The sequence below is a fragment of the Actinocatenispora rupis genome, from assembly GCF_016861975.1.
Lineage (GTDB): Bacteria > Actinomycetota > Actinomycetes > Mycobacteriales > Micromonosporaceae > Actinocatenispora > Actinocatenispora rupis.
The window spans coordinates 1-55,943 of record NZ_BOMB01000006.1 but is presented as its reverse complement, the minus strand read 5'-3'; the positions used below and the strand labels follow the sequence as shown (position 1 = coordinate 55,943).

59 protein-coding genes and 1 CRISPR repeat array (1 of these 60 running past the window's edge) are annotated in these 55,943 nt (G+C 70.8%); of the genes, 45 read left to right on the top strand and 14 right to left on the bottom strand.

Features of this window, described 5'->3' with window-relative positions:
• Positions 1-516, top strand: partial view of a DUF5994 family protein gene (locus Aru02nite_RS36470; RefSeq protein WP_239076420.1) — the 3' portion only. It extends 27 nt beyond the left edge of the window; 516 of the gene's 543 nt are visible here — the last part of the coding sequence; its start codon lies beyond the left edge, outside the window; the stop codon is at positions 514-516.
• 188 nt (positions 517-704) lie between these two features.
• Here the strand turns inward: Aru02nite_RS36470 and Aru02nite_RS05565 are convergent, their stop codons facing one another.
• From Aru02nite_RS05565 to Aru02nite_RS05545, 5 genes are all read right to left on the bottom strand, one after another.
• A complete protein-coding gene (locus Aru02nite_RS05565) occupies positions 705-1,103 on the bottom strand; it encodes a hypothetical protein (RefSeq protein WP_203655447.1) in 399 nt (132 codons plus the stop codon).
• A gap of 1,328 nt (positions 1,104-2,431) precedes the next feature.
• On the bottom strand, positions 2,432-2,599 hold the full coding sequence (locus Aru02nite_RS05560) for a hypothetical protein (RefSeq protein WP_203655446.1): 168 nt from the start codon (positions 2,597-2,599) through the stop codon (positions 2,432-2,434).
• Positions 2,596-3,111 carry a DUF5994 family protein gene (locus Aru02nite_RS05555; protein WP_203655445.1) on the bottom strand — a complete coding sequence of 172 codons (516 nt, stop codon included), beginning with the start codon at positions 3,109-3,111 and terminating at the stop codon, positions 2,596-2,598. Before Aru02nite_RS05555 ends, Aru02nite_RS05560 begins: the two co-directional genes overlap by 4 nt.
• Positions 3,112-3,538: 427 nt before the next feature.
• Positions 3,539-3,928, bottom strand: coding sequence for an STAS domain-containing protein (locus tag Aru02nite_RS05550; protein ID WP_203655444.1), 390 nt, complete (start codon positions 3,926-3,928; stop codon positions 3,539-3,541).
• Positions 3,929-4,195: 267 nt separating this feature from the next.
• Positions 4,196-4,789 (bottom strand): DUF5994 family protein, encoded by a 594-nt coding sequence (locus Aru02nite_RS05545; protein ID WP_203655443.1) that lies wholly within the window; start codon positions 4,787-4,789, stop codon positions 4,196-4,198.
• Positions 4,790-5,541: 752 nt separating this feature from the next.
• Between Aru02nite_RS05545 and Aru02nite_RS05540 the strand changes: the two genes are divergently transcribed.
• Positions 5,542-6,567 carry a fatty acid desaturase family protein gene (locus tag Aru02nite_RS05540; RefSeq protein ID WP_203655460.1) on the top strand — a complete coding sequence of 342 codons (1,026 nt, stop codon included), beginning with the start codon at positions 5,542-5,544 and terminating at the stop codon, positions 6,565-6,567.
• A 1,367-nt stretch (positions 6,568-7,934) separates the two neighbouring features.
• On the opposite strand, the gene Aru02nite_RS05535 is transcribed toward Aru02nite_RS05540, so the two are convergent.
• The 3 genes from Aru02nite_RS05535 to Aru02nite_RS05525 are packed head-to-tail and all read right to left on the bottom strand — an operon-like array spanning position 7,935 to position 9,861.
• A complete protein-coding gene (locus Aru02nite_RS05535; protein WP_203655442.1) occupies positions 7,935-8,240 on the bottom strand; it encodes a helix-turn-helix transcriptional regulator in 306 nt (101 codons plus the stop codon).
• Positions 8,237-9,157 (bottom strand): DNA-methyltransferase, encoded by a 921-nt coding sequence (locus Aru02nite_RS05530; protein ID WP_203655441.1) that lies wholly within the window; start codon positions 9,155-9,157, stop codon positions 8,237-8,239. The genes Aru02nite_RS05535 and Aru02nite_RS05530 overlap by 4 nt, the downstream gene beginning before the upstream one ends.
• Positions 9,154-9,861, bottom strand: coding sequence for a hypothetical protein (locus tag Aru02nite_RS05525; RefSeq protein WP_203655440.1), 708 nt, complete (start codon positions 9,859-9,861; stop codon positions 9,154-9,156). The genes Aru02nite_RS05530 and Aru02nite_RS05525 overlap by 4 nt, the downstream gene beginning before the upstream one ends.
• Before the next feature lie 393 nt (positions 9,862-10,254).
• Here Aru02nite_RS05525 and Aru02nite_RS05520 point away from each other — a divergent pair, with 393 nt between their 5' ends.
• The 9 genes from Aru02nite_RS05520 to Aru02nite_RS05480 all read left to right on the top strand — a co-directional run bounded on the left by Aru02nite_RS05520 (position 10,255) and on the right by Aru02nite_RS05480 (position 21,007).
• A complete protein-coding gene (locus Aru02nite_RS05520) occupies positions 10,255-11,130 on the top strand; it encodes a hypothetical protein (RefSeq protein ID WP_203655438.1) in 876 nt (291 codons plus the stop codon).
• 442 nt (positions 11,131-11,572) lie between these two features.
• Positions 11,573-12,001: a pilin gene (locus Aru02nite_RS36465; protein WP_239076419.1), complete on the top strand. Its 429-nt coding sequence runs from the start codon at positions 11,573-11,575 to the stop codon at positions 11,999-12,001.
• An 11-nt stretch (positions 12,002-12,012) separates the two neighbouring features.
• Entirely contained in the window at positions 12,013-13,032 is a 1,020-nt protein-coding gene (locus Aru02nite_RS05510) for a TrbL/VirB6 family protein (protein WP_203655436.1), read from the top strand.
• Entirely contained in the window at positions 13,029-13,985 is a 957-nt protein-coding gene (locus tag Aru02nite_RS05505; RefSeq protein ID WP_203655434.1) for a PrgI family protein, read from the top strand. The genes Aru02nite_RS05510 and Aru02nite_RS05505 overlap by 4 nt, the downstream gene beginning before the upstream one ends.
• 95 nt (positions 13,986-14,080) lie before the next feature.
• Positions 14,081-15,802: a VirB4 family type IV secretion system protein gene (locus Aru02nite_RS05500; protein ID WP_203655458.1), complete on the top strand. Its 1,722-nt coding sequence runs from the start codon at positions 14,081-14,083 to the stop codon at positions 15,800-15,802.
• Complete coding sequence (locus tag Aru02nite_RS05495) at positions 15,799-18,234, top strand: type IV secretion system DNA-binding domain-containing protein (protein ID WP_203655433.1); 2,436 nt, start codon at positions 15,799-15,801, stop codon at positions 18,232-18,234. Before Aru02nite_RS05500 ends, Aru02nite_RS05495 begins: the two co-directional genes overlap by 4 nt.
• Positions 18,235-18,500: 266 nt before the next feature.
• Positions 18,501-19,343: a replication-relaxation family protein gene (locus Aru02nite_RS05490; RefSeq protein WP_203655432.1), complete on the top strand. Its 843-nt coding sequence runs from the start codon at positions 18,501-18,503 to the stop codon at positions 19,341-19,343.
• A 100-nt stretch (positions 19,344-19,443) separates the two neighbouring features.
• Positions 19,444-20,196, top strand: coding sequence for a hypothetical protein (locus Aru02nite_RS05485; RefSeq protein WP_203655431.1), 753 nt, complete (start codon positions 19,444-19,446; stop codon positions 20,194-20,196).
• A 433-nt stretch (positions 20,197-20,629) separates the two neighbouring features.
• Positions 20,630-21,007, top strand: coding sequence for a hypothetical protein (locus Aru02nite_RS05480; protein WP_203655430.1), 378 nt, complete (start codon positions 20,630-20,632; stop codon positions 21,005-21,007).
• Between the two features lie 2 nt (positions 21,008-21,009).
• Here Aru02nite_RS05480 and Aru02nite_RS05475 read toward each other — a convergent pair whose 3' ends face one another.
• From Aru02nite_RS05475 to Aru02nite_RS05460, 4 genes are all read right to left on the bottom strand, one after another.
• Complete coding sequence (locus tag Aru02nite_RS05475) at positions 21,010-21,672, bottom strand: response regulator (RefSeq protein ID WP_203655429.1); 663 nt, start codon at positions 21,670-21,672, stop codon at positions 21,010-21,012.
• The gene (locus Aru02nite_RS37145; protein WP_203655428.1) at positions 21,669-22,940 is read right to left on the bottom strand and encodes a sensor histidine kinase; all 1,272 of its coding nucleotides are present in this window, start codon (positions 22,938-22,940) and stop codon (positions 21,669-21,671) included. The genes Aru02nite_RS05475 and Aru02nite_RS37145 overlap by 4 nt, the downstream gene beginning before the upstream one ends.
• Positions 22,937-23,881, bottom strand: a complete 945-nt coding sequence (locus Aru02nite_RS05465) for a hypothetical protein (protein ID WP_203655427.1) — start codon at positions 23,879-23,881, stop codon at positions 22,937-22,939. The genes Aru02nite_RS37145 and Aru02nite_RS05465 overlap by 4 nt, the downstream gene beginning before the upstream one ends.
• Before the next feature lie 90 nt (positions 23,882-23,971).
• Positions 23,972-24,178, bottom strand: a complete 207-nt coding sequence (locus Aru02nite_RS05460; RefSeq protein ID WP_203655426.1) for a hypothetical protein — start codon at positions 24,176-24,178, stop codon at positions 23,972-23,974.
• 474 nt (positions 24,179-24,652) lie between these two features.
• On the opposite strand from Aru02nite_RS05460, the gene Aru02nite_RS05455 reads away from it, so the two are divergent.
• The 21 genes from Aru02nite_RS05455 (at position 24,653) to Aru02nite_RS05355 (ending at position 39,848) form a co-directional block, all read left to right on the top strand.
• Positions 24,653-25,399 carry a hypothetical protein gene (locus tag Aru02nite_RS05455; protein WP_203655424.1) on the top strand — a complete coding sequence of 249 codons (747 nt, stop codon included), beginning with the start codon at positions 24,653-24,655 and terminating at the stop codon, positions 25,397-25,399.
• A 174-nt stretch (positions 25,400-25,573) separates the two neighbouring features.
• The gene (locus Aru02nite_RS05450) at positions 25,574-26,122 is read left to right on the top strand and encodes a hypothetical protein (RefSeq protein ID WP_203655423.1); all 549 of its coding nucleotides are present in this window, start codon (positions 25,574-25,576) and stop codon (positions 26,120-26,122) included.
• 99 nt (positions 26,123-26,221) lie between these two features.
• A complete protein-coding gene (locus tag Aru02nite_RS05445; RefSeq protein WP_203655422.1) occupies positions 26,222-26,737 on the top strand; it encodes a hypothetical protein in 516 nt (171 codons plus the stop codon).
• A 26-nt stretch (positions 26,738-26,763) separates the two neighbouring features.
• Positions 26,764-27,021, top strand: coding sequence for a hypothetical protein (locus tag Aru02nite_RS05440; RefSeq protein WP_203655421.1), 258 nt, complete (start codon positions 26,764-26,766; stop codon positions 27,019-27,021).
• Positions 27,022-27,187: 166 nt separating this feature from the next.
• Entirely contained in the window at positions 27,188-27,559 is a 372-nt protein-coding gene (locus Aru02nite_RS05435) for a hypothetical protein (RefSeq protein WP_203655420.1), read from the top strand.
• Between the two features lie 104 nt (positions 27,560-27,663).
• On the top strand, positions 27,664-28,104 hold the full coding sequence (locus tag Aru02nite_RS05430; RefSeq protein WP_203655419.1) for a hypothetical protein: 441 nt from the start codon (positions 27,664-27,666) through the stop codon (positions 28,102-28,104).
• Between the two features lie 63 nt (positions 28,105-28,167).
• Positions 28,168-28,566, top strand: a complete 399-nt coding sequence (locus Aru02nite_RS05425) for a hypothetical protein (protein WP_203655418.1) — start codon at positions 28,168-28,170, stop codon at positions 28,564-28,566.
• 117 nt (positions 28,567-28,683) lie between these two features.
• Entirely contained in the window at positions 28,684-29,346 is a 663-nt protein-coding gene (locus Aru02nite_RS05420) for a hypothetical protein (RefSeq protein ID WP_203655416.1), read from the top strand.
• 12 nt (positions 29,347-29,358) lie between these two features.
• Complete coding sequence (locus tag Aru02nite_RS05415; protein WP_203655414.1) at positions 29,359-29,556, top strand: hypothetical protein; 198 nt, start codon at positions 29,359-29,361, stop codon at positions 29,554-29,556.
• A gap of 82 nt (positions 29,557-29,638) precedes the next feature.
• Positions 29,639-30,499: a hypothetical protein gene (locus tag Aru02nite_RS05410; RefSeq protein ID WP_203655412.1), complete on the top strand. Its 861-nt coding sequence runs from the start codon at positions 29,639-29,641 to the stop codon at positions 30,497-30,499.
• Between the two features lie 107 nt (positions 30,500-30,606).
• Positions 30,607-31,494, top strand: coding sequence for a hypothetical protein (locus tag Aru02nite_RS05405; protein ID WP_203655410.1), 888 nt, complete (start codon positions 30,607-30,609; stop codon positions 31,492-31,494).
• A gap of 188 nt (positions 31,495-31,682) precedes the next feature.
• Positions 31,683-32,501: a hypothetical protein gene (locus Aru02nite_RS05400; RefSeq protein WP_203655408.1), complete on the top strand. Its 819-nt coding sequence runs from the start codon at positions 31,683-31,685 to the stop codon at positions 32,499-32,501.
• Between the two features lie 253 nt (positions 32,502-32,754).
• Positions 32,755-33,963 (top strand): hypothetical protein, encoded by a 1,209-nt coding sequence (locus Aru02nite_RS05395; protein WP_203655407.1) that lies wholly within the window; start codon positions 32,755-32,757, stop codon positions 33,961-33,963.
• The gene (locus tag Aru02nite_RS05390) at positions 33,963-34,766 is read left to right on the top strand and encodes a class II glutamine amidotransferase (protein WP_203655406.1); all 804 of its coding nucleotides are present in this window, start codon (positions 33,963-33,965) and stop codon (positions 34,764-34,766) included. The genes Aru02nite_RS05395 and Aru02nite_RS05390 overlap by 1 nt, the downstream gene beginning before the upstream one ends.
• A 114-nt stretch (positions 34,767-34,880) precedes the next feature.
• The gene (locus Aru02nite_RS05385; RefSeq protein ID WP_203655405.1) at positions 34,881-35,684 is read left to right on the top strand and encodes a hypothetical protein; all 804 of its coding nucleotides are present in this window, start codon (positions 34,881-34,883) and stop codon (positions 35,682-35,684) included.
• Between the two features lie 16 nt (positions 35,685-35,700).
• Entirely contained in the window at positions 35,701-36,087 is a 387-nt protein-coding gene (locus tag Aru02nite_RS05380) for a hypothetical protein (RefSeq protein WP_203655404.1), read from the top strand.
• A gap of 81 nt (positions 36,088-36,168) precedes the next feature.
• On the top strand, positions 36,169-36,615 hold the full coding sequence (locus tag Aru02nite_RS05375; RefSeq protein WP_203655403.1) for a hypothetical protein: 447 nt from the start codon (positions 36,169-36,171) through the stop codon (positions 36,613-36,615).
• Positions 36,612-37,172 carry a hypothetical protein gene (locus Aru02nite_RS05370; protein ID WP_203655402.1) on the top strand — a complete coding sequence of 187 codons (561 nt, stop codon included), beginning with the start codon at positions 36,612-36,614 and terminating at the stop codon, positions 37,170-37,172. Before Aru02nite_RS05375 ends, Aru02nite_RS05370 begins: the two co-directional genes overlap by 4 nt.
• A 235-nt stretch (positions 37,173-37,407) precedes the next feature.
• Positions 37,408-38,196, top strand: coding sequence for a GP88 family protein (locus Aru02nite_RS05365; RefSeq protein ID WP_203655400.1), 789 nt, complete (start codon positions 37,408-37,410; stop codon positions 38,194-38,196).
• Positions 38,193-38,672 (top strand): XF1762 family protein, encoded by a 480-nt coding sequence (locus tag Aru02nite_RS05360; protein ID WP_203655399.1) that lies wholly within the window; start codon positions 38,193-38,195, stop codon positions 38,670-38,672. The genes Aru02nite_RS05365 and Aru02nite_RS05360 overlap by 4 nt, the downstream gene beginning before the upstream one ends.
• A gap of 123 nt (positions 38,673-38,795) precedes the next feature.
• A complete protein-coding gene (locus tag Aru02nite_RS05355) occupies positions 38,796-39,848 on the top strand; it encodes a peptidoglycan DD-metalloendopeptidase family protein (protein ID WP_203655457.1) in 1,053 nt (350 codons plus the stop codon).
• 266 nt (positions 39,849-40,114) lie between these two features.
• Here the strand turns inward: Aru02nite_RS05355 and Aru02nite_RS05350 are convergent, their stop codons facing one another.
• Positions 40,115-40,735, bottom strand: coding sequence for a TetR/AcrR family transcriptional regulator (locus Aru02nite_RS05350; protein ID WP_203655398.1), 621 nt, complete (start codon positions 40,733-40,735; stop codon positions 40,115-40,117).
• A 91-nt stretch (positions 40,736-40,826) separates the two neighbouring features.
• On the opposite strand from Aru02nite_RS05350, the gene Aru02nite_RS05345 reads away from it, so the two are divergent.
• The 4 genes from Aru02nite_RS05345 (at position 40,827) to Aru02nite_RS05330 (ending at position 44,346) form a co-directional block, all read left to right on the top strand.
• On the top strand, positions 40,827-41,792 hold the full coding sequence (locus Aru02nite_RS05345; protein WP_203655397.1) for a quinone oxidoreductase family protein: 966 nt from the start codon (positions 40,827-40,829) through the stop codon (positions 41,790-41,792).
• Positions 41,793-41,892: 100 nt separating this feature from the next.
• Entirely contained in the window at positions 41,893-42,354 is a 462-nt protein-coding gene (locus Aru02nite_RS05340; RefSeq protein ID WP_203655396.1) for a MerR family transcriptional regulator, read from the top strand.
• A 146-nt stretch (positions 42,355-42,500) separates the two neighbouring features.
• On the top strand, positions 42,501-43,925 hold the full coding sequence (locus tag Aru02nite_RS05335) for an MFS transporter (protein WP_203655395.1): 1,425 nt from the start codon (positions 42,501-42,503) through the stop codon (positions 43,923-43,925).
• 88 nt (positions 43,926-44,013) lie between these two features.
• Positions 44,014-44,346: an EthD domain-containing protein gene (locus Aru02nite_RS05330; RefSeq protein WP_203655393.1), complete on the top strand. Its 333-nt coding sequence runs from the start codon at positions 44,014-44,016 to the stop codon at positions 44,344-44,346.
• 32 nt (positions 44,347-44,378) lie between these two features.
• Here the strand turns inward: Aru02nite_RS05330 and Aru02nite_RS05325 are convergent, their stop codons facing one another.
• Positions 44,379-44,732 (bottom strand): winged helix-turn-helix transcriptional regulator, encoded by a 354-nt coding sequence (locus Aru02nite_RS05325; RefSeq protein WP_203655392.1) that lies wholly within the window; start codon positions 44,730-44,732, stop codon positions 44,379-44,381.
• 134 nt (positions 44,733-44,866) lie between these two features.
• Here Aru02nite_RS05325 and Aru02nite_RS05320 point away from each other — a divergent pair, with 134 nt between their 5' ends.
• From Aru02nite_RS05320 to cas2, 9 genes are all read left to right on the top strand, one after another.
• Complete coding sequence (locus Aru02nite_RS05320) at positions 44,867-45,607, top strand: SDR family oxidoreductase (RefSeq protein WP_203655391.1); 741 nt, start codon at positions 44,867-44,869, stop codon at positions 45,605-45,607.
• A gap of 229 nt (positions 45,608-45,836) precedes the next feature.
• Positions 45,837-46,856: an MDR family NADP-dependent oxidoreductase gene (locus tag Aru02nite_RS05315; protein WP_203655390.1), complete on the top strand. Its 1,020-nt coding sequence runs from the start codon at positions 45,837-45,839 to the stop codon at positions 46,854-46,856.
• 440 nt (positions 46,857-47,296) lie between these two features.
• Entirely contained in the window at positions 47,297-49,555 is a 2,259-nt protein-coding gene (locus Aru02nite_RS05310; RefSeq protein WP_308446254.1) for a CRISPR-associated endonuclease Cas3'', read from the top strand.
• A gap of 5 nt (positions 49,556-49,560) precedes the next feature.
• Entirely contained in the window at positions 49,561-50,241 is a 681-nt protein-coding gene (cas5c, locus tag Aru02nite_RS05305; RefSeq protein WP_373324844.1) for a type I-C CRISPR-associated protein Cas5c, read from the top strand.
• Complete coding sequence (gene cas8c, locus Aru02nite_RS05300; protein ID WP_239076421.1) at positions 50,241-52,016, top strand: type I-C CRISPR-associated protein Cas8c/Csd1; 1,776 nt, start codon at positions 50,241-50,243, stop codon at positions 52,014-52,016. The genes cas5c and cas8c overlap by 1 nt, the downstream gene beginning before the upstream one ends.
• Positions 52,016-52,945: a type I-C CRISPR-associated protein Cas7/Csd2 gene (gene cas7c / locus Aru02nite_RS05295; RefSeq protein ID WP_203655386.1), complete on the top strand. Its 930-nt coding sequence runs from the start codon at positions 52,016-52,018 to the stop codon at positions 52,943-52,945. The genes cas8c and cas7c overlap by 1 nt, the downstream gene beginning before the upstream one ends.
• Positions 52,942-53,592 carry a CRISPR-associated protein Cas4 gene (cas4, locus tag Aru02nite_RS05290; protein ID WP_203655385.1) on the top strand — a complete coding sequence of 217 codons (651 nt, stop codon included), beginning with the start codon at positions 52,942-52,944 and terminating at the stop codon, positions 53,590-53,592. Before cas7c ends, cas4 begins: the two co-directional genes overlap by 4 nt.
• Positions 53,593-53,599: 7 nt before the next feature.
• Complete coding sequence (cas1c, locus tag Aru02nite_RS05285; RefSeq protein ID WP_203655383.1) at positions 53,600-54,628, top strand: type I-C CRISPR-associated endonuclease Cas1c; 1,029 nt, start codon at positions 53,600-53,602, stop codon at positions 54,626-54,628.
• Positions 54,628-54,918, top strand: a complete 291-nt coding sequence (cas2, locus tag Aru02nite_RS05280; protein WP_203655382.1) for a CRISPR-associated endonuclease Cas2 — start codon at positions 54,628-54,630, stop codon at positions 54,916-54,918. The genes cas1c and cas2 overlap by 1 nt, the downstream gene beginning before the upstream one ends.
• A 143-nt stretch (positions 54,919-55,061) precedes the next feature.
• Positions 55,062-55,910: direct repeats of the CRISPR family, unit length 37 nt; unit sequence CCAGCGCTGACCGCTCGCGGTCGGCGAGGATCGCAAC.
• Between the last annotated feature and the right edge of the window lie 33 nt (positions 55,911-55,943).

The window sequence follows — 55,943 nt, the reverse complement described above, 5'->3', positions numbered from 1 at the left end:
CCCGGCTTCCGGTGCAGGTCGCCTCAGTGGAGACTGAGTGTCCCAGACCACGACACGCGGCCCCAGCCAGTCCGGCAACAAGGCTCGCCGTTTCACCGTTGCGAGGGGAATGTCGTGGGGTCACTGCTGCGCTTGGCGTTTGCGCCCCTCCGGGGTGTGGGCGAAGTGGACGGGGCTTGGTGGCCGCGGTCGCGTAACTTGGACGGCGGGCTCCGGGAGCTGTTCCCGCCGCTGCAACGCCGCTTCGGGCTGATCGAATGGCTGCGGTTGTCCTGGGCCGACTGGGACTCTCACCCGGATCACACCTGGAACGAGGTGCCCATCGGGTGGAACAGGCAGATGCTCGCCAATGTGCTGGTCGCCCACTGCCGGCACGGGACGGCAGTGTTCCTTCTGGTGATCCCGAGCGAGGCGGATGCACAGCTTGGGCGTCGAGCGCTGGGGTTGGCGGCCGACCCGCGGTGGGCGCCCCGTAGTGCGAGCGAGATCCTCGCCAGATCCGAGGGCAGGCGATGACTGGAAACCATGCACCGTGCGCTGAGGACCTGTGCCAGGGTGCGTACGCGTCGTTCTCGGTCGCCGTCAGCCAGGCTCGGTGCCTGGGCTGGGGTCGATAGCCCCCGCTGCCACCGACAGCGCGGTCCGGTGAAGCGGACGAGACGGCCGCGTTGGCTCTGACGAGCGGGGACCGGTGCGGTGTCGTCTCACATGGAGGTGCCTACGGTGTTGAGGTGTTTGAGAACGATGGCGTAGGACCGGACGGGCCCGGGTTCGGTGTAGCTGAGGTGGTGTTCAGCGCAGAAGCTGCGCACGAGTGCGCGGTCGTACCACGGCCCGGCCGGTCCGGTAGCAGTCCAGACAGCGGCCATCCCGCTTTTCCAGCTGGAACAGCCCCAGCAATCGCACCGGCTCGGCCGAACTCGCGGCCACCTGTAGCGCCCCGTCGGGATCGGCCAGCAGGATCCCCGCCGCCGACATGTCGACAGTTCGACGGAACGGCACGCGAGAGTGTGCAGCAGGTCGACGACATCGAAGTCGTAGACGAGTGTGTCGGCAAGCTCGACGAACGTCGCTGCGACCCGCTGCTCCCGCGCCACGCTCATGTGCCCTCCGCAATCCGCCTTCACGTGCGCGAGCCATCAACGGGTTGACCTGGATCGTCTGGCGACGATCCGCGCCACGCGTCCCCATCCGCCGTGCACCGACGAACGTATGGTTCGGGTGAGCGACTCCTGGCGCAATTCCCGGAGCCCAACGCTGCCAAGCGGTCGCCCCCACCACTCAGCAACCCTCTCGCCGCGTCGGCAGAAACCGGTGACCACCTGACCGTTGCTGTCGGGGATCCGTTGCCCGGAAACTGGAACGACTGCCGGGCGTTGACCGACTCCGGTGTCGACCAGCAGCGCCAGCCAGGGCGCGGCGGTCATGGCCGATGGCGGCTACCAGGGCAACCCGGCGGTGATCATGTCTCTACGGCAACCCGCGTGAGGGCGAACCGCCGCTGCCGCAGCGGAAACAGGACCTCCACACCACCCACCGCAGAGTCGGGGCCCGGGTCGAGCACACTGTCGCGCACGTGAAGTCCTGGAAGATCCTGCGTGACTGCCGGCGCACACAGCAGGCTTTGGTGCGCCGCCGCCGGCGTGGCGTTGATGCGTACTCTCACGATGGTCGTTTGAGTAGCACGGGCCGCCACGAGATCCTTCCGTACAACCCACCAAGATCATCACAGGACAGCCTTTTGGCGCCCGTCCTTTCGAGTCAGCGCCAGTGCTCGATTCGCCATCGAAGGTCGTCTTGGGCGGCGGCAATGGCAACAGTACGCCGCCGGGCCCATTCCCGCCGCCGGCCGTTCGTGGCCAGCCACCACCTGAAGCGTCGGACCACGAACGTCTCGTCGAGGCGTGGGACATCGGCGCTGATCGGGAATCGCCGCATTTGCGGCCCCCTCTGTGAAGATCGGCCGTCCGCCTTACGGTACTGCCGATGCAGCACGCGACAGACAACCCTGAGATCGGTGACGACTTCGTGGAACCGATCGTGGCAGCCGATGAGTCCTCCGCCGGTCGGACACCCCTGACGCTACCCGGATACCCGCGGCTTGAGTCCGAGAAAGGCGTCGAACAGACGCCTGGACTTTGCCAGGGACGGACGGTGAGACTCCACCACCCGTCACCCCCTCGCCCCGGACCTCGGCAGCCCGTCAATGATGAGGTTCTGGTTGAGGGTGGTCGCTGCCGTGGATGGCGGGCATCCGCTACCCAGGCGCTGCAGGGGTGGGCTGGACCGTCGAGTGTTCCGCTCGGAGCCCGCCCGGCCTGCGGCGCCTTCGGAACCTTCGTCATCCGGCGCGGTCTGGTCGCTGGTGCCACGGAGCTGCTGGGCAGCGGAGCGGACATGTGCCAGGCCAGATCGGCGTATGCCCGCGGATTCAGCGGCGCGCTGCCCGCGCGTTGGCGTCTGCGGGAACTGGCGCTTCTGAGGTGGCCGGGCGGTGTGCGAGTGGCGCGGTGTCCTCGTTGTTCTCGTCGGGGTCGCCGTCGTCGAGGAGCCGCCAGGTCACATCGCCGGGGTGGCGGTCTTCGGTGGTGCGTGTCATGTGGGTACCTGCGTTTCTTGTGTCTGCGTTCGGGGCTGGCTGCCTCGGACGGATGTGCCACCTCCCCGGGCCATCGCGGCTCGGCCGGGCCCATAGGGCGTGTCGGGCGGGAGGACGAGAAGGGTGATGAGCAGGAAGGTGCGCTCGTCCGGCGCGCACGCGATGCGGGTGATGTGTGGGTCGAGGGTTCCGGACCAGGTGATACGGACGGGTTGGCCGGCGATCTCGGTACGGGTGGGGACGTGGGTCCAGGCCGACAGGTTCACCGTGATCCGACGCACCTTGAGCTCGTGCCCGGTGTCGTTGAGCCAGGCGGTGAGGCCGGCGACGAGGGCGGGGAGCTCGGCTGTCAGGTTGGTCGTGTAGGGCCACCAGATGCCGGCTGGTGCACCGCGGGCGGCGGGGAAGGGATCCATGCGTAGGCGCAGCGAGCCGCCGACGGTTGGCGGCGCTGCGATCTCAGGTCGGCGATACAGGTTCGGGGGCGGTGCGGACGGTGAGCGGGTGGCCATGTGTGGTATTCCTGACTGGGCCCTGGTCGGCCATGGTTGGTAGTTCGCCCAAGGCGACGCCGGCGGTGGCGCCCAGGCATGGCGGTCGACGCACAACAAACCCTCGGTAGCAAAGACTCTACTCTTGGCCGGGCCCGGTTGACCGGGCGCCGCGGCCCGGATTCGGGCTCGTGCCGGTGGATGCGGGGCGAAGCGCGGCGCCGGCGAGCGCCGCCCGGAGGCTGGGCACAAGCGGTATCCCGTCGTGGGCGCGCCGGCAGGAGGTTTCGCTGACGTTCCCTGCTCGGGAGGGGGCCGAAGGTCGATGCGGCAATCTCCACCCCGCGGGCAGCTCACCCGTGGCGCCGTGGCAAGGCCGAGCGGAGGCGCCGTCGGTGGCCAGCGGTGTGCGAATACTCAGCGCGGCGGCTCCGCGCGCCGCGCGGCATCAGGCTGTCTCGGCCGCGAAGACAGACTCGAACACGCGCATCCCGGTGTCGCTGCCCAGCCCGGCCCACCGGGCCCGTACCGAGGGACTGGGCGCGGCCCAACGGATCTGATGTCCGGTGCGTTCTGCCACGTGCGCGACGAGCGCTAGTACGCCCGCGGCGCGGCGGTCGAGTGCCGACACGTCGGCGAGATCCACCACCAGCACAGGACAATCAAGCATGTGGCCGAACAGTCCGGTCCGCAGGTGATCGGCAGCGCCGGTGTCCAGCGCGCCGCTGAGCGCCACCCGCGCCTGGGGAGACCCGGGGCGCACGGTGAGAGAAAAAGTCACGGCCTCACAGGCTTTCACGACGACAGAAAAGGGGCGGGGGGTGAGGTCATCCGACAAGGATCTCCATGAAACCCCGCCGCGCCACGGTGGCCGCGGGTTGCCAGAGGTTCCAGGCTAGCTCGCTGCCGTGGCACCAACCTGTGGCCGACGGCCCTGCGGTGCCCGGAATCTCGCGCGCCCTGCGCTGCGCACCGGCGGGCGAACTGCGCCGGTACCGGCGGCCCGGGACTGCTCGCCACCAATGGACCGCCGTTGTGCCCCATCGACGCGGCGGATCCCTGCCGGAGCGTGGATGCCGGAGGATCGAGCGACCTGCACCGACGTCTAAGGGATGCGGATGCTTCCGCCGTCGGTCTCCCATTCGGTGTGTTGGCGGATGTCGGGTCGGGTCCAGGCGCGGTCCGGTGTGGTGCGGGTTGCGGGGAGCGGTGTGAGTTCGGCGAGGATCTCGGTGCCTCGCAACGTGTTGCGGCCGTCCGTAGCCTTGGACATCGCGGCGAGAGCGGACTCGTGTGGGGTGTCCGGTGGGATGACGAGCAGGTCGAAGCGGTCGCTGTTGGGGCAGGAGGCGCTGATGATGTGGGCGTCGATGCTGCCGAACCAGGCGACGACGACGCGTCGGCCGGCGAACATGATGCGGGTCGGCACGCTGTCCCAGATGGTCAGGCTAACGGCGATGCGGCTGATGTGTTGACTGTGGCCGGGATGCGGGCTGTCGAGCCAGGAATCGAGTCCGGTGATGAGGGCGGGCAGCTCGGTGGTGAGGTCGGTGCTATACGGCCACCAGGCGCCGTCGAGGATGCCGTGCCGGGTGTTGGTGCGGTCCATCCGGAGGCGAAGCCCGCCGCGGGTGACGGGATCGGTGGTACCGGAGACGATCGGCGATGGATTGGTCGGGGTGCTGGCGGTGATAGCCATGTCGGCCCCCTGACCCGGCCCCTGGCCTGGGGCCGGTCGAGTGGTTCGCCTAGGGCGACGCCGGCGATGGCACCACTCGCGTGGCGGTCGACGTTCAAGGAGTCCTCGGTGTGCTCGAGTCTACGCCTGTTGGCCCTCCGTGACGGTGTGCGGGCGGCGTGGGTTCGGGGTGGTGGCCGATGGTGGTGGCGGTTCAACCCCGAACCGCCCGATCCGGAGGTTCGCCGGCTCCTGATGCGGCGACAAGCCCGGCAAGCTGGCAGACGTGTCGACGACGCCGATGGCGCCCACCACCGGGCCCGGCGAGGAACCGTCGTCTACAACGAGGAGCACGCGTTTCGCCTGCACGCCACCGACAACCGGGACCGGACGGCGTCCCCGGTCCGCCGGCAAGGATGGGACGCCGGGCTGGATCGGCTGGGCGCCGCCGTTTGCGTCGCATCCGGCACGGGAGCATAGTGGCGGCAACCCCGCCGTAGCCCGGACCCCGCTACCGGGCGGCATCGGCGAGGGAGACACGACCGGACGGTTCGGGGGAGCTGGTCGTGTCCGTTGGGGGATTGTCCGCTGCCGCTGTGGGCCCAGCTGCGGCGGGGCCCCTGGCCGTCGGCGTGAGTCTGTCACGCCGCGTAGATCGCCTCCGGCGTGAACGGCGGGAATGGCCAGTTTCGTTCACGAGCGGGTACCGTGGAAAGCGAAGTTCATCGGTGACGCCCAAGACCCCGGCGTGCAGACAACATCCGGAGGTGGGCATGATCCCGATACATCCCGGTGAGGCGGCGGCCGCAGGCAGCACGTACGCCGAGCTCTCACGCCGGATCGCCTCCGCCGGACTGATGGCACGCCGACCGGGTTACTACACCGCGAAGGTCACTGCGACCGTTGCCGCGCTGCTCGCCGGATGGGCGGCGTTCCTGCTGTTGGGAAACACCTGGTGGCAGATGCTCGTCGCCGCGTTCCTTGGGCTGGCGTTCACCCAGGTGGCGTTCGTCGGGCACGACGCCGGGCACCGGCAGATCTTCCGCACCCGCCGCGCCGCCTATGTGGCGGGCCTGCTGCTGGGTAACCTCGGGATCGGCCTGAGCTACGGCTGGTGGGTCGACAAGCACAACCGGCACCACGCACACCCCAACGATCTCGACACCGACCCCGACATCAAGGCCGGTGCGCTGGTGTACACCAGCGGGCAGGCCCGGCTCCGGCGCGGCGTCAGCCGATGGTTGAGCCGCATCCAGGCGTACCTGTTCTTCCCGATGCTGCTGCTGGAAGGGCTCAACCTGCACCTGTCCAGCGGCCGGGCGCTGACCGGCCGGACAGTACGCTCCCGGCGGGTACGGGCGCTGGAGGCGGCGCTGTTCCTCGCACATGTTGCCGGGTATCTCACCGTCGTGTTCCTCGTGCTGTCGCCGATCCACGCCATCGTGTTCGTGGTGGTGCACCAGGCGGTGTTCGGCCTGTACATGGGCATGTCGTTCGCGCCCAACCACAAGGGGATGCCGGTTCCGACCGGCGCCGACCAGCGTGACTACCTGCGCCGCCAGGTCCTGACCTCTCGCAACATCCGAGGCGGACGCTTCGTCGACTTCGCCCTCGGCGGACTCAACTACCAGATCGAGCACCACCTGTTTCCCAGCATGCCCAGGCCCAACCTGCACCACGCCCGCGCACTGGTACGCAGCTTCTGCACTGAACACGACGTCAGCTACACCGAAACCGGCCCCGTCCGGTCCTACGCCATCGTTCTCAAACACCTCAACACCGTAGGCACCTCCATGTGAGACGACACCGCGCCGGTCCCCGCTCGTCAGAGCCAACGCGGCCGTCTCGTCCGCTCACCGGACCGCGCTGTCGGTGGCAGCGGGAGGCTATCGACCCCAGCCCAGGCACCGAGCCTGGCTAACGGCGACCGAGAACGACGCGTACGCACCCTGGCAGAGGTCCTCAGCGCACTGTGCATGGGTCTTAATCGGGCGCTGCAGAGCACTCACGCGCAGCTGGGACGAGGGGCATCGATAGAGGTGGCGGTGGGGATCCCGGTCTGCCGATCCAAGGCTGGTCGGGCGGGACAAGCGCGGATTGTCCATGCCCGCCGGCGAGGCCGCGGCCTTTGAGGTGGTCGATGCAGGCGTTGATGGCGTCTCTGCCCGCGGCAATCAATGCGTGCGCGTCGCAGGCCCGGCCCCCTGCGGCCAGTAGCTGCCAGTACTCCGACTCGATCCCAGTCTGCACTTGCGTCCGCGTCTGCCCATCAAACACCCCAGAGATGATCCCGAAGTGTTGCGACGAGATCTTGAACCCGAGGAACCACAGGGCGTCAGTTCTGAAGGAGCGTTGACAGCGGTTTCGGGTCGCGGGAGGAGCGTGTTGCCACGGCAGTGTGCTGCGCGTGGTTATGACGGTACTGAGTGGCCCCACCAGGACGAAGATCTGTGGCTCCACCCCGGGCTGCCGGCTCGTGGCGCGGGACGGCCATAACGGGACCCACTGAGTATCGAACGTCGTCGATGGGCCGTGTGTACTCGTGAACGGGCCGGCTCGCGCTCCCGTGCCAGGCGCGGCGCCGGCTCTGCGCCCACGACTACCGCGTGCCGTGTGCTGCGAGCGTGCGCGAGCACCGGCTGCCGGTCGACGGGCGTTCAACGCGATGCCAGCCGGCCCGCCGGGCGACGCCCTGCTCTCGATCGCACTCGATGCCTTCCGTCGTCGGAAGACCGTTGGTGGGGCCCAATATCTCCGTCACACGCATCGACTGGCATCGCTCCGGATGGGGCCGCGTTCGGCCGCCTCGGTGGAGCCAAGTACGGCCGTCATAGCCATGCGCGGCGCGCTCCAGCGCGAAGCGGGCCCGGGCGAGCGCGTCGAGTGCCCGCTGCAGCCTAGCCATCGCCGCGCGGAGCTGATCGCTGACATTCCCAACGCTACCGCCCACCTCCCGTCTGGAGGCTGCCCGATCGGACCTCCGGTGCGCTACCCCGTAGCGTTCGACCTGCGAGGTGAGGCAGCGGGCCGACAGCTGAGGTGGTGCAAGAGCGGGTGATGGCTGGTTCTGTCAGAAGCAGGCTGCGGCGCGCCCCTTGACGATTCGGGTGACCGGTGCGGCGGAACATTTGGCCCGCCTCGTAGACCGGCTCTGGCCGAACCTGCGTCACTGCCGGCGGCGATTTGTCCTGCGGGCGCGTCGTGCTCGATCGGAGTCGGAGGGCCGCGCTGGAGGCAGAGTCGTCGAGGCGGCGAGATCGGCGGGGTCGATGCCGAGTAGGCGGGCGAGGCCGGCGGTGGGGACGCGGTAGACGCCGCCCACGGTGATCACCGGACAGGGAAAGTCGCCGTCTTGGGCGAGGCGATAGGCGGCAGTGCGGCCGATGCCCAGCGCACGGGCGGCGGTGATCAGGTCGACGACGGTGGGGCTTGTGAGGATGTCGGAGATGGTCATCGGTTTGCGCCGGGTCATGGGGTGCTCCTGTCGTGATGGTGTTGCTGGTGGGTGGTGAGGAACTGGTGGTGGTAGTCGGGGTTGAGGTCGATGCCGAGGTAGCGGCGGCCGGCGGCGAGGGCGGCGTGGCCGGTGGTGCCGGCGCCGGAGAACGGGTCGCACACCACCTCGCCGGGTCGGGTGGCGGCGGCGATGATCCGGTCGCACAGCTCGCGGGAGGCTTCGGCCGGGTGCCCGCTGCGGCTGGGCCGGATCGGGATGCGCCACACGTCGCCAGCCGATTCCGGCCCGGCGAGAGTACGTAGCGCGTCGCGGTCGAAGGTGTAGTGGCGGTCGCGGGTGAGCAGGAAAAGGGTTTCGTGCCGGTTGTGGAGCCGGTCGGCGGCGCTGGTGGGGGTGGCGTTGGGCCGGTGCCAGATGATCGCGTTGCGCAGGATCCACCCGTCGTCGGCGAGGGCGAGCGCCGTACGCCAGGGGACGCCGGCGAGGGACTTGTAGGTGTGGCGGCTGCCGGGAGGCCGGTGGGTGCCGTACCTCTGGTGCCGGATGCTCGGCTGGTGGCTGCGGCGGGTGTGGTGGCCGGGGGCGATGTAGTTGCCCCAGGAGCCGCCGTAGGTGTCGCCGAGGTTCAGCCAGCACGTTCCGCCGGGCGCGAGTACTCGGGCGGCTTCGGCGAACACGCTGCGCAGCTGGTGGATGTAGTCGTCGATGGTGGGCTCGTGTCCGTACTCGCCGGGCCCGGCCTGGTAGTGCCGGAGCCCCCAGTACGGGGGTGAGGTCACGACTGCCTGGACGTGCGCGTCGGGGAGTGCGGCGAGGATCTGGCGGGCGTCGCCGACGTAGAGGGTGGTGTCGTTGTCGTGGTGGTAGGGGGCCGGCGCGGCGCCGTGGGGGTGGCGGCGCCGCGCCGGCTGGGGGGTGGGTGTGTGGCTCATCCGGCGTCCCGCGGGGCGCCGGCCATGGCGATCAGCACGTAGACGAGCCGGCCGGCGGTGGGCAGGTCGGTGCCGATGACGGTGTCGATGCCGCCGTGGCTGGGGTAGTAGATGAACCGGTCGGGCAGGTCGTCGGTGTCGTCGTGGACGGCGAGGATGCCGTGTAGCGGTTCCAGCCCGGCTTCGACCGCGGCCTGGGTGGCGGCGGGGAACACGACCCTTCCCGAGGGTCGCCGGCCCGTGCGGGGGGTGGGCGCGGCCAGCAGCAGGCAGCCGCCGGCGGCGAGGTGCGCCGCGGCGGGCCGGATCAGCTCAGCCCACCAGCGCACGACGGCCTCGCCGGCGGTCTCGGCGTCGGCGGACAGGGCGGGCACGGTAACGATCACCATCTGGCCCTGCGGCGTTGCAGCGCTGGCGTCGTGGTCGGGTTCGTGGTCGGAGGTGGTGGCGGGGAGGGTCTGGTAGCGGCGGCCGAGGTCAGCGGCGGCGGCGGCGAACACGGGGTCGTGGCCGGTGTCGAGGATCAGGTCGCGGCGGCGGGTGTAGATGGCCAGCAGTCGGGTGGCGAGCGGGTAGGACAGCTCGGCCGGCTCTGGCCCGTCCGGGCGCTGCGCGGTGCGGGTGGTGCGCCACAGGGCGACGGCCGGGCCGCGCTCGGCAGCGGTGGCCGAGGTGGTGTCGTGGTGGTGGGTGGTTCGAGTCATGGCGGTGTGGCTCCCACGCCGCCAGGTGCGCCTCACATCTATAAATAGCCGCCCGGCCGGGGGTCAGATCACCGCCCTGTGAGGAACTGTTGGTGCGAGTTTCCAACAGACGACCAACACGGCCGCTGCGGGTTGCGGCGAGTGCCTGATCGCGTCTGGTTGTCCGACTCTTGCTCGGCGACCGGCGCCGTCGCGGAGGCGCTCACAGGCGACCAACACGGCCTGCCGCCGCCACCGTGTCCGGTTCGGGGGCGGGCGCTCGGCCGGTGTGCGTGGCGGTTGTTGGCCGGCTGTGAGCTGCTGTTGGCCGCGTGTGGGAGTGGCGGCGCCTACTGGCCCGGTTCGCATCGAACCGGGCCGCCGCGGGCGGCCCCTCGACACGGGGGAATTGCCATGAGTACATCCACCACCACGGCACCCGCCGCCACCATCCCAGCAGCACCGGCCGCCGCCTCCGCCGGTACTGAGCCCACCGCCGCGCCTGTGCCCGCGGCGACGATCCCGGCCGGACCGGCGACGTGGACCCGCTCGCCGCTGGCCACGGCGGAGAAGGCTTTCGGTCTGCTGTGCACGCAGCCGCGCCCGCTGAGCCTGGACTCCACCGACGTGCCCGGTCTGCCGGACGGGCCGGTGCCGTTGACCCGGCTGCGGCAGCTGCTGCTGGAGCGCGCCACCGGTCGTGAAGCCCGCGACGCCATCTGGCGCCGGCTGGTCCTGCGGGCCAAGACCGGCCGGCCCGAATGGGTGATCGCCGCGGTCGGGATGGCCATGCCGACCCTGCGCCGAGCGGCCTGCCGGATCGCGTTTCGCTGGCACGGCGACGCCGCCGACATCGACGCCGAGATGCTCACCGGATTTCTGACCGCGCTGCGCGCCGTGGACCCGGACGCGCCGCGGTTGTGTCAACGCCTGTGCCGGGCCGCGGCCGGCGCCGGCCGTCAGATTCGACACGCCACCGCGCCGCCACTGCTGGCGCACGAGGACTACCCGGAGTCACAGGCGCCGCATCGCCCCTATGGACATCCCGACCTGGTGTTGGGCCGCGCCGTGGCCGCCGGGGTGATCACCGCCGAGGAGGCGGACCTGATCGGCCGGACCCGTCTGGGCGGCGAGCCGATCGCCGCCCGTGCCGCCGCGTTGGGCGTGAAGCCCCAGGCGGCGATCATGCGGCGCCATCGTGCCGAAGCCAAACTCGTGGCGCAGATCCGCTCCGGCCGCCTCGATGGACTCCTGCGCGAGGCGGATCCCGACCCGGCCGGCATCGGCTAACCACCCCGGGGCGATATCCGCGACCAACAGCGGCCGCCCACACGGCCCTCCGAGGGCTGTGGGCAGCCGCTGTTGTTGGTGGTGGACGGCGGTTCGCACCAGGTCTGACCTGCATGTTGGTCATCTGTTGGGAACTGTTGGCCGCCTGTGAGCCGCGGGTTGTGAATTGTGAGCCGGCCGGAGGCTATTTGGTAGGTGTCGGACACTCCACCAGCCCACCCGGTGCTGGCAGGGGTCGTGCCGATGCGGTACCCGGGCCCGGCCCGTGCTGGTTGTTGACCGGCTGGCCAGGTCGCCTCACCCGTTCCCGGATCACCCGTCACGAAGGCAAGGAGCGCTGCTCCCGCGGCCCTCGCCGACACGGATCCGCCGGGCCCGGGTCGCCGCTCCACCCATCCCCGGTCGACCCCGCGACAGTGGCGGGGCGTGGAGGCACCCCGTCATGATCAGCACCCATCTCGGCACCCTGCTGCCACTGCTCGAACCATCACTACAGGTCACCGCCGCCAGTGCCCGCGCGGCCGTCACCCTCGCCGCAACCGGGGTCGTCGCCCACCCCGCGGCGGCGCCTCAGCTGGCCGCATCGAGCGGCCACGTGCACGCCGACCCGCTGGCTGTGCCGGTCCTCGCAGCGAACTCGTTGAGCGCGATCATCAGCCGCGCCCGGCTGTGGATCATGGCCATCCTCGGCTCGATCGCGACCCTGTTCCTGGTCTTGGGTGGGGTGCGGTATCTGACCGCCGGCGGCGACCCGGGCGAGGTCGAACGCGCCAAGTCCGCGCTTAAGTCGGCGCTGATCGGCTACGCGCTGGCGCTGATCGCGCCGCTGCTGCTGACGGTCCTGGAATCCATCACCGGCGAGCACCCGTAGGAGGCCGGCAGATGGACCTCACGCAGAAGTTCCTGCTGCAGTTCCTGGACTGGGTGACCACCTGGATCGCCCAGCAGGTCATCGACAAGACCTTCGACCTGCTCGCCGCCACCTCCTTCACCTCCCCAGACGTCACCTCGCTGCCGGCGGTGCGGGACATGGCCTCGCGTGCGGCGTGGGTGGTGTCGATCAGCTACGTGCTGGCGATCATCGCCGCCGGCGCGATCAGCATGGCCCGCGACACCCTGCAGGCCCGCTACAGCGCCGCCGAACTCGCGCCGCGGCTGGTCGTCGGGTTCGTCGCCTCGGCTCTCTCTCAGCCGATCCTGCGCGCCGCGATCACCGCTACCAACGCGCTGGTCGGCGCGTTGACCTCGGGGTCGTTTTCCGGCCGGGCGGTCTGGACGCAGTTGCACGAGACGATCCACGGCGCCTTGGACGGCGGCAACGGCCAGATCACCGGCCTGATGGCCCTGGCCGTCGCGGTCATGGTCGCGGTGCTGTCCGCCGCGGCGGTCGCGGTGTGGATTCTGCGGTTCGGGCTGCTGGTCGTGCTGGCCGGCCTGGCCCCGGTCGCCCTGGCCACCCTCGCCCTGCCGCGCACGGATGCGATCGCGAAACTCTGGGCCCGGTCGCTCGGCGGCTGCCTGGCAGTCCAGGTGCTGCAGTCCGTGCTGCTCTACACCGCCACCCGGCTGCTCACCTCCCCGAAGGCCAACCTGCATGGGCTGGGCATGCCGGGCACGTTGATGAACCTGTTCGTGGTGATCGCGGTGCTGTGGGCGACGGTGAAGATCCCGTCGATCGTGTCCAAGACCGTCATCCGCGGCACCCCCGCCGGTGGCGGCGTCATGTCCTCCGTGCTGCGCGTCGTGGTCCTGCAGCGCGTCACCGGCGCCGTGTCCAGCCTGGCCCGCGCCGCCCGCGGCGCCCGCTCGGCCGGCCGCGCCGCGAGTGCTGCCGGGACTCGCCGAGCGGCCTCCGGCGCGGCCAGCCGCGCGGCGGCGGCCGGGCTGGGGAGGCGGCCATGACCAACCACGACGAGGACGGCCTGCGCGCGCAGGTTCCGGCCGACATCGACACCCCGGACACCATCGCCTACGGGCTGACGTTCCGGCAGTTGGCGATCATCGGCGGCGCCGCCCTGGCCGGCTGGGTCGGTTGGCGGCTGCTGTCTGGCCTGATTCCCGGGATCGTGCTGCTGTGCGCGGCGGTGCCGCTCGCCGCTGTGACCGTGGCCGTGGCGCTGGGCCGTCGGGACGGGCTGCCGCTGGACCGGTGGCTGCTCGCCGCGATCAGCGCCCGCCGCGCCCCGTCCCGGCTGGCGTCGCAGCCGGCCGAGCCGGCCACGCTGCCGGGCTGGGCGCCGCCGGTGCCGTCCGGTCTGCCGACCCCCGGGCTGCTGCGACTGCCGGCCGACGCGATCGCCGCCGACGGCACCCTCGCCCTCGGCGACGGCCGGCACGTCGCGCTGGTCGCCTGCTCCACCGTGAACGCCTCCCTGCGCACCGAGGCGGAGCAGGCGGCCCTGATCGACGCGTTCGGCCGCTGGCTGAACTCCCTGGCCGAGCCGGTGCAGATCGTGGCCACCGCGCAGCCGGTCGACCTGCATCAGAAGGCCCGCCGACTTCAGGAGACCGCCGCTGGCTTGCCGGACCCGGCGCTGGAGGCCGCCGCGCTGGATCACGCCGCGTGGCTGGCCGAGCTGGCCGAGGAGCGGCACCCGCTGCGCCGGACCTCGACCATCGTCTGCTGGGCCGGCACCGGCCGCGACGCCGCCCGCACCGGACAGCGCACCACCCGCTCCCTGGCCGGGCTGGGCGTGGCCGCCCGGGTCCTCGACGCGCCCACCGTGTCGGGCTGCCTGGCCGCCGCGGTCGACCCCTACACGCCGCCGGCTGACACCCGGCGCGCCGCGGCCGACACCCCGGTCCGCGCCCGGCCGCCCGCGGCGGTCGATCACCACCTGGAGGACTCACCGTGAACACGTTCCTCGACACGCTGCGCCCCCGCGCGCACACCAGCCGCACCACGCGCGCAGCGAGCCGTTCGTCCCGCGCCGCAGTCTCCGGTAGCCCGGTGCCGGCACCGGCCGGCGTGGAGGTAACCGGCCGGCACGTGCAGGTCGGGGACGGCTATGCCACCACTCTCGCCGTCACCGGCTATCCGGCCGAGGTCGGCCCGGCCTGGTTGGAGCCGCTGTTGGCCTGGCCTGGCCGCTTGGACGTGGCCGTGCACATTGACCCGATCGCCCCGCCCGTGGCGGCGATGAAGCTGCGCAAGCAGCGCGCCCGGCTGGAGTCGGCCCGGCGGCTGGATGCGGAGAAGGGCAAGCTGTCCAACCCGGTTACCGACGCCGCCGCCGACGACGCCACCGGTCTGGCCGACCGAGTCGCCCGCGGCGCCACCCGCCTGTTCCGGGTCGGCGTCTATCTGACGGTTCACGCCGAGTCTCTGGACGCGCTGCGTGACGCGGTTGCCCAGGTGAAGGCGGTGGCGTCGTCGCTGCTGTTGGACGTTGCCCCGGCGACGTGGCGGCAGTTGCACGGCTGGACCTCCACCCTCCCGTTGGGGCATGACGCGCTGCGGATGACCCGGGTGATGGATACCGACGCCCTCGCCGCGTCCTTCCCGTTGTCGTCGGCTGATCTGCCCGGACCGCTGCCCGGCGACGAGGCGGGGGAGGGCGGCGTGCTCTACGGCGTCAACGCCGACTCGCCCGGCGTTGTGTGGTGGGACCGGTTCGCCCAGGACAACCACAACGCCGTCGTCCTCGCCCAGTCCGGCGCCGGCAAGTCGTACCTGATCAAGCTGGAAACGCTGCGCTGGCTGCAGCACGGCGCGACCGCCGCGATCATCGACCCCGACGACGAATACCGGCAACTGGCCGGGCACATCGGCGGCACCGTCATCGCCCTCGGCGCCGCCGGCGTCCGCGTGAACCCGCTCGACCTGCCGGTCGGGGATACCCGCCCGGATGCGTTGACCCGCCGGTGCCTGTTCTGCCACACCGTCATCGCGGTCCTGCTGGGCCAGGACCCGCCGCCGGCCGAACGCGCGGCGCTCGACCGGGCCGTCGCCGCCGCGTACGGCGCGGCGGGGATCACTCACGACGCGCGCACCTGGAACCGGCCCGCCCCGCTGCTGCGGGATGTCGCCGCTCAGCTCGCCGCCGATGGTGACGACGCCGCGCATACCCTGGCCGCTCGGTTGGCGCCGTGGGTGACCGGCACGTTCTCCGACCTGTTCGACGGACCCACCACCCATCGCCCCGACTCACACCTGGTCGTGTGGTCGCTGCGGCAGCTCCCGGACGAGCAGCGCCCGATCGGGACGCTGCTGGCGCTGGATGCGATCTGGCGCGCCATCGACACCACCCCTGCCGGTGGAAGGCGTCGGCTGGTGGTGGTGGACGAGGCGTGGACGCTGCTGCAACACGACGCCGGCGCCCGCTTCCTGTTCCGCATGGCCAAAGCGTCCCGCAAACGCGGCGCTGGACTGACGGTGGTCACCCAGGACGCCGGCGACGTGCTGTCCACCGAGCTCGGCCGCGCGGTGGTGGCCAACGCCGCCACGCAGATTCTGCTCAAGCAGGCCCCGCAGGCCATCGAGGAGATCACCGACGCGTTCGGGCTGACCGCGGGCGAAGCACGGCTGCTGCTGAGCTGCCGTCGCGGGGAGGGCCTTCTGGTCGCGGGGACATCGCGGGTGGCGTTCCGGGCGGTCGGGTCGCCCACCGAACACGACCTCTGCCGCACGGACCCGCTCGTCCAGCTGGATGGGGAGGAGGACGCCCCATGATCGCCCTTCCGCTTTTCGCGCACCAGCCCGGCCCGTACGCGCATCTCTCCCAGCTCGGTCAGCTTCTCGCACACCACCACACCGCGCTGATCGCGGTCGCCGTCGCCGCACTCATTGCCGCAACCGTCGCCCGTCCTACCGTGCGTGGGGTGCGGCAGGCCCGCTGGTGCCGCAGCGGGCAGCGGCTGGAGATCCTGCCACCCCCGGAGGTCGAGCCGGCGGGCGTCGGCCAGCTGTGGGCGACGCTGGCCGGGGTCCTGACCCCGCCGGCGTGGCGGCGGCTACTGTTCGGCATCCCGCACGTCGGGCTGGAGTACCGCTGGGATGGCCGTGCCCTGTCGATCGGCTTGTGGATCCCGGCCCGGGTGCCGGTGCGCGCCGTGCAGGCCGCGGTCATGGCGGCCTGGCCGGGCGCGTCCTGCACCCCGGCCGAGGACACCGCCCCGATTCCGGACGAGGCGTGGGCGACCGGTGGGGCCTTGGCTCCGGCATTGCCCGCGCTGTATCCCCTGAACACCGCGCACACGGCGGATCCGTTGCGGCCGTTGATCTCCGCCGCGACCGGGCTGCGCGGCACCGATGTGGCCTGCGTGCAGATCCTGGCCCGGCCGGCCACGCCGCGCCAACACGCCCGGCTGCGCCGCGACGCGGCAGCACTGCGCGCCGGGCGACGCACACGTGGCGTGGTGTCGGGTCTGCTGGATCTGGCGACGCCCGGCCCGACGCCGAAGCCGCACCAGCGAGCGTCTGCGCAGGCGGATCCGTGGCGGGAGCGGGAGGCTCGCGCGGCGATGGACAAGGCGACGCAGCCGCAGTGGCAGACCGCGATCCGCTACGCCGTGGCCACCCGCCCCAGCCGCGGCAGCCAGGGCCGGCCATCGCCGGCGGTCCGGGCGCGGCTGCGGACGATCGCGCAAGGGATGGCTGCGGCGTCGGCGGTCTACACGGCCCGCAATCATCTGCGGCGCCGGCGCCTGCACCGCCCCGCCGCCGCCCTGGCCTCACGGCGACTCCTGGCCGGAAGCCTGCTGTCGGCCGAGGAACTGTCCGCGATCGCCGCACTGCCACGCGATCTCGCCGTGCCCGGGCTGGACCGGGCCCGGGCGAAGACCGCTCCCGCCCCGGTGCAGATCGTCTCCGGCGGCCGCAACACCAAACGCCTCGGTGTCGCGGCGGCCGGTGGGCATCCGGTCGCGTTGACCGCGGCGGACGCCCGGCAGCACGTGCACATGCTCGGCGCCACCGGCTCCGGCAAGTCGACCCTGCTGACCAACATGATCCTCGACGACGTCGCCGCCCACCGCGCCGTCGTGGTCGTGGATCCGAAGGGCGATCTGGTCACCGACATCCTCGACCGGCTCCCGGCCTCGACTGCGGATCGGGTGTGGCTGGTGGATCCGGAGCAGGACCACACCCCGGTGATCAACCCGCTCGACGGGGACGACCACGACCTGGTCGTCGACAACGTCTGCTCCATCTTCGGCAAGATCTTCCAACGGCACTGGGGCCCGCGGATCGACGACGTGCTGCGGGTGGCGTGTCTGACGCTGCTGCGGCATGCGAACGCGACGTTGACGTTGGTGCCGCCTCTGCTGCAGGACAAACAGTTCCGGGCGCAGCTGACCGCCGAGCTGGACGACCCGGACGGGCTGGGCGGGTTCTGGACCTGGTACGAGTCAATGGGCGACGCGGTCCGCGCCCAGATCATCGGCCCCGTCCTGGCCCGCCTGCGCGCCGTCCTGTTGCGGGACTTCCCGCGCCGCACGCTCGGCCAGCCACGCTCCAGCCTCGACATGCGCAAGGTCCTCGACCATGGCGGGATCGTGCTCGCGCGGCTGCCGAAAGGCACGCTGGGGGAGGACACCTGCCGGCTACTCGGCAGCTTCCTGTTGGCCCAGACGTGGCAGGCGGCCACCGCCCGCATCGACCGTCCCGAAGAACGCCGCCGGGACTGCTCGGCCTACCTGGACGAGTGTCAGAACTTCCTCACCCTGCCCAACTCCGTGGACTCCATGTTGGCCGAGGCCCGCGGCTACCACCTGTCGCTGACCTTGGCTCACCAGGACTTGGCGCAGCTGCCCGCGGAGGTGGAGTCGGCGATCTCGGCCAACGCCCGCAACAAGATCATCTTCGCGTGCTCGCCCGAGGACGCCCGGATCCTGTCCCGGCACACCCTCCCGGAACTCGACCAGCACGACCTGTCGCACCTGGACGCCTACACCGCCGCGGCCCGGCTGATGGTCGACAACCGGCAGACCGCCGCGTTCAGCCTTCACACCGCACCACCAAAGCCCGTTGTCGGCGCCGCCGACGACATCCGGCGATCCAGTTCCCTGCGGGCCGAGCAGACCGCCGCGGCGCCCAGTGCGATCAGCCGGCTGGCCCGAGCATCCGCCCGGCGCCGTTGCCCCCGACCGAAGGAGTCGTCATGAATCCGTTCCACCGCCTCAAGGCCCTCACCCGAAACCCCCGCACCGATCGGAGGGCTGCAGACCCCCTCCGCCCCACCCCCTGCCCGACCCCCCGCCTTACCCCCTGCCGTACCCCCCGTCGCAGCCTGGCCGCCAACAAACGGCTAACACCGCAGGTCAGCGCGCATGTTTCCGGCCGAATACAAACGCGACTCCCCCTGTCGGGGGACCGCCCGGGGGGCCAGGCAACCGTTCAGCCTGCTGCCAGGCCGTTGAGCGTGTTCGGGGTGATCGGGTCGGTCACCGACCGGGACCGGGTGCTGCTGAACCTGCTGTCCGAACACGGAACCCTGACCACCGCCCAGATCACCACCATGCTGTTCGGCTCACCATCAACCGCCAAACAGCGCCTCGCCCGACTCCGCGCCCTGCTGCTGCTCGACGCGTTCCGCCCCCACAACCCGGCCACCGGCACCCGCGGCGTCAACCACTGGACCCTCGGTGTGCTCGGCGCGCGGCTGGTCGCCGCCGCCGACGACCGCGATATGCCGGCCCCGTCGACGGTGGCGCGTCGCCGTGACCGGCTCGCCGCCAGCCCCCGACTGGCGCATCTGGTCGGCGTCAACCAGTTCTTCGCCGACCTGACCGGCCACGCCCGCCACACCCCCGAGACGGGCCGGCTGTCACGGTGGTGGTCGGAGCCGCGGACCCGCCGCGCGTTCGCCGAACGGATCCGCCCCGACGGACACGGCGTCTGGACCGGACCCGCGGGGCCGGTCGGGTTCTTCCTCGAACACGACACCGGCACCGAACGCCCCCTCGCCCGGCTGATCGCGAAACTGGACGGCTACCAGCGTCTCGCCGACGCCGGCGGACCCAGCTGGCCGGTGCTGTTCTGGCTGCCCAACGCGACCCGCGAACAACACCTCCACGACCGGCTCGCCACCACCAGCATCGGCCGCGACGTCATCGTCGCCACCGCCCACCGCCACTGCAACCGCCCGACCGCCACCCACCACCCCGCCGAGGCCATGTGGCAGGTACACGGCGGACCCGACGCACGACTGCCCATCGGCGAGCTGCCCCACACGGCCGACCTGATCGGCCCCCTCAACCCCGGCCTGGCCTGACACCCACGAGCCGACCACCGACGCGGTGTGGGCGAGTCGATCCCTCGCCCGCCCACACCGCTCGTCATCCACAGCCCTGATCCGGCGGAAGGGAGACACCATGCGCCCGGTCCTCCTGCTGTGCCTACCGCCCACCCACCGGCTGCTGCCCGCCGCGATCAGCCACGCCCTCACCCACCTCCACACCCACCCGACCGCCGCCCCAGCCCGGTTCACACCGAACCGCGCGGCCCGGCGACCCGCCCTGCCCGGCGGGCATCGCTGGGCGCTGGTCCACGGCCGATTCACCGCCCACCCCACCGCGACCCGCCACGACCTGATCGGCGCCCGCACCCACCGCGACGGGATGCGCTGCGCCGGCGGGCCCATCCACCTCCTCAACCTCGACCACGCCGCCCACCACGCCCACACCGCAGCGCTACGGGTCTGGTTGCTCTACGACGCCGTCACCATGCACACCCCACCCGCACAGCCCTGGACCCTGTTCACCAACCTGCACACCCAGAACCCTGAGCGCTATCCGCTGGACTGGGCCCGCCGCGCGTTCGCCGCCCAACCCGCCATCCGCGCCCTCCGCGACTACGACCACCGGCCGGACACCACACCCGTCTTCGGACGGTTCCGGCCCGACAGCTACGCCAGCGCGCATGCCGAACTCGCTGACGGCCGCGACCTGTTTTGCCGCCGACGCGCTCTGCACGCCCTCGTCGGCGACCGTCTCCTTGCGGCCGATGGCACGCTGCTGGCGCCGACGCGCGAGACACCGACAGCGTTCGACCGCTACGCCGACGCCGCCTCCCGCTACCTGCGGCAACACTCGACGCTGCGCGTGGTCGCGGTCTACTACCACTGACCAGAACCACACGGTTATCCACAAGTTATCCACAGGAAGGTGGGCGGGGCTGTGGGCGGGCCAGGCAGACGGGCACTGTGGCAGGTGCCGCCGGCGCGATCCACTCCACGCTCTGCCGGCCACGCCTCCGCGGCGGTGGGGCAGAGCACGCAGCAGGAACCGACGGCACCCGCCCGTCGTGGCCGCGGACCCGCGGCCACGACGGGCACGCCGTCCTCACCTCCGGCGATAAGCCCGGGAGCGCTGCGCGGCGGGGGCACGAGCGGGCAGCCGATACGGTGCCGCGATGCCCACGATTCTGCCGCCACCTCCGCCGCCACGACCAGAACCGCCTGTGCCGGCCGGTCCGCGCGCGGTGCTTCGGGCGTTGCGGTGGCGTCTGTGGAGTCAAGCGCGTGCAGTGGATGCGCAGGGTTGGCCGCCGGGCTGGCTGGTGGCCGCGGCTGTCACGACCAGCACGGTGACGGTGTGCGCGGCGATGCTGTGGATCGTGGGGCCGGCCGCCGGCTGGACGGGCGAGCAGGTGGCTCGCTGGGTCGGGGAGGGCGCCCAGTGGGCGCAGGTGCCGAGCCTCAGCGGCCCGATGCTCGACGGGTTGCGCTCGGCTGTCGGCGGCGAGTATGCCGCAACGGTTCCCGTTTCTCCCGCCACAGCGCTGTGGGCGTGGCTGGCCGTCGGTGCGCTGCTGTGGTGCGGGGCGGGCTTCCGGATGGGCGGGGCACGCATCGGCTGGGCCGTCTACGGTGCCGCCACCGTCGGGCTCGTGTACTGGGACTCCCCACCGCGTCACAGGCGTCCCGGCGCGCGGTGAGGTCAAGAGCCGGGGCGGATCAGCCGGTGCTCGTAGGCGAAGATCACCGCCTGGATCCGGTCGCGCAGCCCCAGCTTGGCGAGGATCCGCCCGACGTGGACCTTCACGGTGCCCTCGGACACCAGGAGCCGGCTGGCGATCTGGGCGTTGGACGCCCCGCGCGCCATTTCGAGCAGTACCTCGCGTTCGCGTGCGGTCAGCTCGGCCAGCGGGTTCGGTCCGGGCTCCGCGACGGGCAGTTCGGCGGCCACGTGGTCGATCAGCCGGCGGGTGGTGGACGGGGCGATGACGGCGTCGCCGCGGTGCACCGTACGGATGGCGGCCAGCAGATCGCCGGGCGGTGCGTCCTTGACCAGGAACCCGCTGGCACCGGCGCGCAGCGCGGCGAACGCGTACTCGTCCAGGTCGAAGGTGGTCAGCACGACCACCTTCGGGGTCGTGCCGGGCCGTGCGAGCAGCCGGCGCAGGGCGTCAACGCCGTTGAGCCGGGGCATCCGCACGTCCATCAGGACCACGTCGACGGCGGTGCCGGCGAGCCTGTCTAGCGCCTCGATGCCGTCGCCGGCCTCGCCGGCGACCACCATGTCCGGCTGGGCCTCGATCATCATCACGAACCCGGCCCGGACCATGACCTGGTCGTCGACGAGGAACACCCGGATGGTCACGGGCCGGACTCCTCGCCGGTGTGGTACGGCAGGCTGGCGACGACTCGGAATCCGCCGTCCGAGGCGGATCCGGCCATGACGGTGCCACCGAACGCGGTGATCCGCTCCCGCATCCCGGCCAGTCCGTGCCCGGCAACGTCCGGTGTCGGGGCATGCGTGGAAGGGGCCCGGGTCGGCACGCGGCCGGGGCCGTCGTCGCGGACCTCGATGGTCAGTTCGCGCCGACCCCAGCCCAGCCGTACCTCGGCCCGCCGGCCGGGCCCGGCGTGCTTGAGGGTGTTCGTCAGCGCCTCCTGCACCAGCCGGTACGCGGCCAGCTCGCCCGCGGGGCTGAGTGTTCCGGGCCGGCCGGTGACGGTACGGGTGATCGCCAGGCCGGCCGCCTCCGTGCGGTCGAGCAGCGCGGGCAGGTCGGACAGCTGCGGCTGCGGGCCGTCCGCGGTACGTGCAGTGTCGGACTGCGGGTCAGCGGGACGGTCCGCGCCGGGCCCGACCGGCCCGTCCGCCCGCAGTACGCCCAGCAGGCCCCGCATGTCGCCGAGCGCCTGCCGGCCGGTGTCGGCGATGGTGGTCAGGATGCCGCCCGCCCGTCCCGGGTCGGACCGCACCGCGAACTGGCCGCCCTGCGCCTGGCTGACCATCACCGCCAGCGAATGGGACACCACGTCGTGGATCTCCCGGGCGATGCGGGTCCGTTCCGCGTGGGCCGCCTGCTCGGCCCGCCGTTCACGATCGGCCTCGGCGTAGCGGGCGCGGTCCCGCAACGCCGCCACGTACGCCAGCTGGGTGCGGCGGTACAGGCCGATGCTGGCCGCCAGCGCCACCACCGCGACCAGCGCGACGAGCCGGTAGCCCACCGGCAGACCGGGCTGCCGCCACGCCAGGGCCAGCACCGTCGCGCCGGCGAGCCCGACCGTGCCGCCGACCACCAGCGCGGTCACAGCGCGGCGGGCCGGCACCCACGCGATGAACGAGTACAGCGCGACGGGGAACACCACCAGCGACGGTGCCAGCAGTACCGGACCGGACGGTCGCGCCAGTACCGCGGCGAGCAGCATCACCAGGCACCCGGCGCACCCGGCCGCCAGCGCCGCGACCGGCGCCACCCGACGGAACGCCACCGCCGCGTGCGCCGCCACCGCGCCCAGTACCATCACCGCCGCGCTCGCCGGCGCCTGCCCCGTCACCGCCACGAAGCACGTCACCGGTACCAGCACCGCGGCGAGCCCGGCCGCCGTCACCACGTCGAGCCGGCCCGGGGTGGTCACGGTGCGCACCGGGCACAGCCCGTCGGCACGGTCCGCCGCCGGTACCCGGCGGTGAGCACGGCCAGCGACACGCCCAGCGCCAGCCACGAGCCGTACACCAGCGCCACCAGCCATCCGTTGTGGGACCACCGCGCCGGGCCGGACACGACTCCCAGCACCTGCGCGGCGGTACCGAAACCGGCCAACACGCCCATGCTCACCAGCGCACCCGCCGCCACACAGCCACCGGCAGTCAGCAGCCAACGCGGCAGCACCCGGCCCCAACGCTGTACCAGCGCCAGCGCCAGCACCGCCGCCGCACCGAAGCAGACCACCTCACCCACCGGAAACCCTTCCGGCCGCCCCATGCTCGACGCCGCCATCTGCCCACCCGCCGCCCAGTACAGCTTCAGCGCCGGATACGGCACCGCCAGCGCCGCGGCCAGGTGCCCAAGCCACCGCCGCCGACCGGGCACCGGAACACTCCGGCCACATTCCGGGCAACCAGCGAGCCCGGCGAGCCGCTCCCGGCGCCGCCTCACCATAACGGCAGCGAGCAGCACGGCGGACAATCCAGCGGCGGCGCGCGCGAGCGCGCCGGACCAGTCGACGACGGGCGGCATCCCCGGGACGCCTAGCACGGCCGCCACCCGGAACGCGTCGAACAGCACCCCGGACGTCGCCCACACCAGCAGCGCCACGGTCGACCAACCCACCGCCGACCACACCGCCGCGACCACCCGCCCGCCGCGGACGCGGTCGCCGAGGACCGCCACCGCGGCGCCGATCCCCGCCGCCACGGCCGCGACCCACGCCGGCGCGAAGCCCGCCGTGTACGACGGGCCGGCGCCCGCCGCAGCCCGTAGCGCGGCCGTCGCCAGCGCCGCGAGACACGCCCCGCCCGCCGCCCACGTCCAGCCGCGGCCCGGACCGCCGGCCCGAACACCCGTCTCGACACCCATCGCCGCCTCCCTCGTTCGCCTCTGCCGCGCACCACAGTGCAGAACCGGAACGGGGCGGCGCGTCTGTCGCGCGGCCACTTCGACTACCACCTACGGCATACCAGCGCGCTGTCCCGGCGCTGCGCCGACCGCCGGCTCGGCCGTACCGGCACCCTGGCCCTGCGCGGGCTCGGCGGTGCGGCCGGCGGTGCGGCCGAGCTGGCCGCAGGTGGCGGCGCGGAGTACCAGGGCAAGGGTCAGGAATACGGCGTCCTGGACGATCTCGTAGCGCAGGGAATCGTCGACCGAGGGAAACAACGGTTCAGCCGCTCTCGCCGGACCGTGTCGTCACCATCGCCACCGCCTACGAACGCGTCTACCCCGGCGCACTCCAGAACCTGGGCATCCCACCCACCGCGCTGACCGACGGTCGGGCCTGGCGCCGCTTACCGGATAACCGCGCCGCCTGTTGCCCTCGCTTTCGGGTCCGGCGGACTCACACACGGCCAACAGTTTCCAACACCGCAGGTCACAGCGTTGCGCGGATATTTGGTGAGGGGTTGCGCTGTTGGTCGCGGCGGCTATGGTGCCGCTCCCCTTTCAACGCATCATCCGTCGACGGCACGCCGCCGCCACACCCGCATGATGCGGCCCCGATTCCGTCCACGCCCACCCTTGGTGGCTCGTCGAGGTCTCGGCACCGCTTCGCCCGTAGGTGTGACGGCAGCCCCGTCACCGCTCGGACCTGGTCCAGCGATGAACCGCCCCTGTGGGGCACAGAAGGAGGCAGCGATGCCCACCCTGACGGTGTGCCCACCGTCCACCCCAGTTGGCCCCAGCTACCAGGCCCGCACCGTCACGGTGCTGCTGCCCGGCAGCGACCGGCCCACCTGGACCAGCCTTAACCGCGCCGTGCACACGGCAATCCACGAATGGGCAACGGGCTGGAGCCCGGTGTTCCAGGTCCCGCCCCGCGGGGTCTGCGCCAGGATCCTGCGCCGCCCGGACCGGGTCCTTGCCCGGGTACGGACAACCACCCGCACCTCGTGGTGCGCGGGTGGCCGGAAGGTCGATCTGCTCGCCGGGATCAGCCGGATGCGGGCAGTTGCCCAAGACAGGGCGGTGTGGGACTACGCCTACTGGCAGCAGGTGGTGGCCGGGACTCCGACAGCGTTGACGCTGTCGCAGATCCGCGACCGCCGTCACGGCAAGAACCTGCCGCAGGACGCGCTGGTGCGCGAGTACGAGATGCAGCCCCGGGTGGTCGCCATGCGACTGGCCAACATCGACCCGCGACGACAGGTCACCCTCGATGAGGAGAACCTGCCGTTGCTGCAGACCAACGCCGACACCTACACGAGGTGGCAGGTGATGGCAGCGGTGCCGGGCGACGAGGTGATCACGCTCGACGGCACGTTCCTGTACCCGCGCTCCGACCGGTTCGATCACCGGATGGAGTACCTGCAGCAGGCCAACAGCCACATCGACCGCCTGGCCGGCAAGGACTGGATGGTTCAGCTGCGCCGCGCCGCTGACTGATCCAGCCCAACCCCGCCACAACCTGCACGGCACACCCACGGCCGGCCCCGCCAGGGGCCGGCCGTCGCCGTGCCTTCTCCCGCCGGTTGCTTCCGGATCCCTGTCTCCACGGCCCGCACCGATCGGTGCGGGCCGCAGTCGTCCACTGCCCACCACCCCCGTTGGGAGCCCGCCATGGTCCGCACCCTGCCCGCCCAGATCCCCGCCACCGCACACCACACCCGCACGCGCGCCGGAGGGTCACGTCACGCACGCGGCCAGCTGTGCCTGTCCGACGTGGAGGTCGGCGCGATCGCCGTGACCGACATGCAGGACCGGGTCCTGGTCGTCGATCACGAGAAGGCCCAGCCACTGGTCCTGGTCTACGAGCCGAGGGTCGGTGTGCATCTGCAGCAGGCCAACACCGCCGCCCACACCCCGGCCCGGGCGCCCGTCCTGGTCGGCCGCACCGGCCGGGACCAGCGCGACGGGTTCGTCGCCGGGTTCATGAACCGGATCTGCCACCACAGCCCGATCGGAGCCTGGGCGTTTCGCCATCCGGCATGCGCCGCGGACTGGTACGCCGGCCACGCCGCGGCCGGTGCTGAGGTCGGCGGTCCGAGCCAGCTAGAGGAGCAGGTGTGGAACGCCCACACCTACCACGAAGCGTTGGCCTCCTACGCCGCCTGGCGCTACGCGGCGCTGATCGGCTCGCTGCGGCCACACCGCCCGACACAGTCCTGACAGCACTCCCACCGTGCGCGGTTTCGTCGACACCGCCGCACCGGGGCGGCGTCGACGGATCTGTCCACAGTGGACAGAACCTGGACGAAGGAGTCGCCCATGAACCAGAACACATCACACCGCCGCCACCGTTGCGAGGCCGCGGCCGTACGCGGTGCGGTGGCTGAGATCGCCGCGGCACGCATCGTCGACGGGTGGGGACAGCCGGCCCAGCTGAGCATCCTTCACGGCAGCAACGATGTACTCACCGCCTCGACGCTCGGTCTCGATTTGGACGCGCTCGGCGTGGACGTGGTGCTCGCCGAATTGCGGGACCTGGCGGCCGACCCGGCCGGTCGACACGCGATCGCACTGGTGGCTGCGTGTGTCAGGCCGCAGCCGGTCCGAGCGTGGCTGCTGGCCACCCAGACCGCCGGAACCGCCGGAACCGCCGAGGACCCGGTGCCGCCGCAGCAGGTCACGCTCGCCGTCGAGCCCTCCGGGCACGGATACGCCGCCATCACCACAGGAATCGGTGACCCGCCGGCGGTGCGCCTGACCGACCTCGGCCCCGACGAGACGGCCGATGCCTGCGGATTCGCCTACCGGTGCCTGGCCGCCCTGGCCTCCTGCTGACCCCGAGCGAGCGATGGGAGACACCCATGGATGCCGACACCAACCGGGCGGAGGACACGCCGGCCCTGCGGGGGAACCCCCTGGCCGCCGTGATGCGGGCCTTGCAGGCCATCGGCGATGCCGTCACCCACGACGACCGTCACGCCTATGCGGCCGCCGTGGCGCACGGCGAGGCGATCGGCCTGACCGATGAGCAGATCACCGACGCCTACCACTACCGCGCCCGGATCCGACACGAGCCACCCAGCTTCGATCGTTCCGGTAACCCTCGCGGCTGCCGCTGATCCGCTCTCCTGGTTGCCGGTCCGCTCCACGCGACGCGTGAGTCCGACCGGGAACCGCTGCTGCATCCTCAGCCTCCCGTGGCCATTGGGCTGACGGGACGCGACACCATCCGCCCGGCCCGGCCGCCGACGGGCGGACCGGGCCGCTTGCCGTGGGGAGTTCGTCATGGCCACGACACCCGGCGTCGACCTCAACAAACTCCTGGACGCCGTCCTCGCCGGCCGGCCGGTCGATCCGCTGATCGCCGCGCTGGAACGTGGCGGTGTCCGCCTGGCCCTGCACCTGCTGGCCACCGGGCTGCAACGGTTGCGCCGCGGGCAAATCAACGAACGGCGTCGCATCGCCGCCGCGGTCGCCGCCGCGCCTCGCCGCAAGAGCGCGCTGCGTCGGCTGGCCGACCGCATCGCCGTGGGCAGCTTCGCCAGTGCCGAGTTCGCCGAGCACCGCGTGCACTGCATCGACTGTCAGGAACCACTTCCCGCGATCGCCCCGGTCGGCGGTCGGTGCAGGCGCTGCACGCGCGGCGGGCACGTCTGAACCCGCCAGCCCTACCTCGCACCACACGGCCCGCCAGCACACCGCTGGCGGGCTTTCTCATGCCCCGTTCTCTCCACACTGGACTGTCCAGAAAGGACACCACGATGCCGGGTGCCTTCATTGCCCTTGCGGCCGCCGATGGCCGCTGCCGCGCCGTTGCAGTGGAAGTCTTCCACGGCGCCCGCCACCTGGTCGGCGCCCTGACCGAGGTGTGGGAGCACACCTACACCGGCGACACGCACCGCCTCGTGAGCGCGGTGTTCGGCCACACGAGTTGGGATGCGATCGACGCGACCGCTGCGCCGAACCGCCTCCCGCCGATCGGTGGTGGGATCGCCGTGCCCGGCGTCGGATACGCCACCGCCGCCGCGTTCGGCCCCGCCGCGCTGACCACCGCAACGGTGGACGAGCTGTTGCGGCTGCGCCGGGCCATCGTCCAGATCCGACCCGCGGCCGACCTCCTCGCGGTCCACCACCGGGGCGTGCCCGTCGAGACCTACCGGCTCGGCGACGGCCCGCCCCGACCGTGCACCCATCGCCTCTGACCCTCGGCCACCCCGCCCGCGGCCCACACACGCCGATCCCAGCCCTCGCACCGGAGGAACACCATGCCCATGCCCGTGTACCGCATCGAACTCACCCCGATCCCCACAGCCGAGGGCGACCGCGCCGTCGAGCTGCACACCGCCGCCGCCGAGTACGGGCTGGGCCGGCTCGTCTCGCTCACGCCCGGACAGTGGGCCGGGCTTGCCGTGGGCTGCCCGCCCGCGACGCCACCATCCCACGACATCGACGCCGTTATCGGCTGGCTGGTCGACCGGCTGTTCAACCCGGCCCGCGCCGCCGAATGCGCCCGACGCTGGGCTGCCGCCGTGCCCGGCGCTTCCCTGTGGGCCGCCTGCCTGGCCGAGGAGGCAGACCGGCTCGACCTGCGCGCCCAGCCCTGCGGCTACGGGCCGCAGGGAGCCGACTGCGACGCCCTGATGTGCACCTGCCCGCAGGTCTGATGCCCGCCGACTGGCAGGCGAGGGCCCCGCCGCGACACCAACACATCACCGACACCGCGCCGCGTGCGTGCGGTCGTCCAGACCACCCCTGAATCGCCTGCTGTGAAAGGACTGACCATGACCGACAACGACCAGAACCCGCCGCCCGCCGACGACGCCTCGGGCAGCCAGACCGCACTGCGGACCCCGGAATTCGTCCAGATCGGCCACTGCCCGCCGGGATGGGTCGTCACCTGCGACACGGCGAAACTCCTCGTCGTCGGCCCCGCGGACGACGGCATCGTGCCGGCCGCCACCTTCGACGGCGGGCTGCACTCGATCCCCGCCGACACCACCGTCTGCACCGAACGGCTGTCGTTCGACGCCTTGGTGATCGCCGAGCTGTACCGGCAGCTGCAGCGCGCCGGCGCCGACAACACGCTGCTCGCCGACAAACTGATCCAGGCCGACGCCGACCGCGACACCGAGCGCAGCCGCTTCCAGCAGACCCTCGCATCGATCCGCGAGGCGGTCATCGAGCACTACCGCACCAACGAGGAACTCACCCACGACGCCATCGAGGACTTCCTCATCAGCCACGGCATGCCGCCCCTGCGCCACCGGGTCGAGTTCACCCTCCACGGCAGCTACCTGATCGACGCCGACAGCCTCACGGCCGAACACGACGCCGAGGCCAACCTGACCATCGACCTGTCACGACTGGCCGCCGGCGTCGTCGCCGACAGCCTGGGCATCGACGACCGCGACATCACCGTCGACGACGCCTCCGACAGCTACTGAAGGCAGGTCAGCGTGGACCCGGACCAGACGCTCCGCGAGATCCGTGAACTGCTCGACGACGACCGCCGCGCACCCCTGGCCCGTGACGACGTGGGTGCCCTGCTGGACCGGATCGAGGCGCTCGACCGGTGGCTGTCCCGGGGCGGATTCCTACCCCGCGCCTGGCAAGCACCACGCAGGCCCGACCAGGCCAGCACGGCCCGTCGATAGCCCGCAGCATCGCAGATCGCCGTACCACCACCGCCGGATCGATCGATCCGGCGGAGTGCCCATGCCCGTGAGGAGTAGACGCATGCAGTCGCAGCACATGTACCTCGGCCAGTACGTCCGGCTCAGTCCCGCCACCGACGCGTGGAAAGAAGGTCACCGAACCGGCACCATCACCGCGATCGGACGCCGGTACGCGCACGTGAGACTGTCCGGAACCGACCGCACGCAGCGCATCGCCCCGTACCTGATCCAGGACTACGCCAGGCCGTTACCGGCCTTCCGCCGCCCGGATCGCCCGCGATGTGACTGCGGCTGCCCGGTGCACCACGGCGGCACCAACAACCTGACCACCGACGGCTGCGGCTGTGCGATGAGCTGCGCGTCGCTGCCGATGCTGATCCAGTCGCCCGAGGTGTCGTCGGTCGGGATGCTCGACGACCGCGGAGTGCTGCTGACCGCGATCGTCACCCAGGGCTCGATCCAGTGGGACACCGTCTGCGAGGTGCAGTGCGCGCCGCACGCCGATGCCGCAGCGGCCGCGGTGCAGGACGGGCTCGCCGCCATCTACGCGGTCGTGGCCGCCGCGGTCGCCTACGACAACGCCGGCGGCACACCGGATCGGCCGGTGCTCGAAGGACCGCCCGCCTCGGCGTCCCCGGCGCCGGAGGCGACGACACCGCTGCCCCCGGTCGTTCCCGCCACATTGCACCCCCTGGCGGAGACCGCGCGCCGGGTGGCCACCGTGTTGCTGGATCTGGACCGGGCCTGGGACAACGCCACCCGCGACGACCCCCGCCTGGACGAGCGGTTGTGCGACGGCTACCCGTTCGGCGCGAGCCTCGACGAGGTCTGCGCCAACGCCGAGGAGTGGGCGTGGCGACTCGGTGAACTCGACCGGGCGCAGCGACGCGCCGGCGAGCGCAGCGACCCGCAGCAGCCGTAGCCGGCCGGACGCCGCGAACCGCAGCGGCTCCGACACCCACCCCCACGCGATGGCCGGGACACCGACTGGTGCCCCGGCCATCACCGTCTCAAAGGAGCATTCCCTCGATGTCTGAGCACACCTGCCCGCACGGCGGGCAGAGCATGGCGCCGGAGTTGGGCGCACGGCCCCGCCACAGCGGGCTCGTCGTCCCCTACATCTCGCCACATCACCGCACCGGACGGCCCGCGTTCGGGATCGTCGACGGCCCACCGCTGCGGCGCTGCCTCGCCGACGGGCTGTGTGGGGTGTGCGGTGGGCGCCTCGGCGGGGAGGTGATCGTCCTGGCCCGGGCCGCTGACCTCCGCGCCGGCCGGGTCATCGAACCTGGCCTGCACCCGGGCTGCTTCGACTACACCCGTGCGGCGTGCCCGATGGTGTCCGGGGCGATGGACACCCACCACAAACACCCCGACCGGCGCCGCTGCACCGACCGGTCCTGCTGGTGCCACGGCCGCGGTGCCGAGGACGGTGTCGCCGCCCGCGCCGGGCAGGCCGCGCCGGCCTGGTACGCGGTCCGCCTTCCCCGCGACAACTATCGCACCGTGCCGCACTCGCCGACACAACCCGGCGTGATGCTGAACGAACACATCCTGGACCACGCGCACGCCGTCCGTGCGGTGCGCCCGCCGCACCTCGCCGACCAACCACAGGTCCTCCACCTGCTGTTCGGTCTGGTCAGCCTGGCCACCCTCACCGACGCTGCCGCGGAGTGGACGACCCGCCGCAAGACCAAGGCCGCCCGACGCATCCCGGCGTGGCTGCACAACCGTGGCGACCTGCTGGCCATCCCTGACCTGCCGGGCACCGCCGCACGGTTCAGCCACCTGGCCCGCCAGATCGTGGCCGCCTCCGACCTCGACGGCGGCATCACGCTGCTCGGCTGGCACTTCTGCCAGCGTCCCCACGACGGCTGCCCCCACGCGACCGGACGCGCAAACACGTCGGGCGGCTGACCCACAACGCGTCGGGCTGCCGCCACGCCGTCTGCGACCCGGACCGCTGGCGAGACCAGCGCAGGCCGCCTACGTCGCCGACGCCGACCCCGCACAGCAGTCCCTGCCCATCGCACGCCCGTCGGCCGGCCCGGCCGGCGGATGACCGCTGCCCGCCGCCGGCGGGCGCAGAAAGGACTCAACCCACCATGACCCTCCACAACAGCCACACCCAGCAGGACCCGATCCCCGCAGACGTTCCGGCCGTCGCGTTGATCCTGCTGGCGATGCACCAGCTGTACGGCACCGTCCCGGACGACGAGCAGCTGCGGATCGGAGCGGTCGCGCTGCAGAAGGACTCCGACGACGTCCTGGGCGTCGACTGCCAGACGATGCCGATCAACGCCGCCGAGTGGGAGTACCTGTCACCGCAGCGCTTCGCGGTCTACCTGAACACGATGATCGTGGCAGGCACCGCCACCTGTCGGGACCTGTTCGTCCGCCAGCTCGCAGGCCCGGTCCTGGCCTGGTGGGCCGCCGCCACCGTCGACGACGGGCAGAAGCGCGTCGTGGCAACCGACCTCGACGGCCGTTGGTACCACGCCCTGCCCAACCCCGACGGCCCGTTCCCGGTCGTGGGCGTGCATCCCACATCCGCCCCGACCGGCGTCGAACCGATCGTCGCCGTGCTGACCGAGCTTCGCGCACCGCACAGCCTCACGCCGCGGACCCCCACGGCGCTGGCGGCATCCGACAGCCGGATGTGCGGCTGCTGGCACCCCTACGTCGAACACGGCCTCGACCAGCCCCACCGCTGCGGCGTCGACGGGTGCGACTGCGCCGGGTTCTGGGGCATCGAGGACCCCACGATGCCCGGCCGCTGGGTCCTCGACACCGAGCTGTCGCTGGCCGTGTCGGGCGTGGCCGGAACCTGCGACACCGCCGAGCACCACACCGGTCCCAGCGGAGTGCGGTGGCACTGGGCGCCGGAGTTTCTTACCCACCACGCCAACCAGTTCCGCGTCTGAGCCCCGCCGGCGCCTGACGCCCGCCGTCTCATAGCACCCGGTCGCGCACGCCTGCCACGGCCCGGCCCGGCCACCGCGGTATCGCAGGGCGCAGTGCGTCGGCCCTGTCGCTGGCCACGATTCTCCCCTCCGGTTCCTGACCGGACCTTCCCTGTCCTGTCCTCCTTGCGCTGGTGAGCACCCACCGCCAGCCCGGGGGAGGGGCCGGCGTAGGGGGTCTCACCGGTGCACCTGCTGAAAGGTGCCACCACCCATGACCCACCCCACCATCACCCACCCGACCGTGGAGCTCGACGCCACGACCTCGCCCGGCGACTGCGACAGCTGCGGCACGCCGATCGACGACGGCAACCAGATCGAGGTCGACGACGAGCTGCTGTGCACCGACTGCGCCAGCTTCTGCAACGACTGCCACACCTGGCACGTCGACGGCATCGACTGCGGCTGCCCCCGATGCGCGGACTGCAACACCCGCATGGCGCCAGACAACCAGATCAGAGTCGACGACGTGATCGTGTGCCGCGACTGCGGCAGCTACTGCGACGACTGCTGCACCTGGAACCGCAGCAGCAACGACTGCGACTGCCCCACCTGTGAACGCTGCGATGCCCGGATCGCCGACCAGAACGTCATCTACGCCGACGACCTGTCGGTGTGCGCGGACTGCGCGTGGCGGTGCGAGGGCTGCAACACGTGGCGGCTGGAAGGCAACGACTGCCCGTGCGACTCGCTGGACGGCATGGTCCACCACTGTGACTACCTGCCGCTGCTGGCCTTCCATGGCGACGGTCCGCTGTATCTGGGCATGGAACTGGAGATCGGCATCGCCGAGGAGTTGCAGTACGACTGCGCCCGGCTGTGCACCCAGACCCTGGACGGGCTGGCCTGGCTGAAACGTGACGGCAGCGTCGAGGGCTTCGAACTGGTCACCCACCCGATGTCCTACCAGTGGGCCATCACCAAATTCCCGTGGCACCTGCTACCGGCACTGGCCGAGAAAGGCGCTGACCGGCACTGCCCGAGCGCCGGCCTGCACGTGCACCTGTCCCGCGCAGGGTTCGCCGGCCCGGCCCACATCTACCGGTGGATGAAACTCATCCACCGCAACCGGCCGGAGGTCATCGGCCTGGCGCGCCGCGACAGCACCTCCTACGCCCCGTTCACCGACGATGCGCGCCGTGACACCGGCCGCTTGGCCAAGGGCAAGGCATGGTCGGGCAAGTACGCGGCGATAAACACCTGCCATGAGGACACGTTCGAGTTGCGGGTGTTCGCCTCCTCGCTGGAGGTGCAGCACGTGCAGGCGGTCCTCGGCTTCGCCGACGCCTCGGTGGAATACACCCGTCACCTCAGCGTCGCCGACATCGCCCGCCGCGACGGCTGGGGCTGGTCGGCCTTCGCCGACTGGGTCGCCCAGCACGACACCTACGCGCCGCTGACCCGCGAGATCGGGGTCGCGTGATGTGCCTGATCACCTTCCTCCCGCCCGGTGTGGCCCCAGACCTCGACGCGCTGCACGCCGGCGCCTTGTTCAACCCGGACGGGCACGGCTACGCCTTGGCGGACCGCGGCCGGATTCTGCTCGACCGTCACCGCGACCCCGATCTGCTCGTGGAATGGTTCGCCGCGGCCCGGCGGGCGCACCCGGACGCGCCGGCGCTGTTTCACTCCCGGCTGGCCACCCACGGCACCATCAGCCGCGCCAACTGCCACCCGTTTGCGGTCGGCGGCGACCGGCGCACCGTGCTGGCCCACAACGGGATCCTGCCCACCCCCGTGCGACCCGGCCGCCGGGACCGGCGCAGCGACTCCCGCATCGCCGCAGAGGAGTTTCTGCCCAGCCTCGGTCCGCTGTATCGGGCCGGTACCCGCCGTCGCGTGGAGAAGTGGATGGGTCCTGGCAACAAGATGGTGATCCTCACCGTCGACCCCCGCTACCCGCAGCGCGCCTACCTGCTCAACGAGCAGTCCGGCGTGTGGCACGGCGGGGCCTGGTACTCCAACGACGGGTTCCGCGACCTCGGGTTCTGCCTCGACACCGGCCCCGTCGATGTCGAGCGGTGCGTGTGCGGCGGTCCACTCGACGCCGAAACGCTGATCTGCGGCGAGTGTGGCCTGTGCCTGGAGTGCTTCTGCGGCCCGGACTCCTGCTGCTGCTGGGAAGACGACCGCCCCGCCGCCCCGCCGCCGCCTGGGCCGTCCTGCCTGAACACGGCAGGGCCGCGCAGTGACTGCCCACGGCCCCACCACGCCACCACGCGCTGACCCCGGTCTCCCGGGGCTGGCCCGGCAGATCGTCCTGTGATGCCCCAGCCGGCCTCGCCGGCTGGGGCACAACCCGGCCCGCGGACCGCGGGCGACGAGAAAGGACAACCATCCATGTCCAACCGCGATCACACCACCAGCGGCTGCTCCGAGTCCGGCAGCGACGGTGACCAGAGGTGCATGGTGCTCGCGCTGCGGCACCTCTACCAGCAGATACCCTGCGACGCGGTACCGCGCATCGGAACAACGACCACGCCGACGCCCGGCGAGGTCGTCTCCGAGCAACTGCCCGTTCCCGACCGTGCGTGGTTCCTGGAGCGCTCACCGCGGTTCGGTCGCATCCTCAACACCGTGCTGCCGCACCCTGGCGGCTCCACCACCCGCGAGGTGCTCCTGAACGGGCTGTCGGGGCGGCTGCTCGGGTGGTGGCTGGCCGTCGGCTACGCCGATCGTGCCCGGCTCGTGATAGCCACCGACCTGTCCGGCACCTGGTACGACGCGCTCCCCGCAGCGGATGCCGCCGCGATGCAGGTGCAGGTCTACCGGCCCGGTACAGCGCCGACCGGGAGGGACGAGGTCGTCGAACTGCTGCAGGAGCTGGCCAGGCCGGGCAGCCGGCGCCGGCAGACCGCGCAGGACTGGGCCGCGGCGGAAACCCGGATGTGCACGTGTTGGCACCGGTTCGACGACCACCATCTCGACGACCTCGGCCATCCCTGCCGCCGCGGCGGCTGCGACTGCCGCCGCTTCGCCAGCCTCGACACCCACGCCGGACCCGGCCGCTGGGTGCCCGACCGGCCGTCCACCCTCGCGGCCCTCGGCCCGGACGGACGCTGCCAGGACACCGCCCACCACACCGGGCCCGACGGGCGGCGCTGGCACTGGGCGCCCACCTACCTCACCCACCACACCCACTGACCCGGAGACCACGCCGATGAACGAGCACCTGGACCAGCGCGACCAACTGATCATCGCCCAGCGCCTCGCCCATCTCGCCGCCGTCACCGGGCCACGCGACGGCGACGTCGTCGAGTTCACCGACGGCACCGTCCGCCGGATCAGCCACCTGTGGCGGCTACCCGACGGCGAACCCGACCAGGCCCAAACCAGCAGCGGCGGCAGCTTCTACCTCGGCCGGCACGGGATGTCGTTCTCCGGGGCGCTGTACCCGCCGGTCCCCGCCGACAGCCTGATCGACACCGGCCGGACCCGAGCCGCCGAGGTGTGGATCTTCCACCACGACCAACGCCGCGCACACAAAGACGTGCACGCGACCATCCCGTTCCGCGTCTACCGCTGCGCCCTACCCGCACCGCAGTAGCGCACTCGCGTTTGTTCGTCGACTGGTCCCCTGCCCGCCGGTCGGCGAGCAGGGGACCAGCCCCCGTTTCGGGAGGCCCCCGTGCACCGCACCACCATCACCATCCTCAGAGACGTTCCCGACTCGCTGCCGCTGGACCTCGACACGCTGTGGGCCCAGATCCACGAGCTGGAACAGACCGGCCGCCCACGCGACTTCCGCACCAGCCTCGCGCTCCGCGACCGGCTGCGGGAGTTGATCGCCCGGTCCGGCTACCAGCCGCCCGGCTACGACCCACGATCAGCCCACACGATCGGGCAGCTGGCCTACCTCACCACCGCGCACGGCCTGGTCGCCTGCCGGACCCTGCGGCTCGCCGATCCCCGCGACGGGCGTGCACGGCTCATCGTGCAGATCACCGGCCCGAGAGGCTCCTACCAGCGTGGGGAGCTGTATGAGGCCGACACCGAGCAGGTGATCCCGCGACCGCACCTCACCCGACACCACGGCGGCAGCCGAATCCACCAAGGCTGGCGGTGGACACCATGACCGCACACCCACATCGGCAGACGACGCGGTTCCTCGCGACGATCCACACGCCGGGCTGCCGGCCTGTCGACGACGACCCGCCGGTCTTCGACACCCCGCAGCAGGCGTGGGCGTGGCTGGCCGAGCAGCGTCAGCAGGCCGAAGATGACGCCGTCGTCCTGCTCGACGACGAGGGCGACACCTGCTACTCGACCACGCTCCAGGAACTGGCCGGCCTGGCGGCTATCAGCGCGCCGGACGCGGCGTGGGACGGCACCGGATCGGTCCGCGGTGACACTCCCGGCGACGGCGGCTCCCACGACCTCGGCCTGGTCTACGAGGTCACCGCCCTCGACGACCCGGCCGTCTGCGCCAACCCCGGGCATGACCACACCGCGCACGACACCACCGGCACCGCCATCGACGGCCCGCACCGGTGCGGGCACTGCGGGCGGCCAGCGCACTGGGACGAACAGGTCGACGACTACCAGCACGACGACCCGACCGCACCGGACTGCTTCCTGATCCGACGCCTGCCCGGCGCCACCCCCTGCCATCCGGAGAGGACCACGCACTGATGAGCGACCACACCACCGCCCGCCAGGACACGACCAGCGACCGGGTGTTCTTCGATCAGGACGCCGACACGGTCGACGCGCTACCCACCTTCGACTGGTAGCCCCAGTCCCACCCAGCCCTCTCGCCCATCCGGAGCCGGCCAGCCCATCCCGCGTGTCGATGCGGGTCTCGGGCTGGCCGGCTCCCCGTTCTGCCCCCGCCTGTTCACCACACCACGCTCAGAGGAGAACCCGCATGACCGCTCACCACTCGCCGCGTCGCCCGCGGCTACTGACCCAGAACTCCCGCCTGAAACCCCTCGGGATCTGGAACTGGACCCTGCCCGCCTGGGCCGGCCGGCTGTCCGACGGCCGCACCTACAACACCTGCCCGTCGGCCGGGATATGCCGGCACGTCTGCTACGCCCTGGCCGGCACCTACCGCATCCCCGCAGTCCGCGCCCGCCACGAAGTCAACCTGCGGATGGTTCTCGACGACCTGCCCGGCTGGCAGCAGGCGATGGCCGCCGACCTCAACCTGCCCGTGCTGCAGGGCCGGTGGGTACGCATCCACGACGCCGGGGACTTTCTCAGCGACGCGTACACCCGCGCCTGGCTGCACCTGGCCCGCACCCATCCGCAGGTCCGGTTCTACGCCTACACCAAGGAGATCCGGCGCTTTCGGCGCCTCGTGGAACCGGACCCGCCGCCCAACTTTCGCTGGGTGTACTCCTACGGCGGCACCCAGGACCACCTCCTCGACCCGGAGACAGACCGGGTTGCCGACGTGTTCCCCGACACGGAGGCGCTGACCGCCGCCGGCCACCACTCACAGGCCGGCTCCGACCTGCTCGCCGTCACCGGCCCGGCCCCCGTTGGCATCACCGCCAACCGCATCCCCGGCCACCAGCGGCTGCTCGCCGGCCGGTCGTTCCGTCAATGGCAGCAGCAGGACCAGCAGCGCCGCGCTCGCAGTCCTCGCCGCGCGCAGCGGTCCTTTCGCTGTATCCAGAAGCGATCACTTCCGGGCGAGGATCCGACGTGAGCCGGGGCCGCGGCGGACTGGTGGTCGTCCCGTTGCGCCTGGCTGCCGCCAACGAAATCGTGGCCCGGCTGCATCGCCATCACCGGCCAGTGGTCGGGCACCGGTACTCGATCGGCGCTGTCAACCGTTCCGGACGGCTGTGCGGCGCGGTGATCTGCGGCCGACCCGTCGCCCGGCACCTCGATCCCGATCGGGTCATCGAGGTGACCCGCCTGGTCACCGACGGAACCGCCAACTGCTGCTCCCTGCTCCTGCAAGCCGCCGCCCGTGCAGCCACTGCCCTTGGCTACGAACGGATCCACACCTACACCCTCGACACCGAACCCGGCACCAGCCTGCGCGCCGCCGGCTGGACCCGCGAACACACCACCCGCGGCGGCGCTTGGACCAGACCCTCACGCACCCGCCAGCCCGGCCCTGCTGGGCCGAAAGTGCGCTGGTGTCGCGTCCTCAACCCACCCGCCACCGTCACCTGACCCGCTTCCCCTGATGGCTCGCCGCGCACCGGCGGGCCTTTCTCGTGCCCGCACCCAGAAACCGCACCAGTCCGTACCCTGCGTCGGCGGGGTGCGGGCTGTTTCTCGTTGGAGGACAACGCCATGCTTCGCATCGCTGGCGCAGCCATCGCCTGCCTGATCTTCGGAGTCACCGCCGCCGTCGGCACCGTCGCACACCTCATCCCCGGCGGCACCCCATCCACCAACCCCGGCAACTGCACCACCGTCGCCTCCGCCGCCCGCGCCGCGCCGGCCGGGCGGTGGACTGCTGAGCAGACCGCGAACGCCACCGTGATCGTCGCGGTCGGCAACCGCATGCACATCCCCAGCCGCGGCTGGGTCATCGCGGTCGCCACCGCGATGCAGGAATCCTCCCTGCACAACCTCACCGGCGGCGACCGCGACTCGATCGGCCTGTTCCAACAACGCCCCAGCCAAGGCTGGGGCACCCCCACCCAACTGCACGACCCCGCGTACGCCGCGCACGCGTTCTACGCCAAGCTGCTGCAGGTCAAGGGATGGCAGACCATGCCTCTCACCAGAGCGGCGCAGACCGTGCAACAGTCAGCATTCCCCGATGCTTACGCCACATGGGAGACCCCCGCCACCACGTTGGTGGCGGCGATCGCCCGGCGCGGCCACCTCCCGACCGTCGTCGCATCGCCGGCGGACTGCGATGCGACGTTCATCAGCCCGGTCATCGCACCGATCGTGTCCGGGTTCCGTACCGACGGCCGGCCCGACCACAACGGCGTTGACCTCGCCGCGAAGCAAGGCACCCCGATCCGCGCCGCGCACGCCGGCACCGTCACCGTCGCCGAATGCGAACCGTCCACCGGCAACTGCAACCAGCCCGGCAGCGCCTCTACACCGGGATGCGGGTGGTACGTCGACATCACCAGCCCCGACCAGACCCTCACCCGTTACTGCCACATGCTGCACCGCCCGACCGTTCACGTCGGACGGAAGGTCAAGACCGGTGAGGTGATCGGGATCGTGGGACAGTCCGGCAACGCCGACGGACCCCACCTGCACTTCGAAATCCACCTCCACAAAGATCCCAGCGCTGCCGGCGCGGTCGACCCGATCGGCTTCTACAAGGCCAGGCACCTCACCCTCGGCAGCGCGCAACGTTCGGCGCCGAGCCTCAACTGACAGGCGGCACTCCATGCCTTGTGCGTTCGGCTACCGGGCGCGCGAGGATTGTTGATGCAACCCGCCGTGCTCCTGCTGTCGATACGGGTGTACGCCGCCGGCGCCCCGTTCCCGGGTCCATCCCGCGCGCGTGGAGATGGACCCCCGTGGCGCGCGCCGCGGCGAAGGTCGTCAAGCTGCTCCCCGCACGCGCGGGGATGGACCCCTGCCCACCGTCAACCCGGCACTCATGCGGACTCCGCTGGTGGCGGGTGTCGGCTCGTGCGTCACCCCACGTTCGGGGCGGCGGTGCGCAGGAATGTGAGGCTCGTGTCGAGGGCGGCCTCTAGGTGGTTAAGGCGGCCGGTGGACATGAGGATGGTCACGCCGCCCTGGACTGCGGCGACGAGAGCGGCGGCGGTGCGGTCGGCGTCGAGTTGCGGATCGACCTCGCCGGTGTCCTGTAGGCGTTGGATGCCGGTGCGCAGGGCTGCCTGCCACTGGCCGATCAGCTGGCTGGTGAGCGCTTGGGCGGCGGGCGTGGCGCGGCCCAGCTCGGTGATGAGCATGCCGAGTGGGCAGTTGATGCCCTGCCGTTCGTATCGCGCCACGACCGCGTCTCGCCAGCTCTGCCATGCCGACCAGGTATCCAGGTTGCTCAGGTGCGGTTCCTGGTCTTCGAGGACGCGCTCGGCTTCACGGGCGGCCACCGCGAGGAGCAACTCCTCTTTCCCGCCGGGAAAGTAGTGGAAGATCTGGCTCTTGCTGGTTGCGGTGCGGGCACGGATGTCGTCGAGTGTCGTCCCAGCGATGCCCCGCTCGCGGATCTCCTCGGCCGCGCCCTCCACGATGCGGCGCCGTGTGGCCTGGCCCTTCGTGGTCAGGCGTGGCGCTCTCGTTGCTGCCATGTCTATGAGCCTCCGCCACAGTTTATGGACTTGCTGGTCCATTTTAGCCGAGGGACAGTCGGGGAGCCGAACGACATGAAAGGTGCGCGAGATGCGAGCGATCCTTGTGGAAGAACTTGGCGAACCCGAACGACTGCGAATCGCCGACCGGCCCGTCCCCCAGCCCGGACCAGGCCAGATCCGGGTGGACATCGCCGTGGCCGGGGTGAATTTCATGGACACTGGCGCGCGTCGGCTCGGCGCCGCTACCGGCGACCTGCCCTTCGTGCCCGGTGTGGAGGGCGCCGGCAGGGTGAGTGAGCTGGGCGAGGGGGTCACCGAGTTCACTGTGGGCGACAGGGTCGCCTGGGTATACGCCTACGGCTCGTACGCGGAACAGATCGTGTTGCCGGCGGCCGACGCGGTGCCGGTACCTGACGACATCTCTGACGAGATCGCCGCAAGCCTGATGATGCAGGGCATCACTGCCCACCACTTCGTCACCGAGGCCGCCGACGTGCGGCCCGGCCAGGTCGCCGTGGTACACGCCGCCGCCGGCGGACTGGGCCAGAAGCTGACCCAGCTCGTCAAGGCACGCGGCGGCAAGGTCATCGGCATCGTGTCCAGTGAGCAGAAGGCCGAAACCGCCCGTGACGGCGGCGCCGACCACACCGTGGTGTCCACCGGCGACGCCTTCGTCGGCCCCGTACTGGAGCTCACCGACGGTGAAGGTGTGGACGTCGTCTTCGACGGCGGAGGGGAAACCACCTTCCGCGCCTCGATGGAGGTCCTACGGCGGCACGGGCTGCTGCTGTACTACGGCGCGGTCATCGGCGCCGTCCCCGTGGTGAACATGCGCGAACTGCCCCACAGCATCAAGGTCTCGTACCCGGTCTTTCGCGACCACATCCCCACCCGCGAGGCACTGTTGCGCCACAGCGCGGACCTCTTCGACCTGGTGCGACGCAACATCCTGATCCCGGACATCGGCCGCCGCTATCCCCTTGATGGCGCCGCCCAGGCCCACCGTGACATCGAGTCCCGGACGACCACCGGCAAGCTTCTGCTCTTCCCGTGACACCTACAGCCGCGCCTGCATGCGTCCCGGCGCCGCGGTGACCGCGGCCACTGGCCCCGTACTTGACCTCAAGCGCTGGAAGTTCTCCACACTCGAAGGCATGGATGACACCGACACTGCACGCGGCACCGGCAGCGAGGGCCTGAGCATCCAGCAGGTTGCCCGGCGGACCGGGTTGAGTCAGCCGACGCTGCGCTACTACGAACAGATCGGACTCATCGATCCGGTCGATCGTGACCCCAGCAGCGGCCACCGTCGCTACTACCCGCGGGCCGTCGAACGGATCGAGTCGCTGGCGCACCTGCGGGCGGCCGGGCTGCCGATCGAGGACATGCGCACGCTGATGCGTTCGCGCGGTCACCGCCCGGAGACCATCCAGACCAAGCTCGAACTGCTCACCGCGCACCGCGACACGGTGGCCAGCGAGATCGCCGCCCTGACCACGCGCCGCTCCTACCTCGACAACCGCATCGCGTACTGGCAGGCGGTGCTGGCCGGCGACGACACGTCCGCGACCCGACTCACCGAGGAGGGCCAGACGCTCGGGGACCAGCTGCACTGACGGCGGCGCCCTCGCCACGAGCGACGACGCGCTTCGCGATCCGCCGACACCGACAGGACCGGCCCGGCGCCCGGTTGGGCGTCTCGCCGGTACCGGACCACGCTCTCACAACGGGGGACTTCATGCGCTTATCTACCAAATGGGCAGTGTTCACGCTGGTCGCCATCGCCCAGTTCATGGTGGTACTCGACACCGCCATCATCAATGTCGCCCTGCCGGTGATGAAGAGCGACCTCGGCTTCGGTGACAGCTCCCTCCAATGGGTCGTCACCGCCTATGTCCTGACCTTCGGCGGGTTCCTGCTGCTGGGCGGGCGGGCGGCGGACCTGTTCGGTCGACGGCGCATGCTCGTGGCCGGGATGCTCGCGTTCACCGTGTTCTCGCTGCTGATCGGCCTGAACTCCTCGCCCACCGTGCTCATCGTGCTACGGGCGCTTCAGGGCTTCTCGGCCGGACTGATGTCACCGGCGGCGCTGTCGATTGTGCTCGTGACGTTCACCGAGGCCCGCGAGCGAGGCCGGGCGCTGGGCTACTGGTCAATGGTGTCCACCGGCGGTGCGGCGGTCGGGCTGCTGCTCGGCGGCGTGTTGACCCAGTACGCCGGGTGGCGGTGGAACTTCTTCATCAACGTGCCGATCGGTCTGGTCGTGGCCGCGCTGATCGCCCGGGTGGTACCCGTACACGGCCATGACGACCGCCCGCGGCGGCTCGACCTGCCCGGCGCCGTGCTCGTCACCGCCGGACTGATGGCCGCCGTGCTCGGGTTCAGCCAGGCGCCAGCGTGGGGCTGGACGAACCCGGGAACACTGGCCATCCTCGCCGCCGCCGTCCTGCTGCTGGCGGTCTTCACTTGGTACGAATCCCGCCAGTCCCAGCCGCTGATGGACCTGGCGATCGTCCGGCGGCGCAACGTCTCCGGGGCCAACGTCATGATGGCGGCCATCTACGGCGGCAACCTCGGCATGTTCTTCGTACTCACCCTGTGGATGCAGGGCGTCCAACATTGGGACGCGGTCCAGACCGGCCTGGCGTTCCTGCCGTTCCCGGTCGTGCTCGGCGGCGTGTCGACCCGCATGGGTGGGCTCGTGCACCGCTTCGGCTTCCGGCCGTTCCTCATCGCCGGCCCGACACTGGTCGCGTCCGGCATGGCCTGGCTGTGTTTCCTGCCTGTCCACGGCAGCTACGCCGGCACCGTCCTGCCGGCGCTGCTGGTCATGGCCGCCGGATACGGCATGAGCTTCGCACCCATGTATGCCGCCGCCACCGGCAGCCTTCCCGCCCGCTTGTCAGGTCTCGCGAGCGGGCTGATCACCACCTCGCAACAGATGGGCGGCGCGCTCGGCCTGGCCGTACTGTCGGGCGTGGCCGCGTCGGTCACCGCCTCGGCAACCCGACAGGGCCGTACACAGGCACTGGTCACCGGCTACAACGCCGGCATGCTCGTCGCCGTCGCGTTGACCGTCATCGCCCTCGCGGTCGCCGTCACCGTCATCCGCCGGCCCGCCCCGGCAACGGTGGACGAGGCCGGCTCCGGCGCCGACCGGCCGTTCGCGCACACCACGAGGCCGTGATCCCGTGCGCACCGCGGTCGGCCCACATTCCACTCGCCTCACCGTCCACCTCGACCCGGCCCGAACCGACCTTCGAAGGGGCCACAGCATGATCACGCTCATGACCGTCATCCGTAAACGGCCAGAAGTGTCCACAGTGGACTTCCGACGCTTCATGGAATCGGAGTATGGACCGATCTACGCCGGCCTGCCGCAGGTGAGCCAGTACGTGCAGTACTACCTGTCGGATCTCGCCAGCGACGGGGCGGAGGATCCCATCGACGCCGTCGTCCGCATCAGCTTCGACTCCGAACAGACCATGCGCGAGGCACTCGCGACAGACGAGTACCAGCGGGCGCACGAGTTGCGGAAGGCGTACCTGCGTGACACGTCGATCGGCATCCACTCCGCCGTCCTCGACCGGCAGGTGAAACTTGCATAGCAACGCGGAGAGCGACACTGCCGGAAACCCTGTCACAGCTCGGTGTCGACGGCCCAGTCGTGCAGGGCGTTGAGAGCCGGAACCAACGCCGTCCCTGCCTCGGTGAGCCGGTACTCCACATGCGGCGGTACCTCCGGATAGACGATGCGCTGGACGATGCCGTCGGCTTCCAACGCACGCAACTGCTGGATCAGCATCTTCTGCGTCACCCTCGGGATAGCACGCTCCAGCTCGGAGAAGCGACGCGGCTCGCGTACCAGAAGGTGGTGCAGGATCAGCAGCTTCCAGCGCCCCTCGACCGCGGCGACGGCCCGCTCCACACGGTCGATCGAGCAGCCGGGGCGCCCCTGACCGACTTCACTTACGACTTCGCTGGTACCAGCCATGACGTAAGTGTAGGTCTGCTGCCAGGCCACTCCAGCAAGCGATGGCCGCTGCCACCGACCCCCTCGTTCGTCGATTCGTTCGGACGGAGGCGCACGCCTCCCCATCACCGTGCCGACCCTTGGAGGACAGTTCGATGTCCAGCACCCAGCGCGTCGCGATCGTCACCGGCGGATCGCGCGGCATCGGCCGCGCGGCAGCCGAACGTCTGGCGGCCGACGGATTCGCCGTCGTCGTCAACTACGCCGCCCGCGCGGCCGACGCACACGCCGTGGTCGACGACCTTCGCGCACACAGCCGAACCGCCATCGCGGTACGTGGCGACGTCGCCGACATGCATGACGTCGCGACCTTGTTCGACACCGCCGAGCACGAACTCGGCGGTGTCGACGTGGTCGTCCACAGCGCCGGGGTCATGCCCTCGGGTACCGTGGCCGAGTTCGACCTCGCCGAGTTCGACCGTGTCGTGCGCGTCAACCTTCGTGGCACCTTCGTCGTCAACCAGCAGGCCGCCCGACGCGTACGAACCGGTGGCGCGATCGTCAACCTTGCCAGCTCCGTCACCCGGTTCTCCGCTCCCGGTAACGCCGCCTACACGCTCACCAAGGGCGGCGTGCAGGCTCTTACCCTCCTCCTCGCCCGAGAACTGCGCGGGCGAAACGTCACCGTCAACGCAGTGGCACCTGGCGCCACCGAAACCGAGATGCTCACCGAGTACCTGGCCGGCCGCCCAGACGAACGGACGCGGATCGCCGGCCAGTCGCCTCTGGAGCGGCTCGGTACGCCCGACGACATCGCCGAGGTGATCTCCTTCCTCGCCGGCCCCGCTCGCTGGGTCAACGGCCAGGTCATCTTCACCAACGGCGGCGCCGTTTGACCCTCGCCGGCGCAACGGCCACCCGGGTAGGGATCGGCACACAGGGGCGTACCAACGGCGGCAGTCACTGTCGCGACCGTCATCGCGTCACGCCACCGGCCACACTTACTAAATAGTCAGTACTTCCCAGCAAGAGAGTGCCGATCTAGCGTCGGAATCGGCGCGAGACCCGGATCAGTCACCGTTTTCCTTTGCACCGCAACAACATTCGACTTCCAGCGAGGCACACGTGAGCCACACAACCAGATTCGTCTCCCTCAACCGACACATTCCCACCGGACGCATCGAGCCTGACCACTTCACCATCCAGACCAAGAACCTGCCCAACCTGACCAACGGACAGCTCCTGCTTCGCCCGATCGTGTTCTCGCTCGATGCCACCCTGCGCGGACAACTCACCGGCCAGGAAGGCTACTTCCTGCCGCAGATCCCGTTAGGCGAAGCGATCACTGGCATCGCAGTGTCCGAGGTCGTCGAATCCCGCCACCCGAACCTCCAGCCAGGAGACCGGGTCCTCAGCCAGGCCGAATGGGCCGACCTCTCGGTCTGGCCACCGCGCGACTCCTGGCTCGACCCGACCCCGCTCGACCCCCGCATCGACAAGCCCTCGCACGCTCTGGGCGTCTTCGGCCTGCTCGGCGGGCTCACCGCACACACCGGCATCATCGAAGCGGGACAGGTCCGTGCCGGAGAAACCGTCGTCGTCTCGGCCGCCGCGGGCAACGTCGGATCGCTGGCAGGCCAGATCGCCCGTATCCGAGGCGCCCGCGTCATCGGACTGGCCGGATCACAGCAGAAGCGCGCCCTGCTCACCGAACGCCTCGGTTTCGACGCGGCACTCGACTACCGCGCCCCCGACCTCGCCGAGCAGTTGCGGGCGTTTGCGCCCGCCGGACCCGACCTGTACTTCGACGCCGTGGGCGGCGAGGTCAGTCAGACCGTCATGGGCATCATGCGACGACCCGCACGCGTGATCGTGTGCGGCCTGATCTCGACCTACGACCACGACACCGCCTGGACGATCGACATCAGGCCCATCTACGGCAACGGGCTGACCCTTCAGGGGTTCACGCCGCTCCAGTTCCCCGATGCGCTGCCCGCCGCGCTCGACGACCTCGTCGACTGGGTACGCGACGGCGCGCTGATCCCGCTGGAGACCGAGCGCCGCGGACTCGACGCGCTGCCCGGCGCCATCAGCGGCCTGTTTCGCGGCGAGAACATCGGCAAGATGATTGTCACCGTCCCTTAACCCGGGTCGTACCGCGGCACGACGTCGGGTCCTTCACGTAGGCGAACCGTGCGCCTGCCTGGACGGCATCGGCCGGCGGCCAGACAGCGACACCTCCTGCGGCTGTGATGTCGGCATACGCCGCGTCCAGGTCGGCGACCGACAACGCTCAGTGGCCGAAGCCGAGCCTCGCGGCGGCGTCGAGCGGATCGGCGAAGGAACGGGCACGACTCGCTCCCGCTCGCACTCGCGTACGCCAGAAGGCAAGCAGCCACCGCTGCCGTGGTCCCTGCGCCATAGCGGGAACCACGGCTTTACTGTCTGGAACCTGACAGTTACTGCTCATCCTGGGAGTTTCTGTCGGTCATGCGTGCTTGACTCTCAGTCGCCTGTGCTGAGGGCTTGTGGCAGTCCTGCGTGGTCTGCGCCCTCGGCGCGCATCTGGGAGGTGGCCGGGGGTCGTGCGTGAGTGGGTGGCGCACAGTCAGAGCAGGTCCGGGCGGTGGCAGCCGTGGGTTGAGCATGCGCGGAACGTGGCGGGGATGGCCGGTGCGTTTGCAGCGCCGTTCGACGGCGCGGCGATTGCTCACCGGGTTGGGCTGCTGCACGATGCCGGGAAGCTGTTTGATCGCTGGCAGGACAAGCTCGCTCGGGTGGCGGCGGCCGGTGGGGCGGTGCGGATCGACCACAAGGCGTTGGGTGCGGAGATGGTCCGCACTGCTGGGTACGGCAAGATCGCCGCGGTCGTGCTGGGGCATCATGGCGGCCTCGTTGACGGGTCTCGGGTGCGGGGGCTGATAGGGAAGCTGCTGGGGGAGAACCCCGACGAGGCTGCGGCCGAGGCGACGGTTCGCCGGCTGCTGCCGGAGTTGGCAGATTCCGCGCCGGGCGCGATCCCGCCGGCGTGGGTTGAGGATCCTCTGGTCGGTGAGCTCGGCGTTCGGATGGTGTTCTCGGCGTTGTGCGACGCCGACCATCTCGACACCGCGGCGCACTTCGCGGATGAGGAAGCACCGCGGGTGCGTCCTGACAGCGACTTCTGCCTGCTGGCCGACCACTTCGCGGCTGCTCGGGCGAGGTATCTGGCGGCCCGCGCGCCGACGCGGATGGATGCGGCGCGGGAGGCGGTCTACCAGCACTGCATGGATGCGGCCCTGTCCGAGCAAGGCATCTTCCGGCTGGGGGTGCCGACCGGCTACGCCAAGACGTTGGGGGCAGCCGGTTTCGCGTTGCGGCACGCCGCCCAGCATGGGCTGCGGCGGGTGGTCATGGCGGTGCCGTTCCTGACGATCACCGAGCAGAACGCCGCGGTTCTTCGTGGCCTGTTGGACGGCGCGGCACCGGCCCCGGTGGTGCTGGAGCATCACAGCGGGGTCGATCTGGACGCCGCCGGACGGCAGGCGCGGCTGGCGTCGGAGAACTGGGATGCGCCGGTGGTGGTGACCACGTTCGTCCGGCTGTTCGAGTCGTTGTTGGGGCGCAAGCCGTCCGTGGTGCGGCGGCTGCATCGGTTGGCACGGTCGGTGATTGTGCTCGACGAGGTGCAGGCGCTGCCGGCGACGATGCTGCTGCCGATCCTGGACGTGCTGCGGATTCTGGTGCAGCACTTCGGGGTCACCGTGCTGTTGTGCTCGGCGACGCAGCCAGACTTCTGGCACTTGAGCCCGTTCCGTCAGTTGCCCGCCACCGACGTCGTGCCGGACCTGGCCGCGCTGCCGCCCGGCCGCCAACGCACCCGGTTTCGGTGGCGTACGCAGGGGGATCTGACGCTGGCGGATGTGGCGGCCGAGACGGCCTCGGGCGGCTCGGTGTTGGTCGTGGTCAACACGACAGCAGACGCCCGCACCGTGTTCGATGCGTGGTCCGGCATGCCGGGCGTCGACAGTGTGTGGCATCTGTCGACCCGGATGTGCCCGGAGCATCGGCGGCGGGTGCTGGTCGAGGTGCGCCGTCGACTCAGTTGCGGGTTGCCGGTGCGGTTGGTGGCCACCCAGTTGATCGAAGCCGGCGTGGATGTGGATTTCCCGGTGGTGTGGCGGGCGTTCGCGCCGGCCGACTCGCATGTTCAGGTGGCGGGCCGCGCCGACCGAGAGGGCACGCTTGCCGACGGCGGCGAGGTGGTCATCTTCTCGGCGGTCGACGCCTCACAGCCGCCCACCTACCGGATGCTGCTGGCCGCGACCCGCCGGCACTGCGGGCCGGACAGCACAGCACCCGACGATCCTGACTCGCGCGTGACACCCGATGATCCCGCCGCGCTGATCCGCTACTACCACGAGATCTACGACAACCTGAATCTGGAAGACGCTGCCAGCGTCGGGCAGCGCATCCAACGGGCGCGCCGCGGCTGGCAGTTCGAGACCGTTACCGACGGCCCGCAGCAGGGCGGACGCCGCGACCGCAGCGCGGCGTTCCGGCTCATCGACGACGACGGCCTGGCGGTGGTCACCCCGCAGGCCGCCGTCGACGAGGCGACCCGCACCAGTCTGCACGAGGCGATCGTGCGGGTGCGCGCCCACCCGACCCGGGACGATCTGCGGCTGCTGCATCCGTACACGACGACGCTGCACCCCTCGGCGCTGCGCGCTGCCGGCGTGACCGCGCTACTGAGGCCGGTCCTTGGGCAGTTGGCCCCGGGCGGCCTGGCCGAATGGGTCGGCGCGTACGACGCGTCGACCGGCATGTCTGTCGACACGAAAGTGGAGGAGTTTGTGTTGTGACCACGTTGATTGACGGGCAGCCGCTACCGGCCGCTGGCGGGCATCCACCGGTGGTGATGCAGGTGTGGGGTGAGGCGGCACTGTTCACCCGTCCCGAATTGAAGGTCGAGCGCGTCACCTATCCGGTACCGACCCCGACTGCGGCGGTGGGCATCCTGGAGTCGGTGTTCTGGAAGCCGGAGATGCGCTACCAGGTGGTGGCGATCGAGGTCCTCAAACCGATCCGCCAGTTCCGCATCCGCCGCAACGAGACCAGCGACCTGCCGAGCCTGGCCGAGGCCGCCCGAGGCGCCCGCCGCGTCGACACGGCCGCGCATCGCGATCAGCGCAACGCAGTGTGCCTGCGGGACGTGGCCTACCGCATCCATGCCCACATCCACCTGCAGGGCCACGCCAGCAAACCGGTCGCCGCCTACCGCGACCAGTTCCGCCGCAGAGTCACCCGCGGCGCCTGCTTCCAACGGCCGTATCTGGGTACCCGAGAATTCGCCGCCTACTTCGGCGACCCGGACGACACCCCGCCGATCAACCGCAGTGAGCAGCTGGGCATCATGCTGCACTCCATCGACCGCAGCGCCTCGCGCGAGCCGGCGATGACGTGGTTCACCGCGCAGATGACCCGCGGCGTTGTGCGGATACCCGAACACGGGATCCCGGCTGGGCTTCCTGCGGTGGCGGGTGCGTGATGCTGCTGCACCGGCTGGCCGAGTACGGCCGTGACAGCGCCGATGTGCTGCCGCCCTTCCATGCCCGCAAACCGGTCCGGTTCGTCCTCGACCTCGACGCCGCCGGCGTTCCGGCAGAGGAGCTGACGCCCTTGGCTGATCCCTCGGGTGCACGCCAGCGCACCGGGGTGCCGTTCGTGGTGCCGTCGATCACCCGCACCAGCGGGGTGGCACCGATGCTTGCCGTCGACAACCCGGAGTACCTGTTCGGCTGGGTCGCTGAGGATGCCCGACCCGAGTGGGTCGCCAAGCAGCATCACGCGTTCCGGGACCTGATCGCGCACTGGGAGCAGCAGGCCGGCGACGATCCGGCGGCGCGGGCGGTGGCCCGCTTCTACCGCGACGGCCACGTTGCGTGTGTCCGCAAGCCGCCGGACGGATGGGGCCGCAAGGATCTGGTCGCGTTCCGGGTCGACGGTGCGATGGCCTTCCGGAGCCCTTCGGTGCGCGCGGTCTGGAGCGGCGTGGCGTTGGGCCGCAAGGCACTCGACCGGAACGGGATGTGCTTGGTCTGCGGCCGCATCGCAACGCTACTGAAGACCATCCCGTCCCAGATACCACGCCGGCTGGTGCCTGGCGCCACCCAGAACGCATCGCTGGTCAGCGTCAACGAGCCGACCCACGGCTACGAACTGGTCACGTCGCTGACCAACACCCCGATCTGCGTCGACTGCGGGCTGATGGTCATGCAGGCGTTGACATCCCTGGCAGGCGACCCCGAGCACAGCATGGCGCTGGCCAAACAGCACAGCCGCATCATCTGGTGGACCGACAGCGCCGACGAGATCAACGTTGTGGGCACCCTCGATCGGCCCGAAGCCGCCGAGCTGCAGCACCTGCTGTCCAGCCCGCACACCGGACAGTCCCACGATCCGGGCGACACGGCCACCTTCTGCGCGCTGACCATCGGCGGCAACGTCGCCCGCGTCATGGTCCGCGACTGGGTGGAACACCCGCTGCCCGACATCCGCGACCACGCACGCGCCTGGTTCGACGACCTGGCCATCGTCGGCTGGGACGGCCAACCCGCCCAGCCGGAACGTGCCGTCGGACTCTCCCAGTTGGTGCGGTGCTGTGGACGGTGGGACCGGCAGAAATCCAGCTACGTCCCGATCGGCGACAAGGGCGAAGACCGGCCCAACGGGCTGTACGCGACGCTGCTGCGCGCCGCCCTGTTCGGTACCCGGATCCCGCCAGCCTTCGTGGCTCACCTCGTACGCCGGGTCCGCCTCGACGGTCACCTCGATCCCAGCCGCGCCGCGCTGATCCGACTCGCGCTGCGCCGGCATCCGACCACCTCGAATCCGGAGGTCTACATGCCCGCCCGCAACCCCGACCACCACGACCCCGCGTACCTGTGTGGTCGTGTCTTCGCGCAACTCGCATCCCTGCAATGGGCCGCGGCCAAGGCCCACGGCGAAAAACTCAACACGAGCTTCGCTGACCGCTACTTCAACCGTGCCCTCACCAACCCCACCATCACGCTCAGGCGTGGCGAGCAGTACGCCAGCGCCTGGCAGAAGCGGCTAGCCCGCAAGAAGCCCGGCCTGGCCACCTTCTACGCAAAGACCCGCGGCGAGCTGTACCACCAGATCGACCAGTGCCCGGCAGAGGTCCCCACGCGGCTACTGCCCAAGCAGCAGTGGGAGTTCATCCTCGGCTACTACCACGAACAAGCTCGCGCCAACAGCAGCACAGACCGCAGCACCGACACCACCGACCAGGAGAACACCTGATGACCGACACTCACCTTGACCCCACCCGCCGCCACGACGTCGTCCTGCTGTTCGACGTGACCGACGGCAACCCCAACGGCGACCCCGACGCAGCCAACCAGCCCCGCACCGACGAGGACACCGGCCACGGACTCGTCACCGATGTGGCCATCAAACGCAAGATCCGAGACGTCGTACCGCTGCTGCGCGAGGGCGACCCGCGCTACGGGATCTTCGTGGAAGCCGGACACGCCCTCAACACCCGCATCGACGAGGCGAAAACAGCGGTCTCCGACCCCGACGGGAAACCGAACCCTGCCAAGGCCAAGGACGCGAAGAAGACAGCCACAGACAGGGACGCGGCGCGGCGGTGGCTATGCGACCGATACTTCGACATCCGGATGTTCGGCGCCGTGCTCTCCACCGGAGAACAGGGCGGAGCCGGCAAGGTCCGCGGCCCCATGCAGTTCACCTTCGCCCGCAGCATCGACCCGATCCAGCCCACCGAACACACCGTCACGCGCGTCACCCAGACCCGCCAGACCGACATCGACGACGGGCAGAGCACCGAGTTCGGCACCAAGTGGACCGTCCCGTACGGCCTGTACCGGGCACACGGCTTCTACTCCGCCGCCCGCGCCGACGACACCGGCATCACCAGCACCGACCTGCAGACCCTGTGGCACGCGCTGCAGGTCATGTTCGACCACGACCGCTCGGCCGCCCGCGGCGAGATGAAACTGCGCGGCCTCTACGTGTTCAGCCACCCCACCAAACTCGGCGTCGCGCCCGCCGACAAACTCTTCCACCTCCTCAAGCTGGAGCTGACCGACCCGGAGAAACCCGCGCGGGCCTTCACCGACTACACCTGCACCATCGACCACGCCGCAGTACCCGCGGGCATCGAACTGACCAACCTCACCGACCAGTGGCCAACGACCCAACCATGAGCGTCCCTAACTCCACCAGCGCGGGCGGCGAGCTCCTCTCGGTGCCGTTGTCCGCGCTGGAACACTACGCATATTGCGACCGGCAGGCTGCTCTTATCCATGTCGAACGTGCTTGGGCCGACAGCGTCGACACGCTGCGCGGCGATGTCAGCCATCGCGTCGTGGATCTGCCCGGACTACGCCGCCGCGCCGGCGTAACCATCGTGCGATCACTCCCCGTCTGGAGTACCCAACACGGCCTGCACGGCGTCTGCGACGTCGTCGAGTTCCGCGGCGATACCGCAATGCCGGTCGAATACAAAGTGGGCCGCTACCACGACGCCGGAGCTGCCCAACTCCAGGTCGCTGCCCAAGCACTCTGCCTCCACGAAGCCGGGTTCAACGTGCCTCGCGCGGCGATCTACTCGGTCGCCGAGCATCGCCGCCACCCGGTCGAGCTCACCGACGACCTCTACGACACCGTCGTGGCTGCGGCCGAAGCATTGCGCGACATCCTGCGCAGCCACACCATCCCCGCTGCCCGGAACGACACCCGATGCCGCCGCTGCTCACTACGCGACGACTGCATGCCCGGGCTGCCCGGCCGCTCGCCCACCGCAACGACAAACCTGTTCACGCCCCGCCCGCTGGGCCGATGGAACGATTGAGGAGCCGATGACCGAGCTGCTCAACACCCTCTACGTCCAGACACCAGGCACGAGCCTGCACCTTGACGGCAACGCGATCCGCGTCTACCACCCGGACCAGACCGGCCGCACGCTCATCCCACTGGCGCGCATCGATCATCTCGTACTGTTCACGGGCACCACTATCACCGATGACCTGCTGCTGCGCTGCGCCGACGACACACGCTCGGTGAGCTGGCTGACCGGAGCCGGTCGATTCCGCGCCCGCGTCACAGGCCCCACCCTCGGCAACCCACTACTGCGCCAAGCGCAACACCGAGCCGCCGATAGCCCGGACCGGCAGCTGTCCATCGCACGATCAATGATCGCTGGCAAGATCCATAACAGTCGGCAGGTTCTGCTCCGTGCCGCCCGCGATACCGCCGGTACCCGGCAGGACATCCTTCGTCAGACCGCCGAAACGCTGGCTCGGCGGCTCCACCTGCTCGCCAACGCGCTCAGCGTCGACGAAGCCATGGGAGCCGAAGGAATCGCCGCCCGCGACTACTTCACCGTCCTGCCGCATCTGGTACCCGACCCGGCGTGGACACGCGGCGGCCGCACGAAACGACCACCCGCCGACCCCCTCAACTGCCTGCTGTCCTTCCTGTACGGGATGCTGCGCGTCGCTGTCCACGGCGCCCTCGAACAGATCGGCCTCGACCCATACTGCGGCTACCTGCATGCACTACGCCCCGGCAAACCCGCCCTCGCCCTCGACTTAATGGAGGAATTCCGACCACTACTCGCCGACCGACTCGCCTACACCATCGCCAACCGACGCGAACTCGACCCGGCCACCGACTTCGAGGCGCTACCCACCGGCGCCGTCCGCCTGACCGACACCGCGCGCCGAACCGTACTCAACGCCTGGCAACGCAGCCGACAACGCGACTGGCCGCACGCCACACTCGAACGCAACATCCCCGCCGCGCTGCTACCACTCGTCCAAGCCCGGCTGCTGGCTCGGCACCTTCGCGACGATCTCGACTCTTACCGCCCCTGGACGGTGAACTGATGGATCTGGTCATCACCTACGACGTCAACACCACCACCCCCGAAGGGCAACGCCGCCTCCGCGACGTCGCGAAAATCTGCGAAGGATACGGCTACCGCGTCCAACAATCGGTGTTCGAAGTCGTCTGTCGCAACACCGACAAAGTCCGCCTCATCGCTGCGCTAGCTACCACCATCGACCCCGCCCACGACAGCGTCCGCATCTACCGACTGCCCACCAGCGCCCTCGACACCGTCGAACACCTCGGCAAACCCCGCCATCGAGCACCCCGAGACCCACTCATCCTCTAACCGTCGATTCAACCTCAGAACCCCAAGCTCGCCAGGGACACGCAGACGATCCCTAACCACGTAACTTGACAACTCGATACAAACAGACCATGGTCCTCAAGCTTCGTAGCATCTCTCTGGAGAGACTTCCCAGGTCACGAACCCCAGCGCTGACCGCTCGCGGTCGGCGAGGATCGCAACCCTCCTGGTGGCGTAGTCATTGTGACTAGCTCCGGCCAGCGCTGACCGCTCGCGGTCGGCGAGGATCGCAACTGGATCGAGGCCATGCCCGTACCGGCAATCTGCCTCCAGCGCTGACCGCTCGCGGTCGGCGAGGATCGCAACCCAGCGATGAGATCGCGCGCCGGTGGGGCGCCGACGTGCAGCCAGCGCTGACCGCTCGCGGTCGGCGAGGATCGCAACACTGCGACGCCGACCAGCAGATCCGGGTTGTGCCCCCAGCGCTGACCGCTCGCGGTCGGCGAGGATCGCAACACAGACGGGCAGCCCACAGACCGCAGTGCCGGGGCCCAGCGCTGACCGCTCGCGGTCGGCGAGGATCGCAACGTGTCGTGGTGTTACAAGCTGACCGCGTCCGATGTCCCAGCGCTGACCGCTCGCGGTCGGCGAGGATCGCAACGAGATCCCCGACGCCGTGCGTGCTCGTCTCCGGGCGCCCAGCGCTGACCGCTCGCGGTCGGCGAGGATCGCAACACCGGGACCGGCAGTGTCCTGTTTGTTACGGCGGTCGCGGACCCAGCGCTGACCGCTCGCGGTCGGCGAGGATCGCAACTGCGGGTCGAACACCCACACCGAGCCCGCGCGGCCACGGCCAGCGCTGACCGCTCGCGGTCGGCGAGGATCGCAACGTCGTACCCGTCGACATCATGTCCATGCCGCGGACCAGCGCTGACCGCTCGCGGTCGCCGAGGATCGCAACACGATCCGCGTCAAGTCTCCGAACGGATGGCCGGGTCCAGCGCTGACCGCTCGCGGTCGGCGAGGATCGCAACGCCATCTGCGGGCCGGTAGCCCCGGTGCTGTAC

Excerpts from the sequence above, each read along its gene's own strand:
- Aru02nite_RS05565 (WP_203655447.1), bottom strand. The coding sequence starts at position 1,103 with ATGAGCGTGGCGCGGGAGCAGCGGGTCGCAGCGACGTTCGTCGAGCTT.
- Aru02nite_RS05560 (WP_203655446.1), bottom strand. The coding sequence starts at position 2,599 with ATGACACGCACCACCGAAGACCGCCACCCCGGCGATGTGACCTGGCGG.
- Aru02nite_RS05555 (WP_203655445.1), bottom strand. The coding sequence starts at position 3,111 with ATGGCCACCCGCTCACCGTCCGCACCGCCCCCGAACCTGTATCGCCGA.
- Aru02nite_RS05545 (WP_203655443.1), bottom strand. The coding sequence starts at position 4,789 with ATGGCTATCACCGCCAGCACCCCGACCAATCCATCGCCGATCGTCTCC.
- Aru02nite_RS05540 (WP_203655460.1), top strand. The coding sequence starts at position 5,542 with ATGATCCCGATACATCCCGGTGAGGCGGCGGCCGCAGGCAGCACGTAC.
- Aru02nite_RS05535 (WP_203655442.1), bottom strand. The coding sequence starts at position 8,240 with ATGACCCGGCGCAAACCGATGACCATCTCCGACATCCTCACAAGCCCC.
- Aru02nite_RS05530 (WP_203655441.1), bottom strand. The coding sequence starts at position 9,157 with ATGAGCCACACACCCACCCCCCAGCCGGCGCGGCGCCGCCACCCCCAC.
- Aru02nite_RS05525 (WP_203655440.1), bottom strand. The coding sequence starts at position 9,861 with ATGACTCGAACCACCCACCACCACGACACCACCTCGGCCACCGCTGCC.
- Aru02nite_RS05520 (WP_203655438.1), top strand. The coding sequence starts at position 10,255 with ATGAGTACATCCACCACCACGGCACCCGCCGCCACCATCCCAGCAGCA.
- Aru02nite_RS36465 (WP_239076419.1), top strand. The coding sequence starts at position 11,573 with ATGATCAGCACCCATCTCGGCACCCTGCTGCCACTGCTCGAACCATCA.
- Aru02nite_RS05510 (WP_203655436.1), top strand. The coding sequence starts at position 12,013 with ATGGACCTCACGCAGAAGTTCCTGCTGCAGTTCCTGGACTGGGTGACC.
- Aru02nite_RS05505 (WP_203655434.1), top strand. The coding sequence starts at position 13,029 with ATGACCAACCACGACGAGGACGGCCTGCGCGCGCAGGTTCCGGCCGAC.
- Aru02nite_RS05495 (WP_203655433.1), top strand. The coding sequence starts at position 15,799 with ATGATCGCCCTTCCGCTTTTCGCGCACCAGCCCGGCCCGTACGCGCAT.
- Aru02nite_RS05485 (WP_203655431.1), top strand. The coding sequence starts at position 19,444 with ATGCGCCCGGTCCTCCTGCTGTGCCTACCGCCCACCCACCGGCTGCTG.
- Aru02nite_RS05465 (WP_203655427.1), bottom strand. The coding sequence starts at position 23,881 with ATGGGTGTCGAGACGGGTGTTCGGGCCGGCGGTCCGGGCCGCGGCTGG.
- Aru02nite_RS05455 (WP_203655424.1), top strand. The coding sequence starts at position 24,653 with ATGCCCACCCTGACGGTGTGCCCACCGTCCACCCCAGTTGGCCCCAGC.
- Aru02nite_RS05450 (WP_203655423.1), top strand. The coding sequence starts at position 25,574 with ATGGTCCGCACCCTGCCCGCCCAGATCCCCGCCACCGCACACCACACC.
- Aru02nite_RS05445 (WP_203655422.1), top strand. The coding sequence starts at position 26,222 with ATGAACCAGAACACATCACACCGCCGCCACCGTTGCGAGGCCGCGGCC.
- Aru02nite_RS05440 (WP_203655421.1), top strand. The coding sequence starts at position 26,764 with ATGGATGCCGACACCAACCGGGCGGAGGACACGCCGGCCCTGCGGGGG.
- Aru02nite_RS05435 (WP_203655420.1), top strand. The coding sequence starts at position 27,188 with ATGGCCACGACACCCGGCGTCGACCTCAACAAACTCCTGGACGCCGTC.
- Aru02nite_RS05430 (WP_203655419.1), top strand. The coding sequence starts at position 27,664 with ATGCCGGGTGCCTTCATTGCCCTTGCGGCCGCCGATGGCCGCTGCCGC.
- Aru02nite_RS05425 (WP_203655418.1), top strand. The coding sequence starts at position 28,168 with ATGCCCATGCCCGTGTACCGCATCGAACTCACCCCGATCCCCACAGCC.
- Aru02nite_RS05420 (WP_203655416.1), top strand. The coding sequence starts at position 28,684 with ATGACCGACAACGACCAGAACCCGCCGCCCGCCGACGACGCCTCGGGC.
- Aru02nite_RS05410 (WP_203655412.1), top strand. The coding sequence starts at position 29,639 with ATGCAGTCGCAGCACATGTACCTCGGCCAGTACGTCCGGCTCAGTCCC.
- Aru02nite_RS05405 (WP_203655410.1), top strand. The coding sequence starts at position 30,607 with ATGTCTGAGCACACCTGCCCGCACGGCGGGCAGAGCATGGCGCCGGAG.
- Aru02nite_RS05400 (WP_203655408.1), top strand. The coding sequence starts at position 31,683 with ATGACCCTCCACAACAGCCACACCCAGCAGGACCCGATCCCCGCAGAC.
- Aru02nite_RS05395 (WP_203655407.1), top strand. The coding sequence starts at position 32,755 with ATGACCCACCCCACCATCACCCACCCGACCGTGGAGCTCGACGCCACG.
- Aru02nite_RS05390 (WP_203655406.1), top strand. The coding sequence starts at position 33,963 with ATGTGCCTGATCACCTTCCTCCCGCCCGGTGTGGCCCCAGACCTCGAC.
- Aru02nite_RS05385 (WP_203655405.1), top strand. The coding sequence starts at position 34,881 with ATGTCCAACCGCGATCACACCACCAGCGGCTGCTCCGAGTCCGGCAGC.
- Aru02nite_RS05380 (WP_203655404.1), top strand. The coding sequence starts at position 35,701 with ATGAACGAGCACCTGGACCAGCGCGACCAACTGATCATCGCCCAGCGC.
- Aru02nite_RS05370 (WP_203655402.1), top strand. The coding sequence starts at position 36,612 with ATGACCGCACACCCACATCGGCAGACGACGCGGTTCCTCGCGACGATC.
- Aru02nite_RS05365 (WP_203655400.1), top strand. The coding sequence starts at position 37,408 with ATGACCGCTCACCACTCGCCGCGTCGCCCGCGGCTACTGACCCAGAAC.
- Aru02nite_RS05355 (WP_203655457.1), top strand. The coding sequence starts at position 38,796 with ATGCTTCGCATCGCTGGCGCAGCCATCGCCTGCCTGATCTTCGGAGTC.
- Aru02nite_RS05350 (WP_203655398.1), bottom strand. The coding sequence starts at position 40,735 with ATGGCAGCAACGAGAGCGCCACGCCTGACCACGAAGGGCCAGGCCACA.
- Aru02nite_RS05345 (WP_203655397.1), top strand. The coding sequence starts at position 40,827 with ATGCGAGCGATCCTTGTGGAAGAACTTGGCGAACCCGAACGACTGCGA.
- Aru02nite_RS05340 (WP_203655396.1), top strand. The coding sequence starts at position 41,893 with ATGGATGACACCGACACTGCACGCGGCACCGGCAGCGAGGGCCTGAGC.
- Aru02nite_RS05330 (WP_203655393.1), top strand. The coding sequence starts at position 44,014 with ATGATCACGCTCATGACCGTCATCCGTAAACGGCCAGAAGTGTCCACA.
- Aru02nite_RS05325 (WP_203655392.1), bottom strand. The coding sequence starts at position 44,732 with ATGGCTGGTACCAGCGAAGTCGTAAGTGAAGTCGGTCAGGGGCGCCCC.
- Aru02nite_RS05320 (WP_203655391.1), top strand. The coding sequence starts at position 44,867 with ATGTCCAGCACCCAGCGCGTCGCGATCGTCACCGGCGGATCGCGCGGC.
- cas8c (WP_239076421.1), top strand. The coding sequence starts at position 50,241 with ATGCTGCTGCACCGGCTGGCCGAGTACGGCCGTGACAGCGCCGATGTG.
- cas7c (WP_203655386.1), top strand. The coding sequence starts at position 52,016 with ATGACCGACACTCACCTTGACCCCACCCGCCGCCACGACGTCGTCCTG.
- cas4 (WP_203655385.1), top strand. The coding sequence starts at position 52,942 with ATGAGCGTCCCTAACTCCACCAGCGCGGGCGGCGAGCTCCTCTCGGTG.
- cas1c (WP_203655383.1), top strand. The coding sequence starts at position 53,600 with ATGACCGAGCTGCTCAACACCCTCTACGTCCAGACACCAGGCACGAGC.
- cas2 (WP_203655382.1), top strand. The coding sequence starts at position 54,628 with ATGGATCTGGTCATCACCTACGACGTCAACACCACCACCCCCGAAGGG.